The organism is Streptomyces sp. NPDC059534, from assembly GCF_042743475.1.
GTDB lineage: Bacteria > Actinomycetota > Actinomycetes > Streptomycetales > Streptomycetaceae > Streptomyces.
This window is the reverse complement of the sequence record NZ_JBHWAQ010000011.1, coordinates 55,966-110,391: the sequence shown is the minus strand read 5'-3', so window position 1 is coordinate 110,391 and position 54,426 is coordinate 55,966. Positions and strand designations below refer to the sequence as shown.

Sequence of the window (54,426 nt, the reverse complement as noted above, 5' to 3'; positions counted from 1 at the left end):
GTGACGTCGTTCGCCTCGGCCGTGCGCATGATCTTCTGACCGTGCTCGTCCGTGCCGGTGAGGAACCACACCTTCTCGCCGCGCTGACGGTGCCAGCGCGTGAGCACGTCGCCTGCGACGGTCGTGTAGGCGTGGCCCAGGTGAGGAGCGTCGTTGACGTAGTAGATGGGGGTCGTGACGTAGAACGCCTTCGTCCCCTGCTTCTCGGTTCCAGTGGCCGCCATGGCCGAAATCCTAACGGGCCGCCGAAGCTCCCTTCACATCGATAAACCCCGGGGACCGGTGGCGGGCCGGGGGCGGGGAGGATGGAGCCCATGCGCGTACTGGTAGCCGAGGACGAGCGGGACCTCGCCGCGCTCGTCGCCACCGGCCTGCGGCGGGCCGGCTTCGCCGTCGACACCGCCCACGACGGCGCCGACGCCCTGGAGCGGCTCGGCCTCCACTCCTACGACGTCCTCGTCCTCGACCGCGACCTGCCCCGCGTCCACGGCGACGACGTGGCCCGGCGGCTCGTCGCCGCCGGCTCCCCCACCCGCATCCTCATGCTCACCGCCGCCACCGCCGTGGAGGACCGCGTCGGGGGCCTCGACCTCGGCGCCGACGACTACCTCGGCAAACCCTTCGAGTTCCCCGAGCTCGTCTCCCGCGTCCGGGCCCTCCGCCGCCGCACCGCCCGCCCCGCGCTCCCGCCCCTCCTCGCCCGGGACGGCCTGCTCATGGACACCGTCCGGCGGACCGCCACCCGCGACGGGCGGGACCTCGACCTCACCCCCAAGGAGTTCTCCGTCCTCCAGATCCTCCTGGAGGCCGACGGCGCCGCCGTCTCCGCCGAGGAACTCCTCGAACGCGCCTGGGACGCCCACGCCGACCCCTTCACCGGCGCCGTCCGCGTCTGCATGAGCAAGCTCCGCGCGAAAGTCGGCGAACCCGGACTCATCCGGACCCTGCAGGGCGTCGGGTACGTGCTGTGAACGACGCCCTGCTCGGCGCCGGGTCCACCATCCGCACCCGCATCGCGCTCGTCTACGGAGGCGTCTTCCTGGTCCTCGGAGCGGTCCTGCTGATCGTGGTGAACCTGCTGGTCAGAGCCGGTACGCACGGGGAGGCGGACGCCATCGTGGCCCGCGCGGACCAGGCCGTCGCGGTGGAGGCGTACCGGCTCGGCGACGACATCAGCCGGGCCGCCGGCGAACAGATGCTCATGTGGTCGGGCCTGGCCCTGCTCGTCGTCGCCTGCGGCGCCGTCGTCGTCGGATGGTGGACCGCCGGGCGGGTCCTGCGGCCCGTCCACGAGATGACCGCCCGGGCGCGGCGGCTCTCCGAACGGAACCCGCACGTCGGGGTCCCCCCGGGCGGCGCCTGGGGGAGGCTGGCGGTCCGCGGGCCCGACGACGAACTCAAGGAACTCGGCGACACCCTCGACGCGCTCCTCGGCCGCCTCGAAACCGCCTTCGACAGCCAGCGCCGGTTCATCGCCAACGCCTCCCACGAACTGCGCACCCCGCTCGCCACCCAGCGCGCGGCCATCCAGATCGGCCTCGACGACACCTGCGACGTGCGGCAGCTCCTCCTCGACACCAACCGGCGCAGCGAACGCCTCATCGACGGGCTGCTGCTCCTCGCCCGCGGCGAGCGCGGACTCGCGGAGAAGGAGGACGTGCCGCTCGGCGACGTCGTCACGGAGGAGTACCCGGACGCGACCGTGGTCGCCGGCGGCGGAGTCGTACGGGGAAGCCGGGTGCTGCTCGGGCAGCTCGTCCGCAACCTCGTCGAGAACGCCTTCACCCACAACGTGCCGGGCGGTCTCGTCGAGGTACGGGTCGCGGACGGCGTCCTCACCGTGCTCAACACCGGGCCCGTCGTCCGCGCGGCGGACGTCGACGGGCTCTTCGAACCCTTCAGGCGAGGAGAGGGCCGGGACCGGATGGGCCCCGGCGCCGGCCTCGGGCTCTCCATCGTCCGCTCGATCGCCGTCGCCCACGGCGGCGCGGCCACGGCCGTCGCGCGGGACGCGGGCGACGGCGGCGGTCTGGTGGTGACGGTGACCCTGCCGGTCACCGTCACCGCTCCCGCCGGCCGGGTCCCGTCCGGAAGAGCCGGGCGGGACGTGCCGGACAGGACCTAGAACTCCAGGCCGGCCAGCAGCCCGCGGTAGAAGGCGGCGTGCGGCGTCTCGACCGGGGCCGTGCCCGCGAAGTGCACGGCGGTACCGGGCGGGCCGTCGAGCTTCCGCAGGAAGTCGAACGCCTTGTTGTCCTCCTCGCCCCACACCACGAACCGCCACCGGAGCGGCCGGTCCGCCGCCTCGGCCAGCGCCTGCGCCGCCGCCGTCTTCGACTCCGGCGCGCCGTCCGTCTGGAACACCACCACGGCGGGACGGGCCGGGTCGTTCTTCTCGTGGTGGGCCAGGACCTCCTCCACCGCGCGGTGGTAGTTCGTCCGGCCCAGCCGGCCGAGGGTGCCGTTGATCTCCTCGACCCGGGTGGGCGTCAGCTCGGCCGGGGTCAGCTCGGCCGTCCCGTCGATGTCCGTCGAGAAGAACACGGTCGTCACGGCCGCGTCCTCGTCCAGGTGCGCCGCCAGCGCCACCGTCTGCTCGGCCAGCCTCTGCACCGAGCCGTCCTTGAAGTACCCGCGCATCGACCCGGACCGGTCCACCACCAGGTACACCGCCGCCCGCGCCCCCGTCAGGCCCTCCTTCTTGAGCGCCGCGCCCGCCGCCTTGTACGCGTCCACGAGGTGCGGCGCCGCCGCCTTCACCTTCGCCGCCGCGACCGCGGGCTGCCCCTGCACGACGTCGGCCTCCGGCTCCGCCGTGGCGTCCGCGTCGGTGACCTCGGTGACCTCGGCTTCGGGCTCCGGCTCGCTCGCGGTGGCGACCGCGACCGGCTCGGCGGCCTCGGGCTCCGCCGTGTCGGCGTCCACGGTGTCGGTGGCCGCCTCCGGCTCCGTGACCTCGGCAGGCGCCGCCTCCGGCTCGTCGGCGGCAGCCGTCGGCTCCGCCTCCGCCGGGGCGTCCGCGTCGGCGGCCTCTGCGGCCTCGACGACCTCGGCCTCCGGCTCGCTCGCGGTGGCGGCCGGGACCGGCTCGGCGGCCTCGGGCTCCGCCGTGTCGGCGTCCACCGTGTCGGTGGCGGCCTCGGGCTCCGTGACCTCGGCGGTGGCAACCGTCTCCGGCTCCGCCTCCGCCGCCTCGTCGGCGGCAGCCGTGTCGGCGACCTCGGCGGCCTCGGCCTCCGGCTCGCTCGCGGTGGCAGTCACGACCGGCTCGGCCGTTTCGGCGTCCGCGGACTCCTCGGCGACGGCCGTGTCGGCGTCCACCGACTCCTCGGCGACGGTGGTGTCGGCGTCCACCGTGGCCTCGGCGACAGCCGTCTCGGGCTCGTCGGCGGCAGCCGGTGCTTCCGGCTCCGCGGCAGCGGGCGTCTCCGCCTCCGCGGCGGCCGGCGTCTCCGCGGCGGTGGTGGCCTCCGCCTCCGCGGCGGCCGGGGTCCCCGTTTCCGGTGCGTCCGTGGCCGTGCGGGCCTTGGGGACCTGGGGGTTGTCGAAGGCTTCGGCCACGAGCTCGTCGGCTTTGCGGCGGGCGGCGTCTTCGGGGGTGTCGGGGGACGTGGAGGAGCTCTCACGCGTCTGGGACGGGACGGAGGTTGCCGGGGATTCCTCGCGGTCCCGGCCGAACACCTTGCGCAGCATGCTCCGAATACCCATGGGCGAACCCTTTCGCATGAGTGGGGTGCGGTGTGAATGTCCGTACTGGGCGTTTCGGGGCGTTCATCCCTGGCCAGGGCGGACACGTAAGGTTAGCGGCCACCCCCCTCCCCTCCGATGCCCCGGTCGCCCCCGGTTGCCGCGCATTCATTCGGCGTTCATTCGGCGGCCGTCCCGGTGCCGAGGTGCACACATAGCGTCGCGGCCGAAGGATTCCCGACAGCATGTCGGCGCAGTGTGCGCCGGAGGAGGACGAAGTGCGCAAACTGCTGCCGCTGCTGAGCACGAACCCCCACGGAGGCGGTCGTTCCGCCCTCACCTGCCGGTACCGGTGTGGTGACGCCTGCTTCCACGAGGTGCCGAACACCAGCGACAACGAGTACGTCGGCGACGTCATAGCCGGGGTGCTGTCGCGCCGTTCGGCCCTGCGCGCCGCCGCGGTCGTGACGGTGGCGTCCGCCGCCGGCGGTGCGGTGGTCCTGGGGAACGCGCCCGCCGCGGAGGCGAAGCCGCAGTGGCCGGGGAAGCCGGAGGCCGCCGACGGCGCCCGCGGGCTGCGCTTCGCGCCCGTCGCGCCGAACACCGCCGACCAGGTGACCGTCCCGGAGGGCTACGCACAGAACGTGGTCATCCGCTGGGGCGAGCCGATCCTGCGCGGCGCGCCGGCGTTCGACTCGGAGCAGCAGACCGCGAAGGCGCAGGCGGGCCAGTTCGGTTACAACAACGACTTCCTGTCGCTGCTGCCGCTGCGCGGCGAGCACGGCCGTCAGGTGCTCGTGGCGAACCACGAGTACACCGACGAGGTGCTGATGTTCCGCGGCTACGACGCCGCGAACCCGACCCGCGAGCAGGTGGAGATCGCCTGGGCCGCGCACGGTCTGTCGGTCGTCGTCGTCCAGGAGGAGCACCGCACCGGGAAGCTCACCCCGGTCACCCGCCACCACCTGAACCGCCGGCTGCACACGACGAGCGAGTTCCGGGTGACCGGTCCCGCCGCCGGCAGCGACCTGCTGAAGACCTCCGCCGACCCGACGGGCCGCAAGGTCCTCGGCACGCTGAACAACTGCGCCGGCGGCACCACTCCGTGGGGCACGACGCTGCACGGCGAGGAGAACTTCAACCAGTACTTCGCCAACGGCAGCTCCGCCACCGACAAGCGGTACGGCGTCGGCACCGGGGCCACCGAGCGCAAGTGGGAGCGGTTCGACAAGCGCTTCGACCTCAAGCAGGAGCCGAACGAGGTGCACCGCTTCGGCTGGGTCGTCGAGCTCGACCCGTACGACCCCGACTCGACGCCCCGCAAGCGCACCGCGCTCGGCCGCTTCAAGCACGAGGCCGCGCAGCCCCGGCTCACCGAGGACGGCCGTCCGGTCGTCTACATGGGCGACGACGAGCGGTTCGACTACTTCTACAAGTTCGTGTCGAGCAAGCGGATGAAGAAGGGCGGCTCGCGGGCGGCCCGTGAGCACAACCTGACGCTGCTCGACGAGGGCACGCTGTACGTCGCCAGGCTGACGGGCGATTCGCCGGCCGCCGAGATCGACGGCACCGGGAAGCTCCCGAACGACGGCGAGTTCGACGGTTCCGGCGTGTGGATCCCGCTGGCCACCGGCGACGTGTCGCACGTGCCCGGGATGACGGCCGAGGAGGTGTACGTCTTCACCCGCCTCGCCGGTGACAAGGTCGGCGCCACGAAGATGGACCGTCCCGAGGACGTCGAGCCGTCCCCGCGCAGCGGTCGCGTGTACGTCGCGCTGACGAACAACGCGGACCGCGGCAAGGCCGGCAAGGCGGGCGTGGACGAGGCGAACCCGCGGAACCTCAACAAGCACGGGCAGATCCTGGAACTCGCCGAGCACTGGGACGACCCGTCGAGCGACGGCTTCGCCTGGCGGCTGTTCCTCGTCGCGGGCGACCCGAACGACCCGGCGACCTACTTCGCCGGCTTCCCGAAGGAGAAGGTGTCCCCGATCTCCTGCCCGGACAACGTGGCGTTCGACCCGCACGGCAACCTGTGGATCTCCACCGACGGCAACCAGCTCGGCTCGCACGACGGCCTGTTCGGCGTCGCGACGCGCGGCGAGCGGCGCGGTGAGCTGAAGCAGTTCCTGACGGTGCCGAGGGGCGCCGAGACCTGCGGTCCGATCGTCCAGGACCGCCGGGTCCTGGTCGCCGTCCAGCACCCGGGCGAGATCGACGGCGCCTCCGTCGAGAAGCCGGCGTCGGTGTGGCCCGACGGGCCGGGCAGGATCGTCCGCCCGTCGGTCGTCTCGGTCTGGCGTGTGGACGGCCGCGACATCGGCGTCTGATGCCGGAGGGGCCGGGGGCGGAGAGCCTCACTCCACCCCCAGGCCCTCCCTGAAGCGGACGAACTGTTCCTCCGGGTCGCCCGTGTACGCCCACGGCACCCAGGCGGCGCGGGTGCCGAGCATCCCGAGCACCTCGCGGGCGATCTCCACCTGGCCCGCGTAGCAGGCCGCGTGGGCGAGGAAGTTGAGGTCGGCGACCTCTTCCGGGGCCACCGGCTGCCGCGGGTCGCGTCCGCCGATCCAGCGGGCGTGGGTGCGGCGCAGCTCGGTCACCGCGAGCTCGTGCTTCCAGTGCTGGTCGAAGCCGCGCACCGGGCCCCGGCCGAGGGCCCCGTCGGCGATGTACCGGTACTCCTCGACGCGGGCCACCTGTACGAGGACCGGCAGCGGGGAGCCGGGCGGGGCGACGCCCGCCGCGTCGCGGGCGAAGTCGTACATGCTGCCGTGGGTACCGTGCCACCGCGCCGACCAGTACCGCAGCACCTGGATGTGGCCCTCGGTGTTGTACGGGTCGCGGCGCCGCAGCTCGTCGAACCAGTGGCGCAGTTCGCGGCGCGGGACGCCGCCTTCGTAGAGCCGCGCGACCGACAGCAGCGACACCCAGGGCATGGGGTCGGCGGGGGCCGCCTCGGCGGCGCTCCGGCAGGCGTCGACGGCGGCGTCGATGCGGCCCCGTTCGAGGGCGGCGCCCCGGCCGGCCGCGATGGCCGCGTCGAAGACGCGCACCACCTCGGTGGCGGCCCGCAGCACGGCGGCGTCGGGGTTGCCCGGTTCGGCGGCCCGCCAGGTCTCGACGGTGGAGCTGCCGGCGGCGGCGTGCGAGAGGAGCCGCAGCCGGTGGGTGCGGCGTGCCCAGTCCGTCCCGGTGGCGGCGAGCAGGTTCCGTACGCCCTGCCAGCGGCCGATGACGATGTCGTGCCGCGCTTCGGTCAGTGCGCGGTCCCCGAAGTCCGGGTCGAAGTCGGGCGCGAAGCGCTCCGGTCGCGCCGGTCGCGGGGAGCGGCGGCGTACGGCCATCGGGGGCCTCCTTCGGGTGCGGCTGCCGTCAGAAGTCGTGGTGTCGCGGGGCGGGTCAGAAGTCGGTGGCGTAGCTCTTGTCGTGGTCGCCGGTGCGGGCGTGCGGGGTCGCCGGGCCGGAGTCGCGGGTGGCGGCGAGGGCGCGGACGGCGTCGAGCCGGGCGGGGCGGTAGTAGTCGCTGCCCTTGCGCCAGTACACGACGAGCGGGACGACGCCGAGGAGCAGTCCGCCGAGGCCGATGGTGAGGGCGGTCGTGGAGAGTGCGCCGAGCGATTCGGCGAAGGCCCACAGCATGAACCCGGAGCCGAGCAGCGGCCACAGCCCGCCGAGGACCAGGTTCCGTACGGAGCGCAGCAGGAGGGACTTGTAGGCGACGACGGCGGCGATGCCCGCGAGGCCGTAGTAGAAGGCGATCTGGAGGCCGATCGCCGCGACGGCGTCGCTGAGGATGCGCTGGACGGAGCCGGCGGCCGCGGCGGCGGCGAACATCAGGAGGGCGGCGCCGCCGACGGTGACGATCGCGACCCACGGGGTGTTCCAGCGGCGGTGGACGGCGCCGAGCGCGGCCGGGAGGGTCCGGTCGCGGCCCATCGCGAACAGCGAGCGGGTGACCTGGAGGAGGGTGGTCTCCAGGGTGGCGACGGTGGACAGGATGACGGCGACGACGAGGAGTTTCCCGCCGACGCCGGGCCAGATCTCCTGGCCGAGGACGGCGAGGACGTTGGGTCCGGCGGTACGGATCTCCTCGGCGCTCAGCAGCACGTTGACGGCGACGGTGAACGCTTCGAAGAGGACGAAGACGAACCCGACGCCGACGAGGGCGGCGAGTCCGGCGGTGCGGCGGCTGTCGCGGGTCTCCTCGCTGAGGTTGCTGGTGACGTCCCAGCCCCAGTAGTAGAAGGCGGCGATCAGCGCGCCGGCGGCGAAGCCCTCGGGGCCTTCGAAGCGGGCGAGGCCGAACCAGGACCAGTCGAAGGCGGTGGCCTGTCCCCGGTGGGCGACGGCGGCGAGGACGAAGCCGAGCAGGATCAGCATCTCGACGCCGGACATGATCAGTTGCGCCCGTACGGTGAGCCGGGCGCCGCCGAGGACGACGAGCAGCATCATCAGGAACCAGCCGGCGCCGACGGCGGCCGCGAGCGGGGTGTTCGCGGCGAGGTCGGGGTCGATCAGGGAGAGCGTGAGGGAGCCGGCGGGCAGCGAGCCGGCGACCATGAACACGGTGGCGGCGAAGACCAGGGCCCAGCCGGAGAGGAAGCCGAGGAACGGGTGGAGGGTGCGGCCCACCCAGGAGTATCCGGCGCCGGCGTTGACGTCGATCCGGCCGAGGCGGGCGTAGGCGAGGACGATGCCGAGCATCGGTATCGCGCAGTAGAGCAGGGCTGCCGGGCCGGCGTAGCCGACCGCGCCGAAGAGGACGGCGGTGGTCGCGGCGAGCGAGTACGCGGGGGCGCTGCCGGCGACGGCCATGACGATGGTGTCGAAGGTGCCGAGGACGTTGGGCTGGAGCCCTCTGTTCGTGGTGGTGCGCATGGCGGGTCCTCGGGGCGCGGGGGGTGAGGCAGGGCGTGGGGCGGTGCGGGGTGGGGGCAGAGCGAAGTGGCGCGTGCGCCGGGCCGGTTGCCGGCGGTGGTGGCGGATCACGGTGAATCGAGCGCATCGTAGTCGCCCGGGTGGCTTCCGGTAACGGCGGTGGGGAAGGTTCCGTTCCGTGACCGCCGGTAAGTTCTCCCGTGCGCCCCTTGGGGGAGGTTTACCGCAGGTCGGGACTGGCGATGGCGCGGGCGGCGCGGACCTCCTGACGGAGTGGTTCGAGGACTCCGCTCTCGTCCCCCGGGAGCTCCGAGCGGACCTCCACGAGCGTGGCGGAGGCCCGGAGTCCGTCGGCGAGCTCGCGCAACTCCCGCTCGACGGCGAGGACCTCGGCGGGGTCGGGGGCCGGGGCGCCGTGGTTCACCCGGATCCGGGCCGCGGTCGTCGCGTCCACGATCCGCTCGACCGCCACGACCAGCGGCCACCAGGCGGCGGCCAGGGTGCCGGTGGGCGGCGGTTCGGTCAGCGCGCGCTGGAACTCGGAGCGGACGGTCGACAGGTCCCGGTAGAGCTTGCGCCGGGCCCGGTGCCGTCCGGCCTGGTCGCCGGCGCCCCCGAAGGCCCGCTCCACGTAGGCGGCGGTGTCGGCGACCGCGTCGGCGAGCCGGTCGCCGATCCGGGTGTGCCAGGACTCGGGCCACAGGAGGTAGCCGGCGATCAGGGCGATCGCGCAGCCGATCAGCGAGTCGTAGAGCCGCGGCATGACCAGGTCGAAGCCCTGGTGGTTGAGGGTGTCGGAGAGCAGCAGGATGACCGGGGTGATGGCCGCGGTCTGGAAGGCGTACCCCTTCGCCGAGAAGGCCGGGATCAGGGCCGCGAGGACGACCATCACGGGCACGTCCCACCATCCCCGGGGGACCTCGGACAGGACGAACGCGGCGAGGACGAGACCGGCGGCGGTGCCGGCCGCGCGGAGCACGGCGCGGGAGAAGACGGAGCCGAAGTCGGGCTTCATGACGAACGTGACGGTGAGCGCGACCCAGTACGAGCGGGGCACGGCGATCAGCGAGACGAGGGCCTGGGCGAGGCCGATGCAGAGCGCGAGCCGCAGGCCGTACCGCCAGGACGCCTCGGAGAACAGCACGGCGCGGGCGGCCCGGCGGGCCCGGACGCGCAGCGCGGCGGGTCGTCCGAGCCGGTCGTCGACGTTGTACGGGTCGGGGTCGGTCTTGTGGACGACGGCGGCCGCGTGGCGCAGGGCGTGGTCCACGGCCTTCTCGGCGGGCCGCTCGGGCGCGGGCAGGTCCAGGGCGGGGGTCCCGGTGCGGCCCTCCTCGACGGCGTCCGCCAGTTCCCGGACGGCCGCCGGGATCGCCGCGGGCAGCGGGCCGATCAGCCGGGCGCGCAGGTGGGCGGCGGGCGCGGCCTCCAGGAGCGGGATGAGGACGTTGAGCTGGGAGAGCAGCCGGACCAGGTTCGGGGCGCGGCCGTGCTGCCGGGTCCGGCGGGCCAGGACCAGGTCGTAGGACTGGTTGAGGGAGGCGGTGACGGCCTGGCGCTGTTCGTCGTACGCGGGCGTGCCCGTGGCCTCGTACAGCTCGGCGAGGGAGCGGTAGGTCGCGGCGACGGCGGCGCGTTCGGGGGCGGCGCGGCGCAGGGGCCAGCCGAGGAGGGTGAGGGCGAGGACGAGGAGCCCGCCGACACCGAGCAGCAGCGGCGCCTTCCACCAGGGGCCCGGCATCGGCAGGCCCGCGCCGACCACGCAGTTGAGCAGGAGCAGCAGCCCGGACACGGAGGCGACGGCGCCGATCGACGAGATCATCCCGGACAGGAGCGCGACGAGGGTGAGCGCGGCGACGGCGAGCCAGCCGTGGCCGAAGACGAGGGTGCCGAGGGTGACGCCCAGCGCGCCGAACAGCTGGGGCACGGCGATGTTGAAGATCCGCATCCGGTAGGCGTCGGCGGTGTCCCCGATGACTCCGGACAGGGCGCCCATGGAGACCAGCGCGCCGTACGCCGGCTGCCCCACGGCGAGTCCCACGGCGAGCGGCGCGGACAGGGCGACGGAGGCGCGGACGACGGCGGCCCACGGGATGGGGGTCGGGGCGGGCTTCAGCCCGGCGGTGAGCCAGGCGGGCGGAGTGAGCCGTACGGGCCGAGCGGGGCGTGCCATACGCCCCAACGTACTGGGCCCCGGCGGCCCGCCTCCGCGCACCCTCGCCCGGCCGGACGTCAGTTGCGGTAGGACTCGACCTCGGAGGCGGGCCGGAGGGCGGCGGTGTCCGGGTCCTCGCCGAACTCGGCCTTGGCGCGGCGCTGCCGCAGCAGGTCCCAGCACTGGTCGAGGCGCACCTCGAGGTCGGCGAGGCGGGCGCGTTCCTCGGGGAGGAGGCCGCCGGTGCGCTGCCTCAGGGTGCGCTCTTCCTCGACGAGGGCGCCGATGTCGTCCAGGATGTCCTCGTTGTCCATGCCTTCCAGCGTGGCGGATCAGCGCGCGGCGCGCAGGTCGAGATCGGCGAGGACGGCGCGGTGGTCGGAGCCGGCGACGTCGAGGAAGCGGACGTCGCGGACGCCGAAGTCGTCGCTGACCAGGACGTGGTCGATCTGGGCGAACGGCGGGAGGGTGCCTTCGGCGGGCCAGGTGGGGGTGCGGCTCGCGCCCGCCGCCCGGGCCGCGTCGTCGAGGCGGCCCGCGTCGAGGAGGTGCCGGAAGGCGGCGTGGTCCTGGGAGGCGTTGAAGTCGCCGGCGATCAGCGTGGGGCCCGCGGGCCGTGCGGCGACGTCGGCGATCAGGCCGAGTTCCCGCTTCCACAGGGGCACCTGCGTCGGCAGCGGCGGCATGGGGTGGGCGAGCTGGAGGCGTACGGACACGCCGGCGATGTCGGCGGTGGCGCCGGGCATGCCCATGGTGGACGGGATCATCCGCCAGTCGCGCAGCGGAGAGGAGCTGAGCACCACGGAGCCGACGGCGCCGTCGGCCTCCACGGCGGCGTAGTAGGGGAGTTCGGCGGCGAAGGCCGTGGTCAGCGTCCGCTGGCAGGCGCGGTCGCACTCCGAGACGAAGACGAGCTGGGGGTGTTCGCGGCGGATGATCCCGGTCAGCGCCCCGGTGCCCTCGCTGAACTCGACGTTGGAGGCGAGGACCCTGACCCGCGCGAGCGGCGGGCCGGAGGAGGCGACGGTCCGCGGCGGCTGGGGCAGGGAGCTCCAGGCGAGGGCGCCGAGGACGACGACGGCGACGAGGGCGAGCGCGCGGCGGCGGGCGGCGGCGGCGAGGAGCAGGGCGAGCCCGGCGGGGACGGCGAGCCAGGGCAGGAGCGCGAGCAGCTGGGTGACGGGGGTGGTCGCGTCCGTGTCGAGCAGCCGGCAGCCGGTGACGACGGCGGGCCCGGCCAGGAGCAGCCCCGCGGCCCAGGCGGCGAAGCGGTGCCTGGGCCGGAGGGGCGGCGGCCCGGGGGCCGCCGGCGGGGTGCTCGTCACGGGTGCGTGCGGGCGTACGGGCCCGGGCTCCGGTTCCGGTGCGGGCTCGGGCGCGGGTACGGCGGCAAGGACTCGGTCCATGCCGTTCAGTGTCGCAGGGCCTGTGAGATCTCCGCTTTCGTGGCGCCGGTGAGGGTCCGATTGCTGCGCGCGGTACCGGACTTGGACTTCCCCGGCTCGACGCCGTCGATGTTCAGGACGACCGCGTCGAGGAGGTTTCCCTCGCCGTCGCGGAAGTTGACCATGACGGTGTAGTCGGCGGTCTTGTCCTTGGGGTTGGTCGCGGTGATCTCGGCGACCGTGCGGTCCCCGTCGGTGCCGGTCGCGCCGGCGCTGACGTCGCCGGTGGCGTTCACCCCGTCCTTGACCTCGTTCATCTTCTCCTGGGCCGCCGAGGCGACGGCGGCGGTGGCGGAGGAGACGATGTCGCCGGCCGCGTCCTTGGCGGCGTCGCAGCCGGTGAGGGCGAGGAGCGTGGCGGCGGCGAGCACGATTCCCGTGGTGCGTCTCGTGGGGGTCACGGGCCCGTCCTCAGTGCTTCTCGTCCGTGCCGTACGCCTCGTCCGTGGCGAGCGCCCAGATCACGAAGACCGAGATGGCCATGGAGAAGAGCGCCCACCACGGCTGGTAGGGCAGGAAGAGGAACTGGAGGAGGAGGTTGAGCGAGGCCAGCGAGATGCCGGCGACCCGGCCCCATTCGGCGCCCCTGAGGATGCCGAAGCCGGCGATGGCGACGATGACGCCGAGGATCAGGTGGATCCAGCCCCAGGTGGTGAGGTCGAACTTGAAGACGTAGTCGCCGACGCGGGTGTAGATGTCGTCCTCGGCGATGCCGGCGATGCCCTGGAAGATGTCCATGAAACCGGTGACCAGCATGAGGACGCCGGCGAAGAGGGTGCCGCCGGCGGCCCAGGCTCCGGAGGTGCTCTGCGTGCGGCCCGGGGGGCGGGGTGCGGTGTTCTGGCTCATGACCCCATCGTCGGAGCGTTCGTACGATTCCGAACTTTCAGTTGGGCCGAACGAGTGAGCGAAGGAATCGGTCGAGCGCGGCGTCGAACTCCTCGGGCCGTTCCAGGTTGGGCAGGTGCGCGGCCCGCTCGACGACGACCAGGGTGGAGTCGGGCAGCAGGGCGTGCATCTCCTCCGCGTCCGCGACCGGGGTGTACGTGTCGTCCCGGCCCACGACGACGAGCGCGGGCACCGCGACCGCGGTGAGCGTCTCGCGGTAGTCGGGGCGCTCGGCCCGCCCGCGCAGGGCGGCGGCCGCGGCGACCGGGTCGGTGGCGCACATCATGCGGTGGACAGGGGGCGCGGCGTGGGTGTTGTAGGGGGCGACCATCCGGTCCAGTACCTCGTCGGCGTACCCGCGCATGCCCTCGGCGAGCAGCCGGTCGGCCAGGGCGTTCCGGGCCTTCCTGCCGTCCTCGGTCTCGGCGGCGGGGAAGGTGTCGGCGAGGACGAGGCCGCGGACGCGCCCGGGGTGGCGGCGGTACAGCTCCATGGCGATCTGGCCGCCCATGGAGAGGCCGGCGAGGACGCACTCGTCGATGCCCAGCTCGTCGAGGAGGGCGACGAGGTCGTCCGCGAAGACGTCGAGGCCGGTGCGCCCGGTCCCGGCGCCGAGCGGGGTGGCGCCGTAGCCGCGCAGGTCGGGGGCGACGACCCGGTGGGTGCGGGAGAAGCGGTCGATCTGGGGCTGCCACATGGTGTGGTCGAAGGGGTGGCCGTGGACGAGCAGGAGGGCGGGGCCCGAGCCCCGGTCCTGGTAGCGGGTCCCGGTGCGGGCGGTGTGGGTGACGGGCATGTCCGCAGGCTAGGCAGCCCCCATGACTCGGTGCAATAAGATCTTTGCTCTCGGTGCAATGGGAGGTTCCGGGTGGAGGAGTACCGCAGGATCGCGGACCGGGTCGAGGCCGCCGTACGCGACGGGCGGCTGCGGCCCGGCGACCGGCTGCCGCCGCAGCGGGTCTTCGCCCGCCGCCACGGCATCGCCAACTCCACCGCGATCAGGGTGTACGGCGAACTCGCCCGCCGCGGCCTGGCCGTCGGCGAGGTCGGGCGCGGGACCTTCGTCCGCGCCGCGCCCCCGCTGCCCGGGCCCGCGCTCGCCGAGGCGACCGGCGCCGCACCCGTCGACCTCCAGCTGAACTACCCCGTCGCACAGGACCAGTCGGAGCTGATGGCCCGCGCGCTCACCGCGCTCGCCCGCCCCGACGTCCTCGCCGAGGCCGTCTCGGGGCCCGCCGCCGCGACCGGCACCCCGCAGGCCCGGACGGCCGCCGCCGACGTCCTCGCCCGGCCCGGCTGGACACCGGACCCCGAGCGGATCCTCTTCGCCGGCAACGGCCGCCAGGCCATCGCCGCCGCACTCTCCGCGCTCGTCCCGCCCGGCGGCCGGCTGGGCGTCGAAGCCCTCACGTACCCCCTGGTCAAGGCCGTCGCCGAGCGGCTCGGCATCCGGCTCGTGCCGCTCGCCCTGGACGACGAGGGCGTACGCCCCGAAGCGCTCGCGGCCGCCCACCGGGCGACGCCGCTCGCCGCCGTCTACCTCCAGCCCACGCTGCACAACCCGCTCTCCGCGACCGCCGGCGAAGGGCGCCGCGCCGAACTCGCCGAGCTGCTCGGAAGCCTGGACCTGACCGCCGTCGAGGACACCACCTGGGCGTTCCTCCTGCCGGACGCGCCCGCCCCGCTCGCCGCCCACGCCCCCGAGCGCGTCCTCCTCGTGGACAGCCTCTCCAAGCGCCTCGCCCCCGGCCTCACCGTCGGCTACCTCGTGGTGCCCGGACGACTGCGCACGGCCGTCGCCGACGCCCTGCGCTCCGGCGCCTGGACGGCCGGCGGCCTCGCCCTCGCGGCCGCCACCCGCTGGGCCGGCGACGGCACCGTCACCGAGGCCGTCGCGGCCAAACGGGCCGAGACGCGGGCCCGGCACGCCCTCGTCCTGCACCGGCTCGACGGCTACGCCCTCCGCACCTCCCCGCACGCCTACTACTGCTGGTGGGACCTGCCCGCACCCTGGCGGGCCGAGACCTTCACGGCCGCCGCCGCACGCGCGGGCGTCGCCGTCACCCCGGGCAGCGCCTTCGCGGTGGGCACCGGAACGGCCCCGGACGCCGTCCGGGTCGGCCTCGCCTCGCCGCCCCGCGACGTCCTCGACGGGGCGCTCGCCCGCCTCGCCGCGCTGGCGGCCGAGCCCGGGGCGCCCGCAGGCTGATCCACTTGCGGGGCGCCGGGCGCGGGTGTGCCCTGGAGGGTGCGGGACCAGGGGGGCGAGAGACGAAGGAGCTCCTGCCATGGCCGCACACGCAGCGGCGCCCGCCGGGCGCCGGATCAGTACCCACGGCTGGGGAGGCCCGGTCACCATCGGCGTCCTCTACGGCCTCTACGCGGCCACCGTCGCCCGGCACGGCGGCCCGACCACCCTGGGACAGCTGTGGCTCGGCCTGATCTCCGCCATCGTCCTCGCGGTGTCGATCCACCTGCTCCGGCGCCACGGCCGCGCCCTGCCCCGCGAGCTGCGCGCCGCCGCGTGGGGCGCCCTGTCCGGCATCGCGGTCGGCTTCCTCTTCAGCCTCTCCGATGCCAGCATCCTGTCGTCCAGCGGCCTCGGCCTCGCCTTCGGCGCCGTCAACGCGGTCGGTGCGTACTACATGTTCTATACGCACGAGGACGCCCAGGGCCGCCCGGCGCCGTACTGACCCTCGCTCCCGCCCCTGGGGCGCCGGGCCCACGGGCCCGGCGCCCCGCCGTGCCCGCCCGGGCGCGGGCCGGCCTGGCGGTCCTCCGCGGGCCGACGGAGACTGGGAGGAGCGGCCTCCCGGAGGAGACGGTATGACCGACCTCGCCATCGAGACCGAGGGCCTGGTCAAGGTCTTCGGCACGAACCGCGCCGTCGACGGCGTCGACCTGCGCGTTCCCGCCGGGACCGTCTACGGGGTCCTCGGGCCCAACGGCGCCGGCAAGACCACCGCCGTGAAGATGCTCGCGACCCTGCTCCGCCCCGACGGCGGCAGCGCCCGCGTCTTCGGCAAGGACGTCGTCGAGGACGCCGACACCGTGCGCGGCCGGGTCAGCCTCACCGGCCAGTACGCCTCCGTCGACGAGGACCTGACCGGCACCGAGAACCTGGTCCTGCTGGGCCGGCTGCTCGGCCACACCCGCCCCGCCGCCCGCGAGCGCTCCGCGCAGCTGCTCACCGCGTTCGGGCTCGCCGAGGCCGCCGACCGGCAGATCAAGAACTACTCGGGCGGCATGCGCCGCCGCATCGACATCGCCGCCTCCATCCTCAACACCCCCGACCTGCTCTTCCTCGACGAGCCGACGACCGGACTCGACCCGCGCAGCCGCAACCAGGTCTGGGACATCGTCCGCGCGGTGGTCGCCCAGGGCACCACCGTCCTGCTGACCACCCAGTACCTGGACGAGGCGGACCAGCTGGCCTCCCGTATCGCCGTCATCGACCACGGCAAGGTGATCGCGGAGGGCACCAAGGGCGAGCTGAAGGCGTCCGTCGGCTCCGGTTCGGTGCACGTACGGCTCCGGGACGCCGAGCAGCGCCCGGAGGCGGAGCGGGTCCTCCGGGACGCCCTGAAGAGCACCGTCCAGCTCGACCCGGACCCGGTCGCGCTCACCGCCACCGTCGACGGCCACGGCACGGACCTCGGCGCCGCCGAGCAGGCCGCGCGGGCGCTGTCGGAGCTGGCGCGGGCCGGGATCACGGTCGACGACTTCGGGCTCGGACAGCCCAGCCTCGACGAGGTGTTCCTGGCGCTGACGGACAGGAAGGGAACGGCGGCATGACCACCGTCACCACCGGCAAGGACAAGCGGACCGCCGACACGCTCGACTTCGTCGCCCCGAAGGCCGACGAGCTCGCCGCGCTGCTCGTGGGACGGTCCCGCCCACCACGCCCCAGCGCCCTGTCCGCCTCGATGACCTTCGGCTGGCGGGCCATGCTCAAGATCAAGCACGTGCCGGAGCAGCTGTTCGACGTGACGGCGTTCCCGATCATGATGGTGCTGATGTACACGTACCTCTTCGGGGGCGCGCTGGCCGGCTCGGTCTCCTCGTACATCCAGTTCCTGCTGCCGGGCATCCTCGTGATGAGCGTCGTGATGATCACGATGTACACGGGGGTCTCGGTCAACACCGACATCGAGAAGGGCGTCTTCGACCGCTTCCGCACGCTGCCGATCTGGCGGCCCGCGCCGATGGTCGGCTATCTCCTCGGCGACGTCGTGCGCTATCTGATCGCGTCGGCCGTGATGCTGACGGTCGGCATGCTCATCGGCTACCGGCCGGACGGCGGGATCGCCGGCGTGCTGCTCGGGGTCGCGCTGCTGCTGGTGTTCTCGTTCGCGTTCTCGTGGATCTGGACCATGTTCGGGCTGCTGCTGCGCAGCGAGAAGTCCGTCATGGGCGTCTCGATGATGATCATCTTCCCGCTGACGTTCCTGTCCAACGTCTTCGTCGACCCGAAGACCATGCCGGGCTGGCTCCAGGCGTTCGTCAACAACAGCCCGGTGACCCATCTGGCGACGGCGGTACGGGAACTGATGGCGGGCCACCGGCCGGCCGCGGACATCGCCTGGACGCTGGGGTGGTCGGCGCTGTTCGTGGTCGTCTTCGGGGCGGTCACGATGCGGCTCTACAACCGCAAGTAGTCACCACCCCGCGGATCACCTGCCCCGCGGGGTGGTCTGCTGGACCGCCCAGCGGTTGCCGTCCGGGTCGGCGAAGTAGACGAACGAGCCCCAGGGTTGGTCGTCGATGGCGCCGACCTCGATGCCGCGGGCGGTGAGGTCGGCGTGGGCCTCCTCGATGTCCGCGACGACGACCTGCATGTTGTCGAGGGAGCCCGGGGCCATCTCCGTGATGCCCTTGCCGAAGGCGATCGAGCAGGCCGAGCCGGGCGGGGTCATCTGGACGAAGCGGATGTCCTCGCTGACCGGGATGTCGTGGTCGGTGTGGAAGCCCACCCGCTCGTAGAAGGTCTTGGCCCGGTCGATGTCGGTGACGGGCACGCCGATCAGTTCCAGCTTGATGTCCATGAGGGCATCATGCGCCGGGCCGCGGACGGGCGCACGGTGTGCGCCCGTCCGCCGGGGCGGTGCCCGTCCCGCGGGTCAGGCGGGCCCGTCCTGGCCGGCGGACTCGCCCCGCACGACCACCACCGGGCACGGCGCGTGCTGGGTGACGTGGGAGGAGACCGAGCCCAGCACCGCCGCCTTGAACCCGCTGCGGCCGCGGTCTCCGACGACGAGCAGGCTCGCGCCCCTCGCGGCGTCGAGCAGGGCCTGCGGGGCGTTGCCGCCGACGACCGTACGGGTGGCGGAGGCGGCGGCCCCCGGGTCGAGGGCCTTGTCGAGGGCCTCGTCGAGGATCTGCTTGGCGAGCTGCTCCGGGTCGAAGTCCGGGATCGGGCCCGGCATCAGCGTCGCCCACGAGGCCGGGTACTCCCAGCTGATCACCGCCTGGAGGGAGTCCCCGGTGAGGGCGGCCTGCGCGGCCGCCCACCTCAGCGCCTTGAGGGAGGGCTCCGATCCGTCGACGCCCACCACGATCCTGCCGGCCATCGCCGACCTCCGTCCGCTGTACGGCACATCTGAACGATCCGCCCCCAACGTAACAAAAGGGGTCAGTCCAGGCGAAGGTCGGCCAGCTGCCGCTCGAAGGGGACCACCTCGTCCTCGTCGGCCGTCCGCGACGGCCGCGCCGCGACCGCGTCGGCCAGCTCGTGGCCCGCCCGCGTGATCCGGGACGGCAGCCCGTCCGTGTACGCGTCGCCGCCCGAGCCCCAGTCCTCCGAGGCCGCGTAGACGGCGGTCGGGACGGTCAGGGCGCGCAGGTAGGCGAAGAGCGGCCGCAGGGCGTGGTCCAGGACCAGCGAGTGCCGGGCGGTGCCGCCGGTCGCACCGATGAGGACGGGGGTTCCGGTCAGCGCGGCCGGGTCGACCAGGTCGAAGAACGACTTGAACAGGCCGCTGTACGAGGCCGTGAAGACCGGGGTCACCGCGATGACCCCGTCCGCGCCGGTCACCGTGTCGATGGCCTCCTGGAGCTTCTCCGAGGGGAAGCCGGTGACGAGGTTCTTCGCGATATCGACGGCCAGGTCGCGCAGTTCGACGACCTGGACGTCGACGGCGTACTCCTGCTCGGCGAGCCGGTACCGGGCCGCCTGGAGCAGCCGGTCGGCGAGCAGCCGGGTGGAGGACGGCGCGCTGAGTCCGGCGGACACGGCGACCAGTTTCAACGTCTGCACGGTGTCAGACCTCCTCGGTGGTGCGGGTGACGGCGGGGTGGAGCGGGGCGGTCTCCGGCACGCCGGCCGGGCGCAGGTTCGCGAACTCCTTGCGCAGCACCGGGACGACCTCCTCGCCAAGGATGTCGAGCTGCTCCAGGACGGTCTTGAGGGGCAGTCCCGCGTGGTCGACGAGGAACAGCTGGCGCTGGTAGTCGCCCACGTAGTCGCGGAAGGACAGGGTGCGCTCGATGACCTCCTGCGGCGAGCCGACGGTCAGCGGGGTCTCCCGGGAGAACTCCTCCAGGGACGGGCCGTGGCCGTAGACCGGCGCGTTGTCGAAGTACGGGCGGAACTCCCGTACCGCGTCCTGGGAGTTCTTGCGCAGGAACACCTGGCCGCCGAGGCCGACGATCGCCTGCTCGGGGGTGCCGTGGCCGTAGTGGGCGTACCGCTGCCGGTAGAGGCGGACCATCTTCTCGGTGTGCTGCTTGGGCCAGAAGATGTGGTTCGCGAAGAAGCCGTCGCCGTAGTAGGCGGCCTGCTCGGCTATCTCGGGGGAGCGGATGGAGCCGTGCCAGACGAACGGCGGGACGCCGTCGAGCGGGCGCGGGGTGGACGTGAAGCCCTGGAGGGCGGTGCGGAACTTGCCCTCCCAGTCGACCACGTCCTCCCTCCACAGCCTGTGGAGGAGCGCGTAGTTCTCGATGGCGAGCGGGATGCCCTGGCGGATGTCCTGGCCGAACCACGGGTAGACCGGGCCGGTGTTGCCGCGGCCCATCATCAGGTCCACGCGGCCGTCGGCGAGGTGCTGGAGGGTCGCGTAGTCCTCGGCGATCTTCACCGGGTCGTTGGTGGTGATCAGCGTCGTGGACGTGGACAGGATCAGGTTCTCGGTGCGGGCCGCGATGTGTCCGAGGAGGGTGGTGGGGGAGGACGGCACGAACGGCGGGTTGTGGTGCTCGCCGGTCGCGAAGACGTCCAGCCCGACCTCCTCGGCCTTGAGCGCGATGGCGACGGTGTTCTTGATCCGCTCGTGCTCGGTCGGGGTGCGGCCGGTGGTGGGGTCGGTCGTCACGTCGCCGACGGTGAAGATCCCGAACTGCATCGTGCTCACCTCTCGCGGTGCGGTGCCTTGCGGCTTGTTGGTTGAATCTTAAACTGTCACGTCCAACCGCACACCCCCGCCCTCTATTCCGCCCGTACTCTGAAAGGCATGACCGAACCCGGGACCGACATCGAACGCTGGAAGGAGCGGGGCGTGATGCTCCGCGTCTTCGTGTACGTCTTCGCGACCCACGCCTTCGCCGGTTTCGTCTGGATCCTCTTCTACGTCGGACAGCACGCCCAGAAGTGACCGAGCGGTAGGCCCCGCCGACGCCTCCCGTAGAGTTCGGCGGCGTGAACGGTGCGAGTGCGATATCGGTCGTCGGAATCGGCGCGGACGGCTGGGACGGGCTCCCCGAAGCCTCCCGCCGCGTCCTGCGCGCCGCCGAGGTCCTCCTCGGCGCCCCCCGCCAGCTCGACCTGCTGCCCCCGGGCGGCACCCCGGCCGGCGCCCCCGCCGACGGCACCGCGACCGGCACCCCGCAGTCCGACGCCACCGCGACCGGCACCCCGCACGACGGCTGCCCCGGCGAGCGGATCGCCTGGCCCTCGCCGCTCCGGCCCGCCGTCCCCGGACTCCTCGCCGCCCACGAGGGCCGTGCGATCGCCGTCCTCGCCAGCGGAGACCCCTCCTTCTACGGCATCGCCCGCACCCTCGCGGAGACCGTCGGCGCCGACCGCCTCCGCGTCCACCCCCACCCCTCCTCCGTCTCCTACGCCTGCGCCCGCCTCGGCTGGGCCCTGGAAGCGGTCGAGACCGTCTCCCTCGTCGCCAGACCCCTCGCCGCCCTCGCCGCCGCCCTCCACCCCGGCCGCAGGATCCTCGTCCTCGGCGAAGGCCCCGGCACCCCTGCCGACGTCGCCGCCCACCTCCGCGCGACCGGCTGGGGCGGCACCCGCATCCGGGTCCTGGAGCAGCTCGGCGGCCCCCGCGAGCGGGTCCTCGACGCCTCCGCCGCCGACTGGCCGTACGAGCGGACCGACGCCCTCCACGTCCTCGCCCTGGACTGCGTACGCGACCCGGGCACGCTGCGGCTCGGTGCCGCGCCCGGCCTCCCCGACGAGGCGTACGCACACGACGGGCAGCTCACCAAGCGGTACGTGCGGGCCGCCACCCTCGCCGCCCTCGCCCCCGCGCCCGGCGAACTCCTCTGGGACGTCGGCGGCGGCTCCGGCTCCATCGGCGTCGAATGGATGCGGACCCACCGCTCCTGCCGGGCGATCGCCGTCGAGAAGTCCCCGGAACGCGCCGCCCGCATCACCCGCAACGCCGACACCCTCGGTGTCCCCGGCCTCCGCGTCGTCACCGGACCCGCACCCGCCGCGCTCGCCGGGCTGCCCACCCCCGACGCCGTCTTCATCGGCGGCGGACTGACCGCCCCCGGCCTCCTCGACGCCTGCTGGGACGCGCTCCCCGCCGGCGGCCGGCTCGTCGCCAACACCGTCACCCTCGAGTCCGAGGCGCTGCTCGCCGACCGCTACCGCCGCCACGGCGGCGAACTCGTCCGGCTCGCCGTCTCCACCGCCGTCCCCGTCGGCGGCTTCACCGGCTGGCGCCAGGCGATGCCCGTCACCCAGTGGTCCGTCACCAAGGAAGAGGAAGCATGACCGTCTACTTCATCGGCGCGGGCCCCGGCGCGGCCGACCTCATCACCGTCCGCGGCGCGCGGACCCTGGCCCGTTGCGGCGTCTGCCTCTACGCCGGCTCCCTCGTCCCCACCGAGCTGCTCGCCGAGTGCCCCCCGGACGCCGTGCTCGTCGACACCGCCCGGCTCGACCTGGACCGGATCATCGCCGAGATCTCCGCCGCCCACGCGGCCGGCCACGACGTGGCCCGGCTCCACTCCGGCGACCCGTCCGTCTTCAGCGCCGTCGCCGAGCAGATGCGCCGCCTCGACGCGCTCGACATCCCGTACGAGGTCGTCCCCGGCGTCCCGGCCTTCGCGGCCGCCGCCGCCGCGCTCAAGCGGGAGCTCACCGTCCCCACCGTCGGCCAGACGGTCATCCTCACCCGCATCGCCCAGCAGGCCACCCCCATGCCCGAGGGCGAGGACCTCGCCACCCTCGGCCGCAGCGGCGCCCTGCTCGTCCTCCACCTCGGCGCCCGCTACGCCGACCGGATCGTCTCCGAGCTCGTCCCCCACTACGGCGCCGACTGCCCCGCCGCCGTCGTCGCCATGGCCAGCCGCCCCGACGAGCTCGTCCTGCGCGGCACCCTGGAGGACATCGCCGACCAGGTGAAGGCCGCCGGCATCACCAAGACGGCCGTCATCCTCGTCGGCCGCACCCTCGCCGCCTCCGAGTTCCGCGACAGCCACCTGTACGACCCGGCCCGCGACCGCCACGCCTGCTGAGCCCGAACGGACACGCGGCGGGGCCCCGGGAAGTCCGATCCCCGGGGCCCCGCCGCGTGTCCGGGCCGCCCTACGCGTTCGGCCGCTTGCCGTGGTTCGCCTTCTTCTTCTTGCGGGCCCGACGCTTGTTGCCACGCTTCGCCATGCCGATTCCTCCCTTTCGATGGGGGTCCCTGCGCTGTCGAGCCTAGATTCGGGGCCGGGGACGCGCATGTCGGAGCCACCGTCTTGAATGGACCCGTGACCGTCTACGACGTCGCCCGGGCGCTGCCGGGCATCGAGGAACTGCGCGACCACAGCCGAGGGCTCGCGATGCTGGAGGCCGTGCTCTGCCCGGAGTGGGAGAGCCGCTACTACTCCTTCGACGCCCACTGGTCGGAGCACGAGCAGCTGGCGTCGATGAAGGACGGTTCGGGCGGCGAGTACACGATCGTCCTCTCCCCCGCGGGGGCGTTCGCCCGCGTCTTCGACCACGAGTCGCCGCTGAGCCCGTACGGGCCCCTCGCGGACGGGCAGACCTGGCCCGGGGTGCTCGACGGCGTCCCGGCGGCATTCCGGGAGTACCTGACGGAGCCCGCGTTCACGGACGAGGACGGGGTCCACGTCACCACCGCCTGCCTGTGGCGCGAGACCGCGGACACCGCCTGGCGCACCGGACCGGTCGAGTTCCCCGACCTGGACGGTCGCGCGGACCCGGACGGCTCCGCCGGCCTCCTTCACCTGCTCACGGACCGCTCGGCGACGGCGTACGCCACCTGGGCGTCCGACTACCACGAGACCCCGGTCGACCTCGAAGCCGTCCGTCACGTCCTCGCCCTGCGCCCCCTCACGCCCGAGGTCGTCGCCGCCCTCAACCCCGGTGTGGTCCTCGCCGACCTCGCGGAGGACATCACCGAGATCGACTACCCGGTCGCGCGGGACCTCGGCTGACTCAGGCGGAGAGGCGCTTCCACTCCGGCGCCAGCAGCGACATCACCGTCGCGTCCACCCGTTCGCCCTCCCACAGCAGGGCTCCGCGCAGGACGCCCTCCGGGGTGAAGCCGACCTTCTCGTAGGCGCGGCGGGCGCGGGGGTTGAAGGCGTAGACCTCCAGGGAGATCCGGTGGAGGCCGAGGGACTCGAAGCCGTATCCGACGATGAGGCGGGTCGACTCCGTGCCGAGGCCGCGACCGGTGCCGTCCGGGACGAAGGCGATGCGGAAGGAGCAGGACTCGTTGTCGGGGTCCCAGTCGTTGAGCACGGCCTCGCCGACGACCCGGCCGGTCGCCCGCTCCACGACGGCCAGGTCGAGGCGGTCGTCCCGCACGCCCCGGGAGCCGTACCACTTCCGCAGGGCCGGCTCGTCGAAGACGGTGTGACAGCCGGTCAGCCGCATCACCTCCGCGTCCTCGAAGAGGGGGAGCAGCGCGGGCACGTCCGCCTCGGTGACGGGGCGGAGGACCACCAGGCCGCCGGTGAGGGTGGGCTTGTACGAGAAGTCGGGCATCCGGGCATTCTGCGGGGCGGCCCGTACGGCTGTCCCCCGGTTTACGGCCCCGCCACCTCCGACCGGCCCACCACCGTGCCCGCGCGGTCGATGCAGACGACGTCCACGGAGACGGGGGCGCCGCGCAGGACCGCGAGGGCCTCGTCGCGGGCGCGGGCGGCGACCAGGTCGCCGAGGGGCACGCCGGCGGCCTCGCAGAGGCGGAGGGCGGCGAGGCCGGTGTTGGCCTCCGCGATCTCCGCGGCGAGGGCGTCCGACGCGCCGCCGGTGCGGGCGAGGGCGGCGAGGAAGGGCTTGTCGACCTGGGAGCGGGCGGAGTGCAGGTCGAGGTGGCCGGCGGCCAGCTTGGAGAGCTTGGCGAAGCCGCCGCAGAGGGTGAGCCGGTCGACCGGGTGGCGGCGGATGTACTTGAGGACGGCGCCCGCGAAGTCGCCCATGTCGAGGAGGGCGATCTCCGGCAGCTCGTAGAGGCCCGCGACCGTGCGCTCGGAGGTGGAGCCGGTGCAGCCGGCGACGTGGGTGAGACCGCCGGCACGGGCCACGTCCACGCCCCGGCGGATGGAGTCGATCCAGGCGGAGCAGGAGTACGGGACGACGACGCCGGTCGTGCCGAGGATCGACAGGCCGCCGAGGATGCCGATGCGGGGGTTCCAGGTGGAGCGGGCGATCTCGGCGCCGTTGTCGACGGAGACGGTGATCTCGACGTCGCCGGGTGCGCCGTGCCGGGCGGCGACCCCGGCGACGTGCTCGCGCATCAGCTGCCGGGGCACGGGGTTGATCGCGGGTTCGCCGACCTCCAGCGGGAGCCCCGGCAGGGTGACCGTGCCGACGCCCTCGCCGGCTCGGAAGACGACGCCGGAGCCGGGCGGCAGGAGCCGTACCGTCGAGCGGATCACCGCCCCGTGGGTGACGTCCGGGTCGTCGCCGGCGTCCTTGACCACGGCCGCCATGGCGGTGTCCGCGGTGAGCAGCTCGGCGGCCAGCGCGAACGCCGGCGTCTGCCCCTTCGGCAGCGTGATCGTCACGGGGTCCGGGAAGTCGCCGGTCAGCAGGGCGGTGTACGCGGCCGTCGTCGCGGCCGTCGCGCAGGCACCGGTCGTCCAGCCCGGGCGGAGACCGGTGTGCTTGAGTTGGGCCTCACGCCCGCCGCCTGAAGTCACGAAGAGGCTCCTGTGCACGTACTCATTCTCGGGGGGACCACCGAGGCCCGCGCGCTCGCCGGACTGCTGCACGGCGAGGTCCGGGTCACCAGCTCCCTCGCGGGGCGGGTGGCGAGCCCCCGGCTGCCCGAGGGCGAGGTCCGGATCGGCGGCTTCGGCGGCGTCGACGGGCTGGTCGCATGGGTGCGGGAGCACGCCGTGGACGCGGTCATCGACGCCACCCATCCCTTCGCCGAGCGCATCAGCTTCCACGCGGCCCGGGCGGCCGCCACCGCCCATGTTCCCCTGCTGGCGCTCCGCCGCCCCGGCTGGGTCCCGGGGGAGGGTGACGACTGGCGCTCCGTGGCGTCCCTGGAGGAGGCCGCCCAGGCCCTGGACGGCTTCGGCGACCGTGTCTTCCTGACCACCGGCCGGATGGGCCTCGCCGCGTTCGCCGACCGCCCGCAGTGGTTCCTGGTCCGCTCCGTGGACGCCCCGGACGCCCCGATGCCGGCCCGCACCGAGATCCTCCTCGACCGGGGCCCCTTCACCCTGGACGGCGAACGCGAGATCCTCGCCCGTCACCGCGTCGACGTCCTCGTCACCAAGGACAGCGGCGGCGCCGCGACCGCCCCCAAACTCACCGCCGCCCGCGAGGCCGCCCTCCCGGTCGTCGTGGTCCGCCGCCCGCCGGTCCCGGAGGGCGTCCCGGTGGCGACGACCCCCGAGGAGGCAGCCGCCCGGGTGCTGCGGGGGTGACCCGGCCGGCCTGGGGGCCCGGTGGCTTCACCCGTAGCGGCGGGGTGTCCAGGTGAGGGTGTGGCCGTCGGGCCGCCGTACCGCGCGGGTCTGCGAGGAGCCGACGAGGAGCAGGGTGCGCATGTCGACCTCGGAGGGCTCCAGGGTCTTCAGGGTGACGATGCGGACCGACTGCTCGGGGCCGCCGACGTCGCGGGCGACGACCACCGGGGTTTCGGGGGCACGCAGGTCGAGCAGGAGGTCGCGGGCGGCGGCCACCTGGTGCGTACGGGACTTGGACCCCGGGTTGTAGAGGGCGATCACGAGGTCGGCGGAGGCCGCGGCGCGCAGCCGGGCCTCGATGACGTCCCAGGGCTTGAGCCGGTCGGAGAGCGAGATCGTCGCGTAGTCGTGGCCGAGGGGGGCGCCCGCGGCGGCGGCGGCCGCGTTGGCGGCGGTCACCCCGGGGAGGACCCGTACGGGGACGTCGGCGTAGGCGGGTTCGCAGGCGACCTCCAGGACGGCGGTGGCCATCGCGAAGACGCCCGGGTCGCCGCCGGAGACGACCGCGACCTTCCGGCCGCGGCGGGCCAGGTCGAGGGCGAACTCGGCGCGCTCGGACTCGACCTTGTTGTCGGAGCCGTGGCGGATCTGGCCGGGGCGGAGCACCGGCACCCGGTCGAGGTAGGTGGTGTAGCCGACGAGGACGTCGGCGTTGACGAGCGCGCCGCGCGACTCGGGGGTCAGCCAGGGTGCCCCGGCCGGGCCGGTGCCGACGACGACGACCTCGCCGCGTTCCCGTACCGGGGGCTCCTGGTCGACGCGGGAGGGCAGGACGGCGACGGAGAAGTACGGGACGGACTCCGGGTCCACCTCGGACAGGGCACCGGTCCGCTCGCCCGTCATGAACGCCCGCTCCACGTACCGGGCGTCGTCCAGGCGGCCGGCCCGCTCCAGGGCCCGCTTCACGGTGGGGAAGGTGCGGCCGAGCTTCATCACGACCGCCGAGTCGGTGCCCGCGAGACGGGCCGTCAGCTCGTCCTCCGGCAGGGTGCCGGGGATGATCGTGAGGACCTCCTCCGCCTCGCACAGCGGCTCGCCGAGCCGGGCGGCGGCGGCGCTCACCGAGGTGACGCCGGGGATGACGGTGGTGTCGTAGCGGTCGGCGAGCCGCTTGTGCATGTGCTGGTACGAGCCGTAGAACAGCGGGTCGCCCTCGGCGAGGACGGCGACGGTGCGGCCGGCGTCGAGGTGCGCGGCGAGACGGGCCGCGGCTTCCTCGTAGAAGTCGTTCAGGGCGCCCCGGTAGCCGCCGGGGTGGTCCGTCGTCTCCACCGTGAGCGGGTACATCAGCCGCTCCTCGATGTGGTCCTCGCGGAGGTGCTCCGCGGCGATCGAGCGGGCGATGGAGCGGCCGTGGCGGGCCGAGTGGTACGCGACGACGTCGGCGGCGGCGATGGCCTTCACCGCGGCGACCGTCATCAGGTCGGGGTCGCCGGGGCCGAGTCCGACGCCGTACAGCTTTCCGGTCACGGTGGTCATGCCTGGATCTCCGCTTCGTGGGCGATCGCGTTGATCGCGGCGGCCGTCATGGCGCTGCCGCCGCGCCGGCCCCGTACGACGAGGTAGTCGAGGCCGAGGGTGTTCTCGGCGAGGGCGTCCTTGGACTCGGCGGCGCCGATGAAGCCGACCGGTATGCCGAGGACGGCGGCGGGCTTCCCGGCGCCCTTCGCGACCATCTCCAGGAGGTGGAAGAGGGCGGTGGGCGCGTTGCCGATGGCGACGACGGAGCCTTCGAGGCGGTCCCGCCACAGTTCGAGGGCGGCGGCGGAGCGGGTGGTGCCCAGTTCGGCGGCGAGGGCCGGCACCGACGGGTCGGAGAGGGCGCAGATCACCTCGTTGTCGGCGGGCAGCCGCTTGCGGGTGACACCGCTGGCGACCATCTGCGCGTCGCAGAGGATCGGCGCGCCGGCCCGGAGGGCTTCGCGGGCGCGGGAGACGACCTGCGGCGAGTAGGCGATATCGCGTACGAGGTCGGTCATGCCGCAGGCGTGGATCATCCGGACCGCCGCCTGGGCGACGTCGGCGGGCAGGCCCGCCAGATCCGCCTCGGCACGGATCGTGGCAAAGGACCGGCGGTAGATCTCCGCTCCGTCCTTCTCGTAGTCGAACATCCTGTTGCTCTCGCTCATCTCGTCGGGTTCGTGCGGGCGGTGGCGACCGCTTCGGTCAGGGAGCTGCGGGGGGTGGGGAGTCCGTCCACCAGATAGGTGTCGTCGCCGGTGGCGAGGACCTCGATCCAGCCGCCGTACGGGTGCCCGCAGCGGCGGGCGCACCCGGAGAAGTGCACGGGCAGCGGCCCGGCGGGCGCGGCGAGCGCGTCCGCCCGGACGTCGGCGAGGGACTTGGCGCAGCCGGGCCGCCCGGTGCAGGCGGTGACCCCCGCCCCGGGCGCCTCGGGCCGGGTGATGAGCCCGTGCCGCTCCAGCTCCCGCAGCCGGTCCGTGCCGGTGCGGGGTGCCGGGCCGGCCGCGGGGGCCGGAGCCACGACGACCACGCCGCGCCAGGGGGTGAGCCGGAGTTCGGCGGCGGGCAGCAGGGCCCGCAGCTGGGCGGCGGTCAGCCGGCCGAGCGGTGCGAGGACGTGCAGGGCGCCGCCGGGGAGCGCGCCGGGCGCGGGCGGCGGGGACACGGTGAGCGGCGGTACGGGGACGGGCTCGGCGGTGATGCCGGCCCGCGCCAGGGCCGCGGCCCAGTCCGGAACGTGCTCGTCGGGCAGTTCGCCCGGCCGCCAGGCCCCGTTCCCGGCGGCCTCGGCGGCGTCGAGGAAGGCGAGGGCGGCGGCGAGGGCGGCGCGGACGGCGTCGGCGGCGTCGATCCGGAAGACCCGGGAGCGGAGCCACAGCCGCACGGAGCCGTCCGCCTCTGCGACCAAGCTCACATCCCCGCCGAGCCCGGCGACCTCTCCGCACCCGTCGTCCAGGACGAACAGGAACCGTCCCGAAAGGGACGCGGCCCGCGGTTCGGCGCACAGCGCGGCGTCCAGCTCGCGTGCCCACAACTGCACGTCCGCGTGGCCGAGTCCGCCGAGGCCGGCGGTGGGCGAGGCGATGATGTTGCGGACGCGTTCGTGGGTGGGAGAGGGCAGCAGGTCAGCCTCGGCGAGCAGCTCGGCGAGCCGTGCCCCGCAGTCGTCCGCGAGGCCGCGCAGTTCCGCGTTGCCGCGCGAGGTGATGCTGATCCGCCCGTCGCCCAGGGTCTCCGACGCGTGGGCCAGGACCTCGGTCTGACGTGGCGTCAAGCGTCCGGCGGGCAGCCGCAGTCGGGCGAGCCGCCCGTCGTCGGCGGAGTGCAGGCGCAGCGCCCCGGGGCAGGCGTCGCCACGGTCCCGTATGCGAGGTTCGCCCGGTTCGGGCGCCGGGGGTGGGGTGGGCGGCATGGCGGCGAGCATACCCACGGGGAACCGGCCGACCACCGGGTGTGATCCGGCCGACTCCCCGGCCCGGCCCGGCCCGCCGACGGCACGATCTACTATGCAGACGGCATGGGGTCCCAGGACCCCGGGGAGGAAGCCCGGTGAGAATCCGGCGCGGTCCCGCCACTGTGAGCCCGGCCCGGTCGTGTTTCGGCACGACCTGGAACGGGTGAGTCAGGAACTCCCGCCATCCATACGACCACCCGGGGCGCGGACAACCCCGAGGAAGGCCACCGCACGCCATGCTTCTGCTGCTGTCGCACTCCGACACCGACCTGCTCAGCGCCCGGGCGGCGAACGCCGGCTCCGCAGGCCCGGTGGAGTACCGCTTCGCCAACCCCTCGCGCCTCCCCCTCGCCGAACTGTCCGCCCTCCTCGACGACGCCGAGCTGGTCGTCGTCCGCCTCCTCGGCGGACTCCGCTCCTGGCAGGAGGGGCTCGACGCGATCCGCGCCGCCGGAAAGCCGGTCGTCGTCCTCAGCGGCGAACAGGCTCCCGACGCCCAGCTGATGGAGGCGTCCACCGTCCCCGTCGGCGTCGCCACCGAAGCGCACGCCTACCTGGCGCACGGCGGCCCCGCCAACCTGGAGCAGCTGGCCCGCTTCCTCTCCGACACGGTCCTCCTCACCGGCCACGGCTTCGAGGCCCCGGCCGCCGCCCCCACCTGGGGCCCGCTGGACCGCACCCCGCGCCGCACCGACGGCCCGACCGTGGCCGTGCTCTACTACCGCGCCCACCACATGAGCGGCAACACCGCCTTCGTCGGCGCCCTCTGCGACGCGATCGAGGACGCCGGCGCCCAGGCGCTGCCGCTGTACGTGGCGTCCCTGCGCGCCCCCGAGGCCGAGCTCGTCGACACCCTCCGCACCGCCGACGCGATCGTCACCACCGTCCTCGCCGCCGGCGGCACCAAGCCGGCCGAGGCGCAGGCCGGCGGCGACGAGGAAGCCTGGGACGCGGGCGCGCTCGCCGCGCTCGACGTGCCGATCCTCCAGGCGCTGTGCCTGACCGGCTCGCGGTCCGCCTGGGCGGAGAACGACGAGGGCCTCTCCCCGCTGGACGCCGCCAGCCAGGTCGCCGTGCCCGAGTTCGACGGCCGGCTGATCACCGTCCCGTTCTCCTTCAAGGAGATCGACGAGGACGGCCTGCCCGCGTACGTCGCCGACACCGAGCGCGCGGCCCGCGTCGCCGGGATCGCCGTCCGGCACGCGCGGCTCCGCCACATCCCGAACGCCGAGAAGAAGCTGGCGCTCGTCCTCTCCGCGTACCCCACCAAGCACTCCCGCATCGGCAACGCGGTCGGCCTCGACACCCCCGCCTCCGCCGTCGCCCTGCTCCGCCGCCTCCGCGCGGAGGGCTACGACTTCGGACCGGAGGAGGACCTCCCGGGTCTGGTCTCCGGCGACGGCGACGAGCTGATCTACGCCCTCATCGACGCCGGCGGCCACGACCAGGACTGGCTCACCGAGGAACAGCTCGCGAAGAACCCGGTCCGCATCCCGGCCGCCGACTACAAGCGCTGGTACGCGACCCTGCCCGAGGAACTGCGCACCCACGTCGAGGAGCACTGGGGCCCGGCGCCCGGCGAGATGTTCCTCGACCGCTCCCGCAACCCGGAGGGCGACATCGTCCTCGCCGCCCTGCGCCGCGGGAACCTGCTGATCCTCATCCAGCCGCCGCGCGGCTTCGGCGAGAACCCGATCGCGATCTACCACGACCCCGATCTCCCGCCGTCCCACCACTACCTGGCCGCCTACCGCTGGATCGCCGCCCGCGCCGACGACGGCGGCTTCGGTGCCGACGCCATGGTCCACCTCGGCAAGCACGGCAACCTGGAGTGGCTGCCCGGCAAGAACGCCGGCCTGTCCGCCGCCTGCGGCCCCGACGCGGCCCTCGGCGACCTGCCGCTCGTCTACCCCTTCCTCGTCAACGACCCCGGCGAGGGCACCCAGGCCAAGCGGCGCGTCCACGCCACGCTCGTCGACCATCTGGTGCCGCCGATGGCCCGCGCCGACTCCTACGGCGACATCGCGCGCCTGGAGCAGCTCCTCGACGAGTACGCGCAGATCTCCTCCATGGACCCGGCGAAGCTGCCCGCGATCCGCGCCCAGATCTGGACGCTGATCCAGGCCGCCAAGCTCGACCACGACCTGGGCCTCCAGGAGCGCCCGGGGGACGACGGCTTCGACGACTTCCTGCTGCACGTCGACGGCTGGCTGTGCGAGGTCAAGGACGCCCAGATCCGCGACGGTCTGCACGTCCTGGGCGGCGCCCCGGCCGGCGAGGCCCGGGTCAACCTGGTGCTGTCCATCCTGCGCGCCCGCCAGATCTGGGGCGGCACGCAGGCACTGCCCGGCCTGCGCGAGGCCCTGGGTCTCGACGAGTCGGCCGCGACCCGCACCACCGCCGACGAGGCGGAGGCCAAGGCCCGCGAGCTGGTCGAGGCGATGGAGGCCGCCGACTGGTCGGTGGACGCGGTCGGCACGGTCGCCGCCGCGTACGGCCCGGAGGTCCACTCCGTCCTGCGCTTCGCCTGCGAGCAGGTCGTGCCGCGCCTCGCCGCCACCACCGACGAGCTGACGCACGCCGTGCACGCCCTGAACGGCGGCTTCGTCCCCGCCGGCCCGTCCGGTTCCCCGCTCCGCGGCCTGGTCAACGTCCTGCCGACCGGCCGGAACTTCTACTCCGTCGACCCGAAGGCCGTGCCGTCCCGGCTCGCCTGGGAGACCGGCCAGGCGCTCGCCGACTCCCTCCTGGAGCGCTACCGCACCGACAACGGCGAGTGGCCGACCTCGGTGGGCCTCTCCCTGTGGGGGACGAGCGCGATGCGGACCGCGGGCGACGACATCGCCGAGGCGCTCGCCCTGCTCGGCGTCCGCCCGCTGTGGGACGAGGCGTCCCGCCGCGTCAACGGCCTGGAGCCGATCCCGCTCGCCGAGCTGGGCCGCCCGCGCGTCGACGTCACCCTGCGCATCTCCGGCTTCTTCCGGGACGCGTTCCCGCACGTCATCGGCCTCCTCGACGACGCCGTCCGGCTGGTCGCCGGCCTGGAGGGCGAGTCGGTCGAGGAGAACTTCGTCCGGGCGCACGCGCAGGCCGACCTCGCCGAGCACGGCGACGAGCGGCGCGCCACCACCCGCATCTTCGGCTCCCGGCCGGGGACGTACGGCGCGGGCATCCTCCAGCTGATCGACTCGCGCGACTGGCGCACGGACGCCGACCTCGCCGAGGTGTACACGGTGTGGGGCGGGTACGCGTACGGGCGCGGGCTCGAAGGCCGCCCGGCCCGTGCCGAGATGGAGACCGCGTACAAGCGGATCGCGGTCGCCGCGAAGAACACGGACACCCGTGAGCACGACATCGCCGACTCCGACGACTACTTCCAGTACCACGGCGGCATGGTCGCGACTGTCCGCGCGCTCAAGGGCACGGCCCCCGAGGCGTACATCGGCGACTCGACCCGCCCCGAGACCGTCCGCACCCGCACCCTCGTCGAGGAGACCTCCCGCGTCTTCCGCGCCCGCGTGGTCAACCCGCGCTGGATCGAGGCGATGCGCCGCCACGGCTACAAGGGCGCCTTCGAGCTGGCGGCGACCGTCGACTACCTCTTCGGGTACGACGCCACGACGGGCGTGGTCGCCGACTGGATGTACGACAAGCTGACCCAGGAGTACGTCCTCGACCCGGCGAACCAGGCATTCCTCAAGGAGGCCAACCCCTGGGCCCTGCACGGCATCGCCGAGCGGCTCCTCGAAGCCGAGTCCCGCGGCATGTGGGAGAAGCCGGACCCGGAGACCCTGGCCGCCCTGCGCCAGGTGTACCTGGAGACCGAGGGCGACCTGGAGGGCCCGGACGAGGACTAGGACCTCACGAGGGCCGGGGCCGGGGTCAGTTCGAGACGGCGGCCCCGGAAGCCCTCTCTCAGCCGCCGGTCGTGACTGACCACGACCAGCGTGCCCCGGTACCCCGCGAGCGCGGCCTCGATCTCCTCCACCAGGCCCGGGGCCAGGTGGTTGGTCGGCTCGTCGAGGAGGAGCAGGTCGGCGGGTGACGTCACCAGCCGGGCCAGCTCCAGCTTCCGCCGCTGTCCGGTCGACAGGAACCGGACGGGGGTCGTCAGGTCCCGGGCGGAGAAGAGCCCGAGGGCGAGCAGTTCGTCCGCGCGGTCTTCTCCGAAGGTCTCGCTCACCGTACGGGGGTCGGTGGGCGGGGCCGTCTCCTGGCGGAGCGTCCCGACGCGGGCCGGTGCTGTCACCGTGCCCGCGTCCGGGGCGAGTTCACCCGCCAGGACCTTCAGGAGAGTGGTCTTCCCGGCGCCGTTCGGCCCGGTGACCAGCAGCCGTTCGCCCGCGTCGAGGCGGAGGGCGTCCAGGCGGAGCCGGCCGTCCACCCGCACGCCGGCCAGGTCGACGGGCGCGCCCTCGCCCACGAGGCCCGCGCGGAAGCGGAGGGGTTCGGGTGGCGCGGGCACCGGGTGGCCGGTGAGCCGGGCGAGCCGCTCGCGGGCGGCCCGGATACGGCTCATCGCGCCGTGCGCCCGCGACCGGGCGCGGAAGGCGCCCGCCCCGCTGAACGCCGCCGGGGCCTTGCGGGGGATCGCGGAGAACCGGTCGATGTGGGTGTCCGCGAGGGCCGTGTACCGGGCGAGGTCGGCCTTCCACTCCTCGTGCGCACGCTGCCGGCGTGCCCGTTCGGCGGCGCGCCCGGCCAGGTAGCCGGCGTAGCCGTCGCCGTAGCGGCGCACGGTGTGGCGCTCCTCGTCGACCTCCAGGACGGCGGTGGTCACCCGGTCGAGGAACACCCGGTCGTGGGAGACGGCGACGACCGTGCCGCGATGGGCGCGCAGCCGGTCCTCCAGCCAGGCCACGGCCTGGTCGTCGAGGTCGTTCGTCGGCTCGTCCAGCAGCAGCAGTTCGGGCGCGGCGGCGAGCACGGCGGCGAGCGCGAGGCGCGACCGCTGTCCGCCGGAGAGGGTCCCGAGGGGCCGCTCCCGGTCGAGCGGGCCGGGCTCCCCGAGCCGCCGCAGCGTCGTCTCCACGCGCCGGTCCGCCCCGGCGCCGCCCCGGGCCTCGTGGGCGGCGAGCAGCTCCGCGTATCCGGCGAGGTCCCCGGTGACGGCGAGGTCCGCCTCGGCGGTCCGGATCGCCCGCTCCAGCTTCCGCAGGTCCGCGAGCGCGTGGTCGACGGCGTCGCCGACGGTGGCCGTCGCGGGGAGGTCCAGGGTCTGGGCGAGGTGGCCGAGCCCGCCGGGGGCGTCGACGGCCACGATGCCGTTGTCGGGGGTCTCCACGCCGGCGAGGAGCCGTAGCAGGGTCGACTTCCCCGAGCCGTTGTCCCCGACGACGCCGAGCCGCTCGCCGGGCCGCACGGTGAACGAGACCCGGTCGAGCACGGTCCGGTTCCGGGTGGACCGGTCGTCGTGGCGCTTGCCGACGTCGATGAATTGGGCACGGAACAAAGGCACCTCCAGCCATCGGGGACGAGACGATCCGTCTCGTGGGCTCGACCGTACGGCATGGCGGGAGGGTTCGCAAGACGATACGTCTCGTATTGTCGAACCTTTGTGGTCAGGCGGAGGCTATGCGCAGGACCAGTACGGCCGCCGAGATCAGGGTGAGTACCGCCGCCGGCGCCAGCTCGAAGTCCTTCGCCCGCAGGTGGGCGATGACGGCGCCGGCGAAGTAGAGCACCAGGCCCGCGGCCGCGGCCACGCCGAGCGCCGGGATGAAGAGCCCCGCGAGGAGACCGAGGGCGCCGGCCGCCTTCGCCGTCGCGAGCAGCGGGAGCCGGCTCTCCGGCACGCCCACCTTGGTCATGTTGCCGACGACCTGCGGATTCCTAGTGAAGGTCAGGAAGGCGGAGGCGGTGGCCGCGAAGGCGAGCAGGGCCGCGGCGACGACGTATGCGGTGAACATGGACAGGCTCCAACGGTATGGGGACGAAAATCGTTGAAGAGTATCAATGATTCATCTCGCTCCACAATCGTGTTGTTGTTACGGTGGACGACATGGCAGCTCATCCGACCGACCGCCTCGGTTTCCTCCTCTCCTTCCGCGGAGAGCTCACCGGTGCGCGCATCCGTGCCGCCCTGGGCGTCGCCGGGCTGCACCCCCGCAACGCGATGACGCTGATGCAGCTCGCCCCCGGGGCCACGAGCCAGCGCGAGCTGGCGGTGGCGATGGAGCTCGACCCGAGCCAACTGGTCTCGATTCTCAACGAGTTGGAGGCATCCGGCCTCGCCGAGCGACGCCGTGACCCGGCCGACCGGCGCCGTCACATCGTGGAGATCACCCCGGCCGGCACCGCCGCCCTGGAGCGCGTCGACCACGCCGTGGGCGAGGCCGAGCGCGAACTCTTCGGCGACCTCACCGAAGCCGAACAGGCCCTCCTGCGGGGCCTGTTGGACCGTGTCGTCGTCGACGCGGCCGACCACGACTGCGGCGCGGAGTAACGCCCGGAGGCGTACGGCGAGGCCATCGACGTGCCGGAGAGCCTTCCGTACCCCCTGGTGTTCTTGAGGGTCTCCCCGGTCGTGTACGTGGGGAGGGTGGAGAGGATGTCGACGCCGGGGGCCGACACGGCGTTCTGCGCGCCGAAGTTGTTCGCGTCGCCGTCGCTGTCGCTGCCGCTGCCGTCCCCGCCGAGTACCCGGACCGGCATGATCTTGGCGCCGGGCGCGCCGCCCTCGACCCCGATGCCGTTGTGGGCGGCGGCGATGAAGATCTCCCCGTTCGTCTGCGTTTGACCCGGTGAACCGTCGGTCCCGTGCCCGCGCATCTCGAAGATCACCGGCCCGTCCGGCCCCTGCCTCTCGACGCAACCCCTCATTGTTCTAGTAGAGTGCGAACAAGGGAGGTTTTCATGAACCGTGCCACACCTCGACTCCGCGCGCTCGCCGCGCTCCCCTTCGTCCTCGCCCTCGCCGTCCACCTGCTGCTCTTCACCCGCTGGCGGGACGCGCTGCCCGCCGAACTCGCCACCCACTACTCGCTCGGAGACGGCGGCCGGGCCGACGGCTGGACGGGCCAGGCGGCATACGTCGCCGTCAGCACGGCCCTCGTCGCCGGCCTCGCGACCGCCTGGACCGCGTTCGTCCGCCGCCGGTCCCTGTGGGGCGCCTGGGCCACCGCGGGCTTCACCGGCGGGCTGCTCGTCCAGCTCCTCCGCAACAACCTCGTCGACGCGTTCGAGGCGCAGGTCTCCGCGCCCGCCGTCGACCTCGCCGTCGCCGGAACGGCGGCCGTCGCCGCCGGCCTCGCCGGCTGGGCGCTGACCTCGCTGGTCCCCGAGGAGGAGCCGGCCGACCGGCCCGGGACGCCCGACGGCCCGCGGCTCGCGCTCGGCGCGGGCGAGGTCGCCGGCTGGACCCGCGCCACCGGCTCCCGGCCGCTGACCGTCCTCGCGGTCCTCGCCCTCGTCGCCGCACCGGTCGTCCTGCTCGCCGTCGACTGGCCCCACGCCCTCTTCGGCCTGTTCGGCCTCGTCGTCGGCGTGCCGGGCCTCGCCCTCGCCCGGGTCCGGGTCACCGTCGACCGGCACGGCCTCACCGTCCGGTCCGGTGTCCTCCCCCGGCCCCGCGTCCGGATCGCGCTCGACGAGATCGCGGGCGCGGACGTCCGGGACGTCGACGCCCTCGCCGACTTCGGCGGCTGGGGCTACCGCGTCCGGGCCCACCGCACGGGCGTCGTGCTGCGCTCCGGCGAGGCCCTCGTCGTACGGCGGGACAGCGGCCGGGAGTTCGCGGTCACGGTGCCCGACGCGGCGACCGCCGCCGCCCTCCTCAACACGCTCGCCGCGCGGGACGGGAAGGTCTGACCGTGCTCTTCCGTGTCGACCCGGCCTCCTCCGTCCCCCTCGGCGACCAGATCGCCGCCTGCGTCCGCGGCGCCCTCGCCGACGGCTCGGCCGCCCCCGGCGAACGGCTCCCGGCCGCCCGCGAACTCGCCGACTCCCTCGGCGTCAACGTCCACACCGTCCTCCGCGGCTACCAGCGCCTCCGCGAGGAGGGCCTCATCGAACTCCGCCGCGGCCGGGGCGCCCTCATCGTCCCCGGCGCCACCGCCCCCGACCGCGCCCGCCTCGTCTCCCGGCTCCGGGAAGCGGCGGCGGAGGCCCGCGGACTGGGCCTGAGCGACGACGAGTTCCTGGAACTGGCCCGCACCAGCCTCGGATAGCCGGAACAGAGGGGCCCGGCCCCGGGACCCGCCCTAGGACCTGCCCGGGGCCGGCCGAGGCCGCCCGGGGCTCGCCCGAGGCCGTCAGGAGCCGTGAGGGGCCGTCATGGGCCGGTCAGGACAGCTCCCGCACCGGCGCGCCCGCGAGGAACGCCTCGATGTCCTCGACCGCCTCGCCGAAGTAGCGGGCGTAGTTGCCCTCCGTCACATAGCCGAGGTGGGGGAGGGCGAGGACGTTCGGGAGGGTGCGCAGCGGGTCGTCGGCCGGCAGGGGCTCGGTGTCGTAGACGTCCAGGCCGGCGCCCGCGATCCAGCCCTCGCGCAGCGCCCGTACGAGCGCCCCGCCGTCCACCAGGCCCGCCCGCGAGGTGTTGACCAGGTACGCGGAGGGGCGCATCGCGCGCAGTTCGGCCTCGCCGACCAGGCCCCGGGTGCGGTCGGAGAGGACCAGGTGGAGCGAGACGAAGTCGCTGCCCGCCAGCAGGTCGTGCTTGTCCTTCGCGAGCCGTGCGCCGTGTGCCGCGGTCCGCTCCTCCGTCAGGTTCGGGCTCCACGCGGCGACGTCCATGCCGAAGGCGCGGCCGATCGCGGCGACCCGTGAGCCGATCTTGCCGAGGCCGACGAGGCCCAGGGTGCGGCCCGCCAGGTCGCCGCCGACGGTGGACTGCCAGGGGCCGCCGTCGCGCAGGGCCTGTGCCTCGGTCCGCACGTGCCGGGCGAGGCCGAGCAGCAGGGCCCAGGTCAGTTCGGTGGGCGGCGTGGAGCTGCTGGCGGTGCCGCAGACGACGATGCCCCGGGCGCGGGCGGCGGCGACGTCCACGGAGGCGTTGCGCAGCCCGGACGTCACGAGGAGCCGGAGGCGGGGGAGGCGGGCCAGGAGGTCCGCGTCGAACGGCGTCCGCTCCCGCATGATCACGAGGATCTCGCAGTCATCGACGGCGGCGACGAGCGCGTCCCGGTCGGTGAGGTGCTCGCGGAGGACCCGGACGTCGACGCGGTCGGCGAGCGGGCTCCAGTCGGCGGAGGCGAGGGCGACGCCCTGGTAGTCGTCGAGTACGGCGCAGCGCAGCTTCATGACCGCATGATCGCGTACACCCCCCTGCCCCGCCCAGGGCGACAGAACGCACCGCGCCTCGCAGAATTGCCCTGAATTGTTCCACGATGAGGAGTGGGTGCCATGGCTGCCGGTGACAGCGCCGACGAACTTGCCGTCCTCCGGGCCAGGGTGGCCGCGCTCGAAGCGGACAGGGCGGCCGCCCCGCCGCCCCACCACCGCCTGCGCTCCTTCTTCTCCGCCGTGCTCATCGTCATCGGCTGCGTGCTGATCCCCCTGGGCATCGTCGCCTCCTGGACGGCGGACATCGTCGGGAACACCGACCGCTACGTGCAGACGGTCAAACCGCTCGCCTCCGACCCCGACGTCCAGGCCGCCGTCGCCAACCGGGTGACCAACGCCGTCATGGAGCACATCGACCTGGAGTCCCTCCTGGAGGGCGTCGCGCCCGACCAGCGGCCCCTGGCGGCGAAGGCACTCGGCAAGCTGGGCGGCTCCCTGGAGGGCGCGGTCTCCAGCTTCGTCCACGACCGGGCGCAGGACATCGTCGCCTCACCGGCGTTCGAGACCATCTGGACCGACGCCAACCGGGCGATCCACACCTCCCTCGACCGGGCCCTGACCGGCAGCGACGAAGGCGCCGTGAAGATCGAGACGGACACGGTCACCATCGACCTGGCGCCCGTGATCGAGCGCGTGAAGGAGCGGCTCGTCGCGTCCGGCCTGGACGTCGCGGCCAAGATCCCCGAGATCCACACCGACTTCACGGTGGTCAAGTCCGACGACATCGGCAAGGTCAAGACCGCGTTCTCGCTGCTCCAGGCGATGGGCGTGTGGCTGCCGGTGATCGCCGTGCTGCTCGTCGTCGGCGGCGTGCTGCTCGCCGTGCGGCGCCGCCGCACCCTGGTCGCCGCCGCCCTCGGCGTCGCCGTCGCGGCGATCGTCCTCGGCGTCGCCCTCACCGTCTTCCGCACGGTCTATCTGAACGCCCTGCCCGCCACCGTCTCCCCGGCCGCCGCGGGTTCCGTCTACGACACCCTGGTCCGCTTCCTCCGCACCTCGGTCCGGGTGTTCGCGACCCTCGGCATCCTGATCGCCCTCGCCGCCTGGCTCTCCGGCCCGAGCCGTCCCGCGGTCCTCGTCCGCGGCCTCTGGCACTCCGGCATCACCGCGACCCGGGCCACCGCCGACCACGCGGGCATGCGCCTCGGCCCGGTGGGCCCCTTCGTCCGCCGCTACCGGACCTGGATCACCTGGATCCTCGTCGCCGGGGCCGCCGCGGCCCTCGTCTTCTGGTCCTACCCGACCGGCGCGGTCGTCGTGGGCATCGCCCTCACCCTGCTCTTCGTCCTGGCGGTGGTGGCCTTCCTGGCGGAGGAGCCCGCCGAGAAGCCCCCCGCCGAACAGCCCCCCACCCCGCAGCCCCCGCGGCCCCCGCAGCCCCCGAGCCCGAACACCCCCACCCCGCAGGTCTAGCGGGCCGGACACCCCTCACGGGGCCGGGAACTCCTTCTCCACGCGGGCCGGCACGAGTGCCGCGCCCGCGAGGAGACCGACCGCGATCGTCGTGACGATGGTGACGAGGTCCATCAGGTCGTGGAAGCCGTGCAGGACGTGGCCGCCCGCGAGGGAGGTCAGCGCCCGCAGGCCGAGGGAGCCGACGGTGAGGGTGAAGAAGCCGCCGAGGAACAGGACGAGCCGCGGCGGGCGTCCGGCCGGGCGGGCGAGCAGGTCCGCCGCCACCGCGAGGGCCATGGCGGCGACGAACGTTCCCGCGACCTCGCCGATCAGGGCCGTACCCGCCGCCTGCACGCCGAGCGTCAGGTAGACGAGGCCGGTCACCCAGCCCGCGACCCGCCACGGCACCTCGAAGGCCAGGGTCAGGCCCACCGTGAACACGGCCCAGCTCGCCACGATCACCCACCGGGACAGGTCCGCTTCCTGCGCGCTGTCGAAGAGCGCGCCGGTCGGCGTACCGGTGACGGCCACGCCGATGAGCACGCCCACGTACAGCTGGAGGAGCAGGACCACGGCGTAGACGAGCCGGACGGCGCCGGTCGACAGGAAGCCGTCGACGAGTTCGGCGGTGGCCGCGCTCAGCAGGTCGCCGGGCACGAAGAAGAACAGCGCCGGAAGCATGATCAGCACGGGTCCGCCGTGACCGACGCCCGGCTGGAGCAGCCCCAGGGTCACCAGGGAGACCAGGGCGGCGGCGAGCAGCGGCAGGACGCGGGCCAGGCGCGGCCGCCGGTCCGCCAGGACCGTGAGCGTCGCGACCAGCGCGGAGAGGAGCGCGGTCGTGCCGATCTCGTACCAGGTCGGCTGGACGGCGGGCGCGAAGCCGACGGAGAACAGCACGATGCCGGTGCCCCGCGCCCAGCGGGGCACCGTGGAGGGCAGGTCCTCGACCCGCCGCAGGCCGGCCGCCGCCTCGGACAGCTCCGGCCGGGTGTCCCGTACGCGCTCGACGAACTCCTTGAGGGCGACGGCCCGGTCGAGCCGGGCGACGTCGGGGAAGGCCGTGACGGCCGAGGTGAGGGTGCGGCCCCCCACGGTCACCGAGAGCACGGCGCCGTCCGCGACGAGCACTGTCTCGGCCCGCCCGCCGTACGTCCGGGCGAGGCCGCGGACGACCCGGTCGACGCCTTCGGCGCCCTCCCCGCTGAACTTCAGCATGAACCGGGTGAGTTCACGCAGGAAGTCGTGGAGGAGGACGCCGGGCTGCTCGCGCTCGTGGGCCGGGTCGCGCTCGTGGGCCGGGTCGCGCTCGTGGGCCGGGTCGGGCCCACGAGCGGCGTCGGGAGCGGAGCCGTGATCGGGGCCCCGATCGGGATCGTTGCCGGTGGACCGGGGAGTCACGCCCCGCCCCTCAGCGGCGGACGGTGTCGTCGGTCTTGAGGTCGTCCAGGGCGTCGTCGAAGTCGTCGAGCTCGTCCGGGCAGTAGACCTGGAGGACGATCCGCTCGACCTCGACGGCCTTGGAGTCGGAGATGACGGGCCGCATCCCGGGACCGGCGGCGCCGTTCGCCTGCTGGATCTTCCACAGCGCCGTCTTCAGGGCGTTGCCCGGCTCCTCGCAGACCTGGCCGCCGTCGGTGCCGAGCAGCCGCTCGATCGTGTCGGTGTCGGGGGAGGGGTAGCCGGCCTTCACCAGCGCCTCCTGGAGCTGGTTGGCCTTGGAGAGCGTCTTGCTGTCCGTCTTCACGTTCTCGTAGCGGATGAGGCCGGTGACGACGAGGCCGATGAGGATGACGATCGTGCCCCAGTAGATCACCTTGTGCTCGGAGGCGAAGCGGGTGGGACTCATGCCTGCTCTCCCTCGCTCGGGACGGCGGCGGCGGTGCGCCAGCTCGGCTTGCGGAAATGCAGGAAGGCCCACGGGACCACGAAGCCCAGGATGAGCAGGCCGCCGCCGACGATGGCGACGTACGCCCAGACGCTGCCGCTGCCGAACTGGGAGCTGGGGACGAAGCCGATGCACAGCGCGGCGAGCGAGGCGAGCAGGCCGACGACGCACAGGACGGGCAGCGCGGGTGCCCGGTAGCCGCGGGGGTGGTCGGGCTGGGTCTTCCGCAGCCGGATCGCCGCGGCGAACATCAGCAGGTAGACGATCAGGTACACCTGCGTGGTGATGACCGAGAAGATCCAGTAGACGCTGGAGACGTTCGGGATCAGCGCGTACCCCAGCGCGATGATCGTGGTCACGACGCCCTGGGAGACCAGGATGTTCTGCTGGATGCCGTACTTGTTCAGCTTCTGCAGGAACGGCGGCAGGTAGCCCTCCTGGCGGGAGATCTCCAGCAGGCCCTTGGACGGTCCGGCCAGCCAGGTCAGCATGCCGCCGAGGGACGCGGAGATCAGTGCGACGGCGGCGATCGGGGTGAGCCAGCCGATGCCGAAGTACGAGAAGAAGGCGTCGAACGCCTGCATCACGCCCGCCGTGAGGCTGAGCTGGTCCGCGGGGACGACCCAGCTGATGGCCAGCGCGGGCAGGATGAAGATCAGCAGCACCAGACCCACGGCCAGGAACATCGACTTCGGGTACTCCTTCGCCGGGTCCTTCAGCGAGGAGACGTGGACGGCGTTCATCTCCATGCCGGAGTACGACAGGAAGTTGTTGACGATCAGGACGAGGCTCGCCAGACCCGTCCACTGCGGGAGCAGGTGCGAGGCGTTCATCGGGGCCGCCGAGGCGTTGCCCTGGCCGAGGAAGACCATGCCGAGGACCACCAGCACGGTGCCGGGGATCAGGGTGCCGATGATCAGGCCCCAACTGGCCAGCCCGGCCAGCGCCTTCGTCCCGCGCGAGGAGATCCACACGCCCGTCCAGTAGAGGACCACGATGACGATCGCGGTGTACGGGCCGCTGGAGGCGAGGGCCGGATCGATGATGTACGCGATGGTGGACGCGACGAACCCGAGGAGGCTCGGGTAGTAGAAGATCGTCATCGCGAACTGGCACCACACGGCCAGGAATCCGAGCGGCTTCGACAGCCCCTCCGAGACCCAGCGGTACACGCCGCCGTTCCAGCCCGAGGCGAGCTCCGCGGAGACCAGGGCCGTCGGCAGCAGGAACACGACCGCCGGGACCAGGTAGAGGAACACACAGGCCAGGCCATAGACGGCCATCGTCGGCGCGGCCCGCAGGCTCGCCACCGACGCGGTCGTCATCAGGGCCAGCGTCACCCACGTGAGGGTGGTGGGCGCCGCCGCCTTCGCCGCCGCCCGTGGCCTGGGTACCTCGGCCGGAGTGTCGATACTGCTCATGGGCCCTCCATCGGTTCGCGCGATGCCTCCCACGCTCGGAGGCCCCCGGACGGCGGGCAACCGGGGGCGTCCGTACGGGTGAGGGCCCCGCGGTTCCGGAGGGCGTACGGGCGCGAGCGGCGGTTCCGCCCCCCGTCAGGGCGTACGCGTGAAGGAGCGGCGGTACGCGCGCGGGGGCACGCCCCGGCGGCGGACGAACTGGGCGCGGAGCACCGCCGCGCTGCCGAAGCCCACCGCGCGGGCGATCTCCTCGACGGGGAGGTCGGTGGTCTCCAGAAGCTCCTCGGCGCGGCTGAGGCGCAGCCCGAGCAGCCAGGCGTGCGGGGTGGTGCCGGTCGAGGCGGCGAACCGGCGGGCGAAGGACCGCCGGCTCATCAGCGCCCGGCGGGCCAGCTCCGCGACGGGCAGCGGCTCGTGGAGATGCTCCCGGGCCCAGGCCAGGACCTCGGTCAGCCGCTCGTCCCGGCTGTCCTCGGGCACGGGCGTGGCCAGGTACTGGGCCTGGCCGCCGTCGCGGTGGGAGGGGAGCACCAGGTCGCGGGCGATGGCGTTGGCGGTGGTCGCCCCGTACTCCCGCCGCAGGAGGTGCAGACACAGGTCGAAGCCCGCGGCGGCGCCCGCGCCGGTGACGATCCGGCCCTCGTCGACGTAGAGGGCGTCGGGTTCGACGGCGACGTCCGGGTGACGTTCGGCCAGCAGCCCGGCGAACCTCCAGTGCGTGGTGGCGCGCCGCCCGTCGAGCAGCCCGGCCGCCGCGAGCGCGAACGCGCCGACGCAGTGCGCCGCGACCAGCGCGCCCCGCGCGTGCGCCGCGGTCAGCGCGTCCCGTACGGCGGGAGCCGGGGGCGTCCGGAAGTCGGCCCAGGGCAGGGCGATCACGAGGTCGGCGGCGGCCAGCCGGTCGAGACCGTGCTCGACCACCAGCGGCAGTCCGACGTCCGTGCGGACCCGGCCCGGCCGGTCCGTGCACAGCGCGAAGTCGAACCGGGGCAGGCCCTGACCCCGCCAGTCGAACACCTCGGAGACGATGCCGGCGCCGAGCATGCCGACCCCGGCCGGGGCGTACGCGGCGACGGTCGTGAAGGGCGGCATGCGGGGAGTCTGGCACGACGGCGGCGCGGGACCGGCGGGAACGATGGCACGATTCCCGCGATCAGTGGCAGTACGGCCACTCGTGAAGGAACCGCCCGGGCAGAAGACTTGGGGCATGACGACGACGAAGAACAACGGCGACGCCCCCCGCGGCCGCACCGCCACCCACACGATCCTGACCACCGGCTACACCCTCTCCACCGGCCCCGGAGTCGCCGCCACCGTGTCGTACGTCCACGACGGTGACCGGCACGTGATCGTCGACCCCGGCATGGTGGCCGGCCGCGACCGGATCCTCGGGCCGCTCGCCGCACTCGGCCTCGGCCCCGACGACATCACCGACGTGGTGCTCAGCCACCACCACCCCGACAACACCATGAACGTCGGCCTCTTCGGCCACGCCCGCGTCCACGACCACAAGGCGATCTACGAGAACGACCAGTGGACCGACCGCGACGCCGAGGGCCACGAACTCACCCCGTCGCTGCGCCTCATCCGCACCCCCGGTCACAGCGTCGAGGACATCACGCTCCTCGCCGGCACCGAAGCGGGCGTCGTCGCCTTCGTCGGCGACCTCTGGTGGCGCCCCAACGGCCCGGTGGAGGACCCGGTCGCCCCGGACCACGGCATCCAGCGCGACTCGCGCCTCCGTGTCCTCGCCGCCGCCGACGTCATCGTCCCCGGCCACGGCCCGGCCTTCCCCGCCGACGACACGGCCCCGCTCTAGGACCTGTCGTCACCTTTCCGTCCGCCTCGCGACGCGTGGCCCCAGGCCGTCTCCTCGCACCCGCGCACGGGGCGACCGCTCCCCCTAGAATCGGCTTCCATGTCGAAGCCTGACGAGCTGCTCGTTGACATCGCCGCCACGGTGGAGTCCGGGCGGAGCAATCAGATGTCCCTCACCGTGGTCACGGGGGGTGCGGTCCTCACCGGTCGGCTGGCCCCGGAAGCCCTGTGGAGACAGCGGGTGTCGGAGGTCCTGACGGATTCGGCCCGCCTGGGCGAGTTCTCCGGGGTCTTCGCCCCCATCGCGGGCAGGGACGAGCCGCCCACCCATCTCCACTTCCACCTCGCCCGGATTCTCCAGGGCACCGTCGGCATCCCGGAGACCGGCGGCATGTACCGGGTCGCGATCGCGGACGTGAGCGCCTGGACCGTCGGCGACGTCAGCTACATCGACCACTGACCCGCACGCGGTACGCACCCGAACCGCGGCCGACCCGCGCCGTCGCCGTCCGGCGGCGGCCGACCCTTGTGCCCCGTCCGTGCCTGCGCGATGATCTGGGCTTTCCATCGGACGGGGGGCGATGACGGTGAACGTGCTGGTCATCTTGATGGCACTGATCGGACTGCTGGGACTGGGGATATCGCTGGGCGTGTACGCCCACGCCGGCCCGCTGCTGAAGCGGGGCGTGCGCACCTCCGCGCGCTGCGTCGCCATCGGCCAGGTCGCCGCGGGTTCCATGCTGCTGCTGGAGTACACCCCGCAGGACGGCCCGGCCCGCCAGTACACCGTCGGCCCCTACGTCTTCCCGCCCGTGCAGGTCGGCGGTCGCCTCGACGTGATCTACGACCCGAAGCGTCCCCAGGAGGTCAGCCTCCCGGAGCGGCTCCCCAAGGGCACCCGCGGTCTCGTCGTCGTCATGGCGGTGTCCGGTGCGGTCCTCGTGGCGTCCGTGACGTGGATCGTGATCGTGGTACGCGGCTGAGGTCTACTGCCAGCCGGCGGAGTCCGTCACGGAGCCCGTCGCCGTCGCCGTCACGGGGCCCGTCACGGGGGCGGTGTCGCCGGCGGTGACCGTGGTGTGCCGGTGGGAGTCGGTGATCTGGGGGGCGGCGCAGGCGGCGGCGACGGCGGCGACGGCGGTGCAGGTGAGCAGGGCGATGCGCCTCATGGGGAGCTCCAGACGGGAGTCGGGGAGAGGCCGCCGGGATCGCGGCGACCGGATGGCTCCATCGTTGCGAGGCCACGGCCGACGGGGCCAGCGTTCCGGCTGGCAGGCTGGTGTCGGGGCCCGAGCCTGCCAACGGGGCCGCTCCTGGCAGGCAGTGGCCACTGTCACCTAGCTGAAGCGGCGGACCGTCGACAGGCCGGCGGGCGGGCGGGCAGGGTGGGACGGGCGGGCCCCGGCGGACTTCCGGCGGGCGGCCCGCTTCCCCCTTCGTCCCGCCCGGCGTCCCCGGGCGCCCCAGGAGTGTGACCGCGGTGCATCTGATCCACGCACTGTTCCGCGCCTACCCCGACCAGCCCTCCGGTCCGCCGCTGCCGCCGGTCCCGGAGCGCGCCGAGGCGTTCGCCGCCGCGGCGGTGGAGCACGCGACCGAGCACGGCGGCTGGCGGTCCGGCACCGCGGCCGTGACCCTGTTCGTGCGCGCGGCGACGGTCGGCGAGGCCGAGGCCCGGGCGGGCGCCGTCTGCGTGGCGCTGGCGCGACCCCCCTGGCAGGTGTCGGCCGTGTGGTCCGGCCTGGTCGACGCCTACTACGAGAAGCTGATCAAGTCCGATGACACCTGAGTGAGTTGACCTCCGCCATGGCGCGGAATAGCCACAACGGAGCGTCGGCTGAAGAACTTTCGACGCCACGGCAGATCCCCCCGGCTTGCCCGTTCCAGCATGATCGGCATCGGTGCCTAACGGGGAGGCCGTGGTGGAAGAGCTGGGACTCGGCCTGGACAGGCTCGCCGAGCACACCTATCAACTGATGCTCGGGGAGCCCGACATCACGGTCGACGCGGTCGCCGCACGCACCGGCGCCGATCCCGGCGAGGTCCGGGCGGCGATGGACCGGCTCGCCGCGCTCTCGCTGCTCCGGGCCCCGGCCGACGGCGGCGACCCGACCCTGGTCGTCGACCCCGAGTACGGGCTGGAGGCGCTGCTCTCCAGCCAGCAGGCCGAGTTGCTGGAGCACCAGCACCGGATCGAGCGGAACCGCGCGGCCGCGACGGCCCTGATCGCGAAGTTCGCCCATCTGCACGTGCCGCGCACGCATCCCGACCTGGAGCACCTCGGCGACCTGGAGGCGGTCCGCGCCCGGCTGGCCGAGGTCACCGCGAAGGTCGGCGACGAGCTGCTCGCCTTCTGTCCCGGCGGCGCCCAGACCGAGGACAACCTGGAGGCGTCCAAGCCCCTGGACGCGGCGCTCCTCGAACGGGGCGTACGGATCCGGACCCTGTACGTGGACAGCGTGCGGCACCACGCGCCGAGCGTGGCGTACGCGAAGTGGCTGAACGCCCGGGGCGGACAGACCCGGACGGTGGCCGCGCTGCCGCTGCGCATGATCATCGCGGACCGCGAGATGGCGCTGGTGCCGGTCAACCCGGAGTGCAGCGCGGAAGGCGCCGTGCTGATGCGCGGCCCGGGGACCGTCGCCGCCCTGTGCGCCCTCTTCGACCACCTCTGGATCACCGGCACCCCGCTGATCGAGGCGCTGCCCGGCGCCGGCGACGACCTCGGCCGGCAGGAGCGCGAGGTCCTCAGGCTGCTCGCCCAGGGCCTCACGGACGAGGCGGTGGCGGTGCGCCTCGGCGTCTCCCTGCGGACCACCCGCCGCGTCACCGCCAAGCTGATGGACCGCCTGGGAGCCCGGAGCCGCTTCCAGGCCGGCATGCGCGCGGCGGAGCTCGGCTGGCTCTGAGCGGGCCGCCGCCGCACCCCGGTGGTGCGGGCCGCCTCTGCCGGCACCCCGGTCGGCTCGGGCCGCCTCTGCCCGCACCCCGCCGGCTCGGGCCGCCTCTGCCGCACTTCGCGCGAGGCGGCCCTCCGGCATTCTCTTCGGCTTTCCCGGATATGGCGCCAACCGGCCACCGGACGGGGAATTGGCAGCCCTGGGCCACTGTCACCTAGCTGAACCCGTAAAGCCTCGACACCACTTCACCGGCTTGGCAGAGTCTTCTCACGAAGGGCATCCCTTCAATTCCGCCGGCCCCCGTAGGAACGGATTCCGAAGTGGACAGGCTGCTACAGGCCACGAAACTGATTTCTCAATCGGATATGGACGATGCGGCCGAGGTGTGGCATCGGGCCGCATTCGGCGAGGTCGCCTCGCGCCTCTCCGACCCGGACTTCCCGTGCGTCTTCTCGCGGAACGCCTTCCGGAAGGGACTCCTGAGGTTCGTCTTCGTGGAGGACCGCGAGGGCGGCGAGGACGGCGGGTTCGGCCACCTGGCGGCGGCGCTCACGGAGTACGTCGAGCTCTCCAAGGGGTGGGACGGCAGGCTGGACACCGCGTACCCGCTGGTCGTGCTGTTCTCGCCGGACGCCGTGACCGGGAGCTCCGTGGCGGAGTACCAGGCGTTCGGCTGGCAGGTCCTGCAGGAACTGCACCACCGCGATCCCGCGCCCTGGCCGCAGGACGTCGGGCGGGACCCCGGCTCCGCCTCCTGGTCCATGTGCTTCGACGGGATGCCGCTCTTCTGCAACATGAGCAGCCCCGCGCACGAGGTCCGGCTCAGCCGGAACCTCGGCGCGTACTTCGCCCTCGTCATCAATCCCCGGGAGCGGTTCGACGTATTCGCGGGAGAGACGCCGAGCGGGCGGAAAGTGCGGGCGAACATCCGCGACCGGATCCACCGCTACGACGGAATCCCGCACTCCCCGCAACTGGGCTCCTACGGCGTCGGCGCACTCGAATGGTTCCAGTACGGGCTCATCGAGGAGAACGCCGAACGCACGGGCGTCTGCCCCTTCGAATTCTCGAATTCTTGAATTCCTTCGAAAAGAACAGGAAATTCCGACCGATGATCGACCTCATCGTCTCCCAGGGCCGGGTGGCCGACCGGGAACCCCGCCTGATCGAGGGAGCCGCCCGCATCGCGCGGGCTCTGGAGCAGCGTCACGGACTGGCCGGCCGCTTCGTCGGCGAGCCCGCGCCGGCCGCCGACGACGACTGGAGCGTCAGCCTCCCGCAGGCCCGGGCGACCCTGGCAGGTCTCGGCCGGGCGGTCACCGAGAGCGTACGGCGCGGAGCCCGTACCGTCCTGGTCTCCAACACCTGCGGGGCGAGCCTGGCCACGCTGCCGGTCGCGGCCCGCGAACACCCGGACGCCGTCGTCCTCTACATCGACGCGCACGGCGACTTCAACACCCCGGAGACGACGGGCACCGGGTACCTGGGCGGCATGGTGCTCGCCGCCGCGTGCGGACTCTGGGACAGCGGCCACGGAGCCGGTCTCGACCCGGCGCGGGCGATCCTGGTCGGAGCACGCGACATCGACGACGCCGAGGCCGCACTGCTGGCCAAGGCCGGGGTCCGGATCATCCCGCCCGCCGAGGCGACGGCCGAGAACGTCCTGGCCGCGGTCGGCGACTCCCCGGTGTGGGTGCACATCGACTGGGACGTCCTCGAACCCGGCCACGTACCCGCCGACTACACGGTCCCCGACGGCCTGCTGCCGGAACAGATCCGCGCGATCCTCGCCGCCGTCCCGCCGGCCCGGCTCCGCGGCGTCGAGCTGGCCGAGTTCAACGCCCCGCTGGACCCCGGCCTCTGCGAGGAGGCCCTCGCCGTGATTCTCGACGTGGTCGCCCCCGTCTTCGAGAACTGACCGGAACCGACGAGACGTCACGAGAACGGACCAGGAGACCCCCTGCCATGCCTCTGTACGACAGCATCCTCGACACGGTCGGCCGCACCCCGATCGTCCGGCTGCACCGGATGAGCCCCCCGCACGCCACGGTCTACGTCAAGGTCGAGTCCTTCAACCCCGGCGGTTCGGTGAAGGACCGCCTCGCGCTCTCCGTCGTCAAGGACGCCGAGCGGAAAGGGCTGTTGAAGCCCGGCGACACGATCGTCGAGTGCACCTCGGGGAACGTCGGGATCGCCCTGGCGATGGTCGCCGCCGCCCGCGGCTACAAGTTCGTGGCGGTCATGGGCGACACCTACTCGGCGGAGCGACGCAAACTGATCCGGGCCTACGGCGGGAAGGTGATCCTCTTCCCGAGCGCCCTGGGCAGCCTCGGCGGCAACCGCATCGCGGACGAACTGGCCGCACGGCACGGCTGGTTCCGCGCCAACCAGTTCGACAACCCGGCCAACCCCGCCTACCACCGCGAGACCACCGCGGCGGAGATCCTCGGCGACTTCGCGGGCAGGCGGCTCGACTACTTCGTCACCGGATTCGGCACCAGCGGAACCCTCACCGGCGTCGGGCAGATGCTCAAGCTCGCCCGGCCCGAGGTGCGGGTCGTCGCCGCCGAGCCGGACAACGCGGCCGTGCTCGCCGGCCAGGACTGGAACGTCCACCGCATCCAGGGCTGGTCCCCGAACTTCGTCCCCGGCGTGCTCGACGAGGACGTCATCGACGAACTGGTCACCGTCGACGAGGTGGTGGGGCGCGACACCGCGCGCCGCCTCGCCACGGAGGAGGGCATCTTCACGGGCATCTCCGCCGGGGCCACGCTGGCGACCGCGCTGCGCGTCGCCGAGAGCGCACCGCAGGGCTCGGTGCTGCTCGCCATGCTGCCGGACACCGGCGAGCGCTATCTGTCGACCTTCCTCTTCGAAGGGGTCAACGAGGGCTCGGACACCGAATGGCTGGCCGCACTGGACGCCGGCCTGGAGGCCCGCCACGACGGCCTGGAGGCCCGCCACGACGGCCTGGACGCCCGCCCCGACGGCCCGGACGCCGGGCTTCAGGCCGCGTCGGCCGCCCGCGCGGCGGGGGTCGGCACATGAGGGAGTTCATCCCCCCGGCGGCCCGCTTCGTCGACCTCCCCGCCGCCTTCCCCCTGCACCGCGGCGGCACGCTGAGCGGCGCGCGCATCGCGTACGAGACCGTCGGACGGCTCAGCGAGGAACGCGACAACGCGATCCTGATCCTCACCGGCCTCTCGCCCGACGCCCACGCCGCCTCCCACCCGGCGGACACCGCCCCGGGCTGGTGGGAGGCGATGGTGGGACCCGGGAAGCCCGTCGACACCGACCGCTGGTACGTGATCTGCGTCAACGCGCTGGGCAGCTGCAAGGGTTCGACCGGACCCGCCTCGGTCGCCCCCGGCTCGGACACCCCGTACGGCCCCGACTTCCCCGAACTGGCGATGGAGGACATCGCCGACGCGGCCGCCCACACCGTACGCGCCCTGGGCATCGAGCGGCTGGCGTGCGTCATCGGTACGTCGATGGGCGGGATGAGCGCGCTGTCCCTGCTGGCCCGGCACCCCGGACTGGCCCGCAGCCACATGAACATCTGCGGCGCGGCGCGGTCGCTGCCGTTCTCCATCGCGGTCCGCTCGCTGCAACGCGAGGCGATCCGGTTCGATCCGCAGTGGAACCGGGGACGGTACGACGCGGAACGCTATCCGCAGCGCGGCATGCTCACCGCACGCAAGCTCGGCATGATGACCTACCGCTCGCCCCAGGAATGGGACACCCGGTTCGGCCGGGCACGCATCGCGCCCGAACGCCGCCAGGACAAGGACCCCTTCGGCCCGGCCTTCGAGGTCGAGGGCTACCTGGAATGCCACGCCCACCGCTTCTCGCGCCGGTTCGACCCCAACAGCTACCTCTACCTGAGCCGCTGCATGGACCAGTTCGACCTGGGCGACTCCTGCGGCGGCACCGTCGAGGACGCGCTCGGCCGCATGCGCCTGGAGCGGGCCCTCGTGATCGGGGTGGAGACCGACCTCCTCTTCCCCCTCCGGCAACAGCGCCAGATCGCCGACGGCCTCGCCGCAGGCGGCATGGACGTCGAGTTCCTGGCACTGGACTCGCAGCAGGGCCACGACGCCTTCCTGACGGACACCGACCGGTTCGGCGTGCCCGTGGCGAAGTTCCTCACCGCGCTCTAGCCGGAGCCCCCTTTTCCCCTCTCACCACGGAACGGAGGACCACGTGTCCGACAACGCGCCCAGACTGGCCCTCGTCACCGGTGCCAACCGCGGCATCGGCCGGGAGACGGCACGGCTGCTCGCCGAGGCCGGCGTCCGGGTCCTGCTCGCGGGCCGCGACCGCGAGGCGGTCACGACCGCGGCGCGGGAGCTGCGCCGCGACGGCCTGGAGGCCGACCCCCTCGTCCTCGACGTGACCGACCCGGCGAGCGTCCGGGCCGCCGCCGACGAGGTCGACCGCGTGCACGGCCGGCTCGACGTGCTCGTCAACAACGCCGGCATCCGCGTCGAGGAGTACGGCCGGGCACCGTCGGAGCAACCGGCGGCCCGCTGGCGCGAGACCTTCGACACCAACCTCTTCGGCGTCGTCGAGGTGACCAGGGCCTTCCTGCCGCTGCTCCGCAGATCCCCCGCGGCGCGGATCGTCAACGTCTCCAGCCTCCTCGGCTCGCTGACGACGCACAGCGACCCGGACTCGTACGCCTCCACCCCCATGTTCAAGTCCCTTCCGGCCTACAGCGCCGCCAAGAGCGCGGTCAACTCCTGGACCGTCCACCTCGCCTACGAACTCCGCGGCACCCCGATCAAGGTGAACGCCGTGCATCCCGGCTACACCCGGACCGGCCTGAACGACGGCGCGGGCGATCTCGACGTGTCGGACGGCGCGGGATCGAGCGTGCTGATGGCCCTGCTCGGCGACGACGGGCCGACGGGCACGTACACGCACCGGGGAGTGGCCGTGCCCTGGTGACTCCCTCCGGGGACCCGCACGCAGACGTCTTCCACCCTTCGAACACGGAGTGAAATGTTGGGCACCACACTGGCTCTGGTCACCGACCGGAGCAGCCTCCCGATCGACTACGACATGCCGCTGCTCCTGGACGCGTGCCACAAGGCCGGGATCGGGGCCGAAATATGCTCCTGGGACGACCCGGACGTCGACTGGAGCCGCTTCGACGCCGTCCTCCTGCGCTCCCCGTGGAGCTATGTGGAGAACCTCCCCCGGTTCCTCTCCTGGTGTACGGGCGTCTCCGAGGTCACCCGCCTGCTGAACCCGCTCCGGGTGGTCCGGTGGAACCTCGACAAGCACTACCTCGCCGACCTGGCCGCCTCCGGCGTGCCCGTCGTGCCCAGCGCCTTCCTCGCGCCCGGCGCGGATCCCCTGCCGGCCCTGCGGGCGTTCCTCGCCGTCCACCCCCGGACGGCCGAGATCGTGGTGAAGCCGACCGTCGGCGCGTACTCCCGGCACGTCCAGCGCTTCCCCCGCGCCCAGGAGACCGAGGCCGCCCACTGGATCACCGAGCTGCTCGGACAGGGGCACCACGTCATCCTCCAGCCCTACCTGGACTCGGTGGACCACGACGGCGAGACCAACCTCGTCTACTTCGACGGCGTCTACAGCCACGCCATCCGCAAGCGCGCCCTGCTCGGGGCGGACGGCACCGTCGACGTCCCGACGCTCGACGCCCGCACGGCCCGGGAGGCCGCCGAGGACGAGCGGTCCGTGGCCTCGGCCGCGCTGGCCGCGGCGGCGGAACTCCTGGAGCTGCGCGGACCGCTGCTCTACGGCCGCGTCGACCTCGTCCGCGGCGCCGACGGGGCGCCCGTGGTGCTGGAACTCGAGCTCTGCGAGCCGTCGTTGAGCATGCCCTTCTCGGCCTCCTCCGCCGCCCGGTTCGTGCGCGCCATCGCCGCACGGCTGGCGGAGCCGGCCTCGACCCCCCACAAGCGACAGGACGTGATGGCGTGACCGCCACGCAGAGCCCCCGGGCCACCGCGCAGACCACCCGGACCGGCGTACGGACCCCCCAGGGCACCACCCAGAGCCCCCCGGCCGCACCCCGGGGCCCGGCGATGTCCAGCGGAACCCTCTTCGCCGCCCTGGGAGTGCTGAGCTTCTCCTTCAGCTTCCCCGGCACGGTGT

At 73.6% G+C, this 54,426-nt stretch carries 58 protein-coding genes and 1 riboswitch (2 of these 59 cut by a window edge); of the genes, 30 read left to right on the top strand and 28 right to left on the bottom strand.

Features of this window, described 5'->3' with window-relative positions; genetic code table 11:
* Positions 1-224, bottom strand: the beginning of a protein-coding gene (gene metG, locus ACFVZH_RS16045; protein WP_384897605.1) for a methionine--tRNA ligase. The gene continues 1,384 nt to the left of window position 1, outside the view; the window shows 224 of its 1,608 coding nt (coding positions 1-224); it begins with the start codon at positions 222-224; its stop codon lies off the left edge, out of view.
* A 90-nt stretch (positions 225-314) separates the two neighbouring features.
* Here metG and ACFVZH_RS16040 point away from each other — a divergent pair, with 90 nt between their 5' ends.
* Both ACFVZH_RS16040 and ACFVZH_RS16035 read left to right on the top strand, forming a co-directional pair.
* Entirely contained in the window at positions 315-971 is a 657-nt protein-coding gene (locus tag ACFVZH_RS16040) for a response regulator transcription factor (protein ID WP_384897604.1), read from the top strand.
* Complete coding sequence (locus tag ACFVZH_RS16035) at positions 968-2,125, top strand: sensor histidine kinase (RefSeq protein WP_384897602.1); 1,158 nt, start codon at positions 968-970, stop codon at positions 2,123-2,125. The genes ACFVZH_RS16040 and ACFVZH_RS16035 overlap by 4 nt, the downstream gene beginning before the upstream one ends.
* Here ACFVZH_RS16035 and ACFVZH_RS16030 read toward each other — a convergent pair.
* Positions 2,122-3,708 carry a VWA domain-containing protein gene (locus ACFVZH_RS16030; protein WP_384897600.1) on the bottom strand — a complete coding sequence of 529 codons (1,587 nt, stop codon included), beginning with the start codon at positions 3,706-3,708 and terminating at the stop codon, positions 2,122-2,124. The genes ACFVZH_RS16035 and ACFVZH_RS16030 overlap by 4 nt on opposite strands.
* A 257-nt stretch (positions 3,709-3,965) precedes the next feature.
* Here ACFVZH_RS16030 and ACFVZH_RS16025 point away from each other — a divergent pair, with 257 nt between their 5' ends.
* A complete protein-coding gene (locus ACFVZH_RS16025) occupies positions 3,966-6,017 on the top strand; it encodes a PhoX family protein (RefSeq protein WP_384897753.1) in 2,052 nt (683 codons plus the stop codon).
* A 27-nt stretch (positions 6,018-6,044) separates the two neighbouring features.
* On the opposite strand, the gene ACFVZH_RS16020 is transcribed toward ACFVZH_RS16025, so the two are convergent.
* The 8 genes from ACFVZH_RS16020 to ACFVZH_RS15985 all read right to left on the bottom strand — a co-directional run bounded on the left by ACFVZH_RS16020 (position 6,045) and on the right by ACFVZH_RS15985 (position 13,852).
* Complete coding sequence (locus ACFVZH_RS16020; RefSeq protein ID WP_384897598.1) at positions 6,045-7,034, bottom strand: hypothetical protein; 990 nt, start codon at positions 7,032-7,034, stop codon at positions 6,045-6,047.
* 55 nt (positions 7,035-7,089) lie between these two features.
* Complete coding sequence (locus ACFVZH_RS16015; RefSeq protein ID WP_384897596.1) at positions 7,090-8,568, bottom strand: APC family permease; 1,479 nt, start codon at positions 8,566-8,568, stop codon at positions 7,090-7,092.
* Positions 8,569-8,788: 220 nt separating this feature from the next.
* The gene (locus ACFVZH_RS16010; protein ID WP_384897594.1) at positions 8,789-10,741 is read right to left on the bottom strand and encodes an FUSC family protein; all 1,953 of its coding nucleotides are present in this window, start codon (positions 10,739-10,741) and stop codon (positions 8,789-8,791) included.
* A 59-nt stretch (positions 10,742-10,800) separates the two neighbouring features.
* A complete protein-coding gene (locus ACFVZH_RS16005) occupies positions 10,801-11,037 on the bottom strand; it encodes a DUF2630 family protein (RefSeq protein WP_384897592.1) in 237 nt (78 codons plus the stop codon).
* An 18-nt stretch (positions 11,038-11,055) separates the two neighbouring features.
* On the bottom strand, positions 11,056-12,129 hold the full coding sequence (locus ACFVZH_RS16000; protein WP_384897590.1) for an endonuclease/exonuclease/phosphatase family protein: 1,074 nt from the start codon (positions 12,127-12,129) through the stop codon (positions 11,056-11,058).
* A gap of 5 nt (positions 12,130-12,134) precedes the next feature.
* Entirely contained in the window at positions 12,135-12,569 is a 435-nt protein-coding gene (locus ACFVZH_RS15995; protein ID WP_384897589.1) for a hypothetical protein, read from the bottom strand.
* A gap of 10 nt (positions 12,570-12,579) precedes the next feature.
* Positions 12,580-13,017, bottom strand: coding sequence for a hypothetical protein (locus ACFVZH_RS15990; protein WP_384897587.1), 438 nt, complete (start codon positions 13,015-13,017; stop codon positions 12,580-12,582).
* Positions 13,018-13,054: 37 nt separating this feature from the next.
* Positions 13,055-13,852, bottom strand: a complete 798-nt coding sequence (locus tag ACFVZH_RS15985) for an alpha/beta fold hydrolase (protein WP_384897586.1) — start codon at positions 13,850-13,852, stop codon at positions 13,055-13,057.
* 72 nt (positions 13,853-13,924) lie between these two features.
* Here ACFVZH_RS15985 and ACFVZH_RS15980 point away from each other — a divergent pair, with 72 nt between their 5' ends.
* The 4 genes from ACFVZH_RS15980 to ACFVZH_RS15965 all read left to right on the top strand — a co-directional run bounded on the left by ACFVZH_RS15980 (position 13,925) and on the right by ACFVZH_RS15965 (position 17,714).
* Positions 13,925-15,265, top strand: coding sequence for a PLP-dependent aminotransferase family protein (locus ACFVZH_RS15980; protein WP_384897584.1), 1,341 nt, complete (start codon positions 13,925-13,927; stop codon positions 15,263-15,265).
* A 79-nt stretch (positions 15,266-15,344) separates the two neighbouring features.
* Positions 15,345-15,749 (top strand): hypothetical protein, encoded by a 405-nt coding sequence (locus tag ACFVZH_RS15975; RefSeq protein WP_384897583.1) that lies wholly within the window; start codon positions 15,345-15,347, stop codon positions 15,747-15,749.
* A 133-nt stretch (positions 15,750-15,882) separates the two neighbouring features.
* Entirely contained in the window at positions 15,883-16,851 is a 969-nt protein-coding gene (locus ACFVZH_RS15970; RefSeq protein WP_384897581.1) for an ATP-binding cassette domain-containing protein, read from the top strand.
* Positions 16,848-17,714 (top strand): ABC transporter permease, encoded by an 867-nt coding sequence (locus ACFVZH_RS15965; RefSeq protein ID WP_384897579.1) that lies wholly within the window; start codon positions 16,848-16,850, stop codon positions 17,712-17,714. The genes ACFVZH_RS15970 and ACFVZH_RS15965 overlap by 4 nt, the downstream gene beginning before the upstream one ends.
* A 15-nt stretch (positions 17,715-17,729) precedes the next feature.
* Here ACFVZH_RS15965 and ACFVZH_RS15960 read toward each other — a convergent pair whose 3' ends face one another.
* The 4 genes from ACFVZH_RS15960 to ACFVZH_RS15945 all read right to left on the bottom strand — a co-directional run bounded on the left by ACFVZH_RS15960 (position 17,730) and on the right by ACFVZH_RS15945 (position 20,399).
* The gene (locus ACFVZH_RS15960; RefSeq protein ID WP_384897577.1) at positions 17,730-18,101 is read right to left on the bottom strand and encodes a VOC family protein; all 372 of its coding nucleotides are present in this window, start codon (positions 18,099-18,101) and stop codon (positions 17,730-17,732) included.
* A 75-nt stretch (positions 18,102-18,176) separates the two neighbouring features.
* Entirely contained in the window at positions 18,177-18,626 is a 450-nt protein-coding gene (locus tag ACFVZH_RS15955; RefSeq protein ID WP_384897575.1) for a universal stress protein, read from the bottom strand.
* A 62-nt stretch (positions 18,627-18,688) separates the two neighbouring features.
* On the bottom strand, positions 18,689-19,312 hold the full coding sequence (locus tag ACFVZH_RS15950; protein ID WP_384897573.1) for an FMN reductase: 624 nt from the start codon (positions 19,310-19,312) through the stop codon (positions 18,689-18,691).
* A 4-nt stretch (positions 19,313-19,316) separates the two neighbouring features.
* On the bottom strand, positions 19,317-20,399 hold the full coding sequence (locus ACFVZH_RS15945; RefSeq protein WP_384897571.1) for an LLM class flavin-dependent oxidoreductase: 1,083 nt from the start codon (positions 20,397-20,399) through the stop codon (positions 19,317-19,319).
* A gap of 108 nt (positions 20,400-20,507) precedes the next feature.
* On the opposite strand from ACFVZH_RS15945, the gene ACFVZH_RS15940 reads away from it, so the two are divergent.
* From ACFVZH_RS15940 to cobM, 3 genes are read left to right on the top strand one after another with little or no spacing between them, the layout of a single operon-like run.
* Positions 20,508-20,648, top strand: coding sequence for a DUF6126 family protein (locus ACFVZH_RS15940; RefSeq protein ID WP_384897569.1), 141 nt, complete (start codon positions 20,508-20,510; stop codon positions 20,646-20,648).
* A 44-nt stretch (positions 20,649-20,692) separates the two neighbouring features.
* Positions 20,693-22,006, top strand: coding sequence for a precorrin-6y C5,15-methyltransferase (decarboxylating) subunit CbiE (gene cbiE / locus ACFVZH_RS15935; protein WP_384897568.1), 1,314 nt, complete (start codon positions 20,693-20,695; stop codon positions 22,004-22,006).
* On the top strand, positions 22,003-22,752 hold the full coding sequence (cobM, locus tag ACFVZH_RS15930; protein WP_384897566.1) for a precorrin-4 C(11)-methyltransferase: 750 nt from the start codon (positions 22,003-22,005) through the stop codon (positions 22,750-22,752). Before cbiE ends, cobM begins: the two co-directional genes overlap by 4 nt.
* A 70-nt stretch (positions 22,753-22,822) precedes the next feature.
* Here the strand turns inward: cobM and ACFVZH_RS15925 are convergent, their stop codons facing one another.
* Complete coding sequence (locus ACFVZH_RS15925) at positions 22,823-22,897, bottom strand: 50S ribosomal protein bL37 (protein ID WP_100661309.1); 75 nt, start codon at positions 22,895-22,897, stop codon at positions 22,823-22,825.
* A gap of 95 nt (positions 22,898-22,992) precedes the next feature.
* Here ACFVZH_RS15925 and ACFVZH_RS15920 point away from each other — a divergent pair, with 95 nt between their 5' ends.
* Entirely contained in the window at positions 22,993-23,682 is a 690-nt protein-coding gene (locus ACFVZH_RS15920) for a hypothetical protein (protein WP_384897564.1), read from the top strand.
* A 1-nt stretch (position 23,683) separates the two neighbouring features.
* Here the strand turns inward: ACFVZH_RS15920 and ACFVZH_RS15915 are convergent, their stop codons facing one another.
* Both ACFVZH_RS15915 and ACFVZH_RS15910 read right to left on the bottom strand, forming a co-directional pair.
* Positions 23,684-24,238, bottom strand: a complete 555-nt coding sequence (locus tag ACFVZH_RS15915; protein WP_384897562.1) for a GNAT family N-acetyltransferase — start codon at positions 24,236-24,238, stop codon at positions 23,684-23,686.
* Between the two features lie 41 nt (positions 24,239-24,279).
* Positions 24,280-25,398, bottom strand: a complete 1,119-nt coding sequence (locus ACFVZH_RS15910; protein ID WP_384897560.1) for a cobalt-precorrin-5B (C(1))-methyltransferase — start codon at positions 25,396-25,398, stop codon at positions 24,280-24,282.
* A gap of 12 nt (positions 25,399-25,410) precedes the next feature.
* On the opposite strand from ACFVZH_RS15910, the gene ACFVZH_RS15905 reads away from it, so the two are divergent.
* Entirely contained in the window at positions 25,411-26,136 is a 726-nt protein-coding gene (locus tag ACFVZH_RS15905) for a cobalt-precorrin-6A reductase (RefSeq protein WP_384897558.1), read from the top strand.
* Positions 26,137-26,163: 27 nt separating this feature from the next.
* Here ACFVZH_RS15905 and ACFVZH_RS15900 read toward each other — a convergent pair whose 3' ends face one another.
* The 3 genes from ACFVZH_RS15900 to ACFVZH_RS15890 are packed head-to-tail and all read right to left on the bottom strand — an operon-like array spanning position 26,164 to position 29,566.
* A complete protein-coding gene (locus ACFVZH_RS15900; RefSeq protein WP_384897556.1) occupies positions 26,164-27,657 on the bottom strand; it encodes a precorrin-2 C(20)-methyltransferase in 1,494 nt (497 codons plus the stop codon).
* Positions 27,654-28,307: a precorrin-8X methylmutase gene (locus ACFVZH_RS15895; protein WP_384897554.1), complete on the bottom strand. Its 654-nt coding sequence runs from the start codon at positions 28,305-28,307 to the stop codon at positions 27,654-27,656. Before ACFVZH_RS15895 ends, ACFVZH_RS15900 begins: the two co-directional genes overlap by 4 nt.
* On the bottom strand, positions 28,304-29,566 hold the full coding sequence (locus ACFVZH_RS15890) for a cobalamin biosynthesis protein CobG (protein WP_384897552.1): 1,263 nt from the start codon (positions 29,564-29,566) through the stop codon (positions 28,304-28,306). Before ACFVZH_RS15890 ends, ACFVZH_RS15895 begins: the two co-directional genes overlap by 4 nt.
* 78 nt (positions 29,567-29,644) lie before the next feature.
* Positions 29,645-29,796, top strand: a riboswitch (cobalamin riboswitch).
* A gap of 36 nt (positions 29,797-29,832) precedes the next feature.
* On the opposite strand from ACFVZH_RS15890, the gene cobN reads away from it, so the two are divergent.
* Positions 29,833-33,453, top strand: coding sequence for a cobaltochelatase subunit CobN (gene cobN, locus ACFVZH_RS15885; RefSeq protein ID WP_384897550.1), 3,621 nt, complete (start codon positions 29,833-29,835; stop codon positions 33,451-33,453).
* Here cobN and ACFVZH_RS15880 read toward each other — a convergent pair.
* Both ACFVZH_RS15880 and ACFVZH_RS15875 read right to left on the bottom strand, forming a co-directional pair.
* A complete protein-coding gene (locus tag ACFVZH_RS15880; protein ID WP_384897548.1) occupies positions 33,450-35,048 on the bottom strand; it encodes an ABC-F family ATP-binding cassette domain-containing protein in 1,599 nt (532 codons plus the stop codon). The genes cobN and ACFVZH_RS15880 overlap by 4 nt on opposite strands.
* Before the next feature lie 109 nt (positions 35,049-35,157).
* The gene (locus ACFVZH_RS15875; protein WP_384897546.1) at positions 35,158-35,505 is read right to left on the bottom strand and encodes a DoxX family protein; all 348 of its coding nucleotides are present in this window, start codon (positions 35,503-35,505) and stop codon (positions 35,158-35,160) included.
* 92 nt (positions 35,506-35,597) lie between these two features.
* Between ACFVZH_RS15875 and ACFVZH_RS15870 the strand changes: the two genes are divergently transcribed.
* From ACFVZH_RS15870 to ACFVZH_RS15855, 4 genes are all read left to right on the top strand, one after another.
* Positions 35,598-36,041 carry a MarR family winged helix-turn-helix transcriptional regulator gene (locus ACFVZH_RS15870; protein WP_384897544.1) on the top strand — a complete coding sequence of 148 codons (444 nt, stop codon included), beginning with the start codon at positions 35,598-35,600 and terminating at the stop codon, positions 36,039-36,041.
* 30 nt (positions 36,042-36,071) lie between these two features.
* Positions 36,072-36,335: a hypothetical protein gene (locus ACFVZH_RS15865; RefSeq protein ID WP_384897542.1), complete on the top strand. Its 264-nt coding sequence runs from the start codon at positions 36,072-36,074 to the stop codon at positions 36,333-36,335.
* A gap of 116 nt (positions 36,336-36,451) precedes the next feature.
* On the top strand, positions 36,452-37,405 hold the full coding sequence (locus ACFVZH_RS15860) for a hypothetical protein (RefSeq protein WP_384897540.1): 954 nt from the start codon (positions 36,452-36,454) through the stop codon (positions 37,403-37,405).
* A 2-nt stretch (positions 37,406-37,407) separates the two neighbouring features.
* Positions 37,408-37,764 (top strand): GntR family transcriptional regulator, encoded by a 357-nt coding sequence (locus ACFVZH_RS15855; RefSeq protein ID WP_384897538.1) that lies wholly within the window; start codon positions 37,408-37,410, stop codon positions 37,762-37,764.
* A gap of 115 nt (positions 37,765-37,879) precedes the next feature.
* Here ACFVZH_RS15855 and ACFVZH_RS15850 read toward each other — a convergent pair whose 3' ends face one another.
* Complete coding sequence (locus ACFVZH_RS15850) at positions 37,880-38,839, bottom strand: D-2-hydroxyacid dehydrogenase family protein (RefSeq protein WP_384897536.1); 960 nt, start codon at positions 38,837-38,839, stop codon at positions 37,880-37,882.
* 102 nt (positions 38,840-38,941) lie between these two features.
* Between ACFVZH_RS15850 and ACFVZH_RS15845 the strand changes: the two genes are divergently transcribed.
* The gene (locus ACFVZH_RS15845; protein ID WP_384897534.1) at positions 38,942-40,294 is read left to right on the top strand and encodes a hypothetical protein; all 1,353 of its coding nucleotides are present in this window, start codon (positions 38,942-38,944) and stop codon (positions 40,292-40,294) included.
* Between the two features lie 15 nt (positions 40,295-40,309).
* Here the strand turns inward: ACFVZH_RS15845 and ACFVZH_RS15840 are convergent, their stop codons facing one another.
* The 4 genes from ACFVZH_RS15840 to ACFVZH_RS15825 form a co-directional block, all read right to left on the bottom strand.
* Complete coding sequence (locus ACFVZH_RS15840) at positions 40,310-41,677, bottom strand: threonine/serine exporter ThrE family protein (protein ID WP_384897532.1); 1,368 nt, start codon at positions 41,675-41,677, stop codon at positions 40,310-40,312.
* Between the two features lie 10 nt (positions 41,678-41,687).
* Positions 41,688-42,125 (bottom strand): hypothetical protein, encoded by a 438-nt coding sequence (locus ACFVZH_RS15835; RefSeq protein ID WP_384897530.1) that lies wholly within the window; start codon positions 42,123-42,125, stop codon positions 41,688-41,690.
* Entirely contained in the window at positions 42,122-43,585 is a 1,464-nt protein-coding gene (locus ACFVZH_RS15830; protein WP_384897528.1) for an APC family permease, read from the bottom strand. Before ACFVZH_RS15830 ends, ACFVZH_RS15835 begins: the two co-directional genes overlap by 4 nt.
* 135 nt (positions 43,586-43,720) lie before the next feature.
* On the bottom strand, positions 43,721-44,677 hold the full coding sequence (locus tag ACFVZH_RS15825) for a GlxA family transcriptional regulator (protein WP_384897526.1): 957 nt from the start codon (positions 44,675-44,677) through the stop codon (positions 43,721-43,723).
* A 115-nt stretch (positions 44,678-44,792) separates the two neighbouring features.
* On the opposite strand from ACFVZH_RS15825, the gene ACFVZH_RS15820 reads away from it, so the two are divergent.
* The 3 genes from ACFVZH_RS15820 to ACFVZH_RS15810 all read left to right on the top strand — a co-directional run bounded on the left by ACFVZH_RS15820 (position 44,793) and on the right by ACFVZH_RS15810 (position 46,386).
* Entirely contained in the window at positions 44,793-45,404 is a 612-nt protein-coding gene (locus tag ACFVZH_RS15820) for an MBL fold metallo-hydrolase (protein WP_384897524.1), read from the top strand.
* A 99-nt stretch (positions 45,405-45,503) separates the two neighbouring features.
* The gene (locus ACFVZH_RS15815) at positions 45,504-45,863 is read left to right on the top strand and encodes a hypothetical protein (RefSeq protein ID WP_384897522.1); all 360 of its coding nucleotides are present in this window, start codon (positions 45,504-45,506) and stop codon (positions 45,861-45,863) included.
* Positions 45,864-45,984: 121 nt separating this feature from the next.
* Entirely contained in the window at positions 45,985-46,386 is a 402-nt protein-coding gene (locus ACFVZH_RS15810) for a DUF3592 domain-containing protein (RefSeq protein ID WP_384897520.1), read from the top strand.
* Between the two features lie 3 nt (positions 46,387-46,389).
* Here the strand turns inward: ACFVZH_RS15810 and ACFVZH_RS15805 are convergent, their stop codons facing one another.
* Positions 46,390-46,572 carry a hypothetical protein gene (locus ACFVZH_RS15805; protein ID WP_384897518.1) on the bottom strand — a complete coding sequence of 61 codons (183 nt, stop codon included), beginning with the start codon at positions 46,570-46,572 and terminating at the stop codon, positions 46,390-46,392.
* Positions 46,573-46,883: 311 nt separating this feature from the next.
* On the opposite strand from ACFVZH_RS15805, the gene ACFVZH_RS15800 reads away from it, so the two are divergent.
* From ACFVZH_RS15800 to ACFVZH_RS15760, 9 genes are all read left to right on the top strand, one after another.
* Positions 46,884-47,192 carry a hypothetical protein gene (locus tag ACFVZH_RS15800; RefSeq protein ID WP_384897516.1) on the top strand — a complete coding sequence of 103 codons (309 nt, stop codon included), beginning with the start codon at positions 46,884-46,886 and terminating at the stop codon, positions 47,190-47,192.
* A gap of 133 nt (positions 47,193-47,325) precedes the next feature.
* Complete coding sequence (locus ACFVZH_RS15795; protein ID WP_384897514.1) at positions 47,326-48,312, top strand: LuxR C-terminal-related transcriptional regulator; 987 nt, start codon at positions 47,326-47,328, stop codon at positions 48,310-48,312.
* 356 nt (positions 48,313-48,668) lie between these two features.
* Entirely contained in the window at positions 48,669-49,382 is a 714-nt protein-coding gene (locus tag ACFVZH_RS15790; RefSeq protein ID WP_384897512.1) for a YqcI/YcgG family protein, read from the top strand.
* Positions 49,383-49,414: 32 nt separating this feature from the next.
* The gene (locus ACFVZH_RS15785; protein WP_384897510.1) at positions 49,415-50,221 is read left to right on the top strand and encodes an arginase family protein; all 807 of its coding nucleotides are present in this window, start codon (positions 49,415-49,417) and stop codon (positions 50,219-50,221) included.
* 47 nt (positions 50,222-50,268) lie between these two features.
* Entirely contained in the window at positions 50,269-51,351 is a 1,083-nt protein-coding gene (gene cysK, locus ACFVZH_RS15780) for a cysteine synthase A (protein ID WP_384897508.1), read from the top strand.
* Complete coding sequence (locus tag ACFVZH_RS15775) at positions 51,348-52,463, top strand: homoserine O-acetyltransferase (RefSeq protein ID WP_384897506.1); 1,116 nt, start codon at positions 51,348-51,350, stop codon at positions 52,461-52,463. Before cysK ends, ACFVZH_RS15775 begins: the two co-directional genes overlap by 4 nt.
* Before the next feature lie 43 nt (positions 52,464-52,506).
* Entirely contained in the window at positions 52,507-53,253 is a 747-nt protein-coding gene (locus tag ACFVZH_RS15770) for an SDR family oxidoreductase (protein ID WP_384897504.1), read from the top strand.
* Between the two features lie 54 nt (positions 53,254-53,307).
* The gene (locus tag ACFVZH_RS15765; protein ID WP_384897502.1) at positions 53,308-54,252 is read left to right on the top strand and encodes a RimK family alpha-L-glutamate ligase; all 945 of its coding nucleotides are present in this window, start codon (positions 53,308-53,310) and stop codon (positions 54,250-54,252) included.
* Positions 54,253-54,389: 137 nt separating this feature from the next.
* Positions 54,390-54,426, top strand: partial view of a DMT family transporter gene (locus tag ACFVZH_RS15760; protein WP_384897751.1) — the 5' portion only. Its footprint extends 788 nt past the window's final position; only the first 37 of its 825 coding nucleotides appear in the window; its start codon is at positions 54,390-54,392; the stop codon falls past the right edge of the window.

Excerpts from the sequence above, each read along its gene's own strand:
- ACFVZH_RS16040 (WP_384897604.1), top strand. The coding sequence starts at position 315 with ATGCGCGTACTGGTAGCCGAGGACGAGCGGGACCTCGCCGCGCTCGTC.
- ACFVZH_RS16030 (WP_384897600.1), bottom strand. The coding sequence starts at position 3,708 with ATGGGTATTCGGAGCATGCTGCGCAAGGTGTTCGGCCGGGACCGCGAG.
- ACFVZH_RS16020 (WP_384897598.1), bottom strand. The coding sequence starts at position 7,034 with ATGGCCGTACGCCGCCGCTCCCCGCGACCGGCGCGACCGGAGCGCTTC.
- ACFVZH_RS16015 (WP_384897596.1), bottom strand. The coding sequence starts at position 8,568 with ATGCGCACCACCACGAACAGAGGGCTCCAGCCCAACGTCCTCGGCACC.
- ACFVZH_RS16010 (WP_384897594.1), bottom strand. The coding sequence starts at position 10,741 with ATGGCACGCCCCGCTCGGCCCGTACGGCTCACTCCGCCCGCCTGGCTC.
- ACFVZH_RS16005 (WP_384897592.1), bottom strand. The coding sequence starts at position 11,037 with ATGGACAACGAGGACATCCTGGACGACATCGGCGCCCTCGTCGAGGAA.
- ACFVZH_RS16000 (WP_384897590.1), bottom strand. The coding sequence starts at position 12,129 with ATGGACCGAGTCCTTGCCGCCGTACCCGCGCCCGAGCCCGCACCGGAA.
- ACFVZH_RS15990 (WP_384897587.1), bottom strand. The coding sequence starts at position 13,017 with ATGAGCCAGAACACCGCACCCCGCCCCCCGGGCCGCACGCAGAGCACC.
- ACFVZH_RS15985 (WP_384897586.1), bottom strand. The coding sequence starts at position 13,852 with ATGCCCGTCACCCACACCGCCCGCACCGGGACCCGCTACCAGGACCGG.
- ACFVZH_RS15975 (WP_384897583.1), top strand. The coding sequence starts at position 15,345 with ATGGCCGCACACGCAGCGGCGCCCGCCGGGCGCCGGATCAGTACCCAC.
- ACFVZH_RS15970 (WP_384897581.1), top strand. The coding sequence starts at position 15,883 with ATGACCGACCTCGCCATCGAGACCGAGGGCCTGGTCAAGGTCTTCGGC.
- ACFVZH_RS15965 (WP_384897579.1), top strand. The coding sequence starts at position 16,848 with ATGACCACCGTCACCACCGGCAAGGACAAGCGGACCGCCGACACGCTC.
- ACFVZH_RS15960 (WP_384897577.1), bottom strand. The coding sequence starts at position 18,101 with ATGGACATCAAGCTGGAACTGATCGGCGTGCCCGTCACCGACATCGAC.
- ACFVZH_RS15955 (WP_384897575.1), bottom strand. The coding sequence starts at position 18,626 with ATGGCCGGCAGGATCGTGGTGGGCGTCGACGGATCGGAGCCCTCCCTC.
- ACFVZH_RS15945 (WP_384897571.1), bottom strand. The coding sequence starts at position 20,399 with ATGCAGTTCGGGATCTTCACCGTCGGCGACGTGACGACCGACCCCACC.
- ACFVZH_RS15940 (WP_384897569.1), top strand. The coding sequence starts at position 20,508 with ATGACCGAACCCGGGACCGACATCGAACGCTGGAAGGAGCGGGGCGTG.
- cobM (WP_384897566.1), top strand. The coding sequence starts at position 22,003 with ATGACCGTCTACTTCATCGGCGCGGGCCCCGGCGCGGCCGACCTCATC.
- ACFVZH_RS15915 (WP_384897562.1), bottom strand. The coding sequence starts at position 24,238 with ATGCCCGACTTCTCGTACAAGCCCACCCTCACCGGCGGCCTGGTGGTC.
- ACFVZH_RS15900 (WP_384897556.1), bottom strand. The coding sequence starts at position 27,657 with ATGACCACCGTGACCGGAAAGCTGTACGGCGTCGGACTCGGCCCCGGC.
- ACFVZH_RS15895 (WP_384897554.1), bottom strand. The coding sequence starts at position 28,307 with ATGAGCGAGAGCAACAGGATGTTCGACTACGAGAAGGACGGAGCGGAG.
- ACFVZH_RS15890 (WP_384897552.1), bottom strand. The coding sequence starts at position 29,566 with ATGCTCGCCGCCATGCCGCCCACCCCACCCCCGGCGCCCGAACCGGGC.
- cobN (WP_384897550.1), top strand. The coding sequence starts at position 29,833 with ATGCTTCTGCTGCTGTCGCACTCCGACACCGACCTGCTCAGCGCCCGG.
- ACFVZH_RS15875 (WP_384897546.1), bottom strand. The coding sequence starts at position 35,505 with ATGTTCACCGCATACGTCGTCGCCGCGGCCCTGCTCGCCTTCGCGGCC.
- ACFVZH_RS15870 (WP_384897544.1), top strand. The coding sequence starts at position 35,598 with ATGGCAGCTCATCCGACCGACCGCCTCGGTTTCCTCCTCTCCTTCCGC.
- ACFVZH_RS15860 (WP_384897540.1), top strand. The coding sequence starts at position 36,452 with ATGAACCGTGCCACACCTCGACTCCGCGCGCTCGCCGCGCTCCCCTTC.
- ACFVZH_RS15850 (WP_384897536.1), bottom strand. The coding sequence starts at position 38,839 with ATGAAGCTGCGCTGCGCCGTACTCGACGACTACCAGGGCGTCGCCCTC.
- ACFVZH_RS15845 (WP_384897534.1), top strand. The coding sequence starts at position 38,942 with ATGGCTGCCGGTGACAGCGCCGACGAACTTGCCGTCCTCCGGGCCAGG.
- ACFVZH_RS15835 (WP_384897530.1), bottom strand. The coding sequence starts at position 42,125 with ATGAGTCCCACCCGCTTCGCCTCCGAGCACAAGGTGATCTACTGGGGC.
- ACFVZH_RS15830 (WP_384897528.1), bottom strand. The coding sequence starts at position 43,585 with ATGAGCAGTATCGACACTCCGGCCGAGGTACCCAGGCCACGGGCGGCG.
- ACFVZH_RS15825 (WP_384897526.1), bottom strand. The coding sequence starts at position 44,677 with ATGCCGCCCTTCACGACCGTCGCCGCGTACGCCCCGGCCGGGGTCGGC.
- ACFVZH_RS15820 (WP_384897524.1), top strand. The coding sequence starts at position 44,793 with ATGACGACGACGAAGAACAACGGCGACGCCCCCCGCGGCCGCACCGCC.
- ACFVZH_RS15815 (WP_384897522.1), top strand. The coding sequence starts at position 45,504 with ATGTCGAAGCCTGACGAGCTGCTCGTTGACATCGCCGCCACGGTGGAG.
- ACFVZH_RS15810 (WP_384897520.1), top strand. The coding sequence starts at position 45,985 with ATGACGGTGAACGTGCTGGTCATCTTGATGGCACTGATCGGACTGCTG.
- ACFVZH_RS15805 (WP_384897518.1), bottom strand. The coding sequence starts at position 46,572 with ATGAGGCGCATCGCCCTGCTCACCTGCACCGCCGTCGCCGCCGTCGCC.
- ACFVZH_RS15790 (WP_384897512.1), top strand. The coding sequence starts at position 48,669 with ATGGACGATGCGGCCGAGGTGTGGCATCGGGCCGCATTCGGCGAGGTC.
- ACFVZH_RS15785 (WP_384897510.1), top strand. The coding sequence starts at position 49,415 with ATGATCGACCTCATCGTCTCCCAGGGCCGGGTGGCCGACCGGGAACCC.
- cysK (WP_384897508.1), top strand. The coding sequence starts at position 50,269 with ATGCCTCTGTACGACAGCATCCTCGACACGGTCGGCCGCACCCCGATC.
- ACFVZH_RS15775 (WP_384897506.1), top strand. The coding sequence starts at position 51,348 with ATGAGGGAGTTCATCCCCCCGGCGGCCCGCTTCGTCGACCTCCCCGCC.
- ACFVZH_RS15765 (WP_384897502.1), top strand. The coding sequence starts at position 53,308 with ATGTTGGGCACCACACTGGCTCTGGTCACCGACCGGAGCAGCCTCCCG.